This window comes from Janibacter limosus NBRC 16128, assembly GCF_001570985.1.
In the GTDB taxonomy this organism is placed as follows: Bacteria; Actinomycetota; Actinomycetes; order Actinomycetales; family Dermatophilaceae; genus Janibacter; species Janibacter limosus.
Map to the genome: position 1 here is coordinate 1 of NZ_BCSS01000024.1, position 51,548 is coordinate 51,548.

Annotated in this window: 52 protein-coding genes; 30 read left to right on the plus strand and 22 right to left on the minus strand. The window is 70.5% G+C overall.

Going from position 1 to position 51,548, the window contains the following annotated elements; genetic code table 11:
* The 4 genes from JLI01S_RS10135 to JLI01S_RS10150 all read right to left on the minus strand — a co-directional run.
* A partial coding sequence (locus tag JLI01S_RS10135; RefSeq protein WP_500778498.1) for a glutathione S-transferase family protein occupies positions 1 to 625 on the minus strand: 625 nt, incomplete at its 3' end.
* A 26-nt stretch (positions 626 to 651) separates the two neighbouring features.
* On the minus strand, positions 652 to 1,179 hold the full coding sequence (locus JLI01S_RS10140) for an O-acetyl-ADP-ribose deacetylase (RefSeq protein WP_068264088.1): 528 nt from the start codon (positions 1,177 to 1,179) through the stop codon (positions 652 to 654).
* 3 nt (positions 1,180 to 1,182) lie between these two features.
* Complete coding sequence (locus JLI01S_RS10145; protein WP_068264090.1) at positions 1,183 to 1,776, minus strand: hypothetical protein; 594 nt, start codon at positions 1,774 to 1,776, stop codon at positions 1,183 to 1,185.
* Between the two features lie 14 nt (positions 1,777 to 1,790).
* Positions 1,791 to 3,155: a dipeptidase gene (locus tag JLI01S_RS10150; protein ID WP_068264092.1), complete on the minus strand. Its 1,365-nt coding sequence runs from the start codon at positions 3,153 to 3,155 to the stop codon at positions 1,791 to 1,793.
* Positions 3,156 to 3,220: 65 nt separating this feature from the next.
* Between JLI01S_RS10150 and JLI01S_RS10155 the strand changes: the two genes are divergently transcribed.
* Entirely contained in the window at positions 3,221 to 3,805 is a 585-nt protein-coding gene (locus JLI01S_RS10155) for a DUF3043 domain-containing protein (protein WP_068264168.1), read from the plus strand.
* Between the two features lie 72 nt (positions 3,806 to 3,877).
* Here JLI01S_RS10155 and JLI01S_RS10160 read toward each other — a convergent pair whose 3' ends face one another.
* Together JLI01S_RS10160 and gcvT are read right to left on the minus strand one after the other, a co-directional pair.
* Positions 3,878 to 4,084 (minus strand): hypothetical protein, encoded by a 207-nt coding sequence (locus JLI01S_RS10160; protein WP_068264093.1) that lies wholly within the window; start codon positions 4,082 to 4,084, stop codon positions 3,878 to 3,880.
* Entirely contained in the window at positions 4,081 to 5,190 is a 1,110-nt protein-coding gene (gcvT, locus tag JLI01S_RS10165; protein ID WP_068264094.1) for a glycine cleavage system aminomethyltransferase GcvT, read from the minus strand. Before gcvT ends, JLI01S_RS10160 begins: the two co-directional genes overlap by 4 nt.
* Before the next feature lie 83 nt (positions 5,191 to 5,273).
* Here gcvT and JLI01S_RS10170 point away from each other — a divergent pair, with 83 nt between their 5' ends.
* Positions 5,274 to 6,764 carry a leucyl aminopeptidase gene (locus JLI01S_RS10170; RefSeq protein ID WP_068264095.1) on the plus strand — a complete coding sequence of 497 codons (1,491 nt, stop codon included), beginning with the start codon at positions 5,274 to 5,276 and terminating at the stop codon, positions 6,762 to 6,764.
* A gap of 71 nt (positions 6,765 to 6,835) precedes the next feature.
* On the opposite strand, the gene JLI01S_RS10175 is transcribed toward JLI01S_RS10170, so the two are convergent.
* Both JLI01S_RS10175 and JLI01S_RS16965 read right to left on the minus strand, forming a co-directional pair.
* Positions 6,836 to 7,327: a hypothetical protein gene (locus JLI01S_RS10175; protein ID WP_068264096.1), complete on the minus strand. Its 492-nt coding sequence runs from the start codon at positions 7,325 to 7,327 to the stop codon at positions 6,836 to 6,838.
* A complete protein-coding gene (locus JLI01S_RS16965) occupies positions 7,324 to 7,521 on the minus strand; it encodes a hypothetical protein (RefSeq protein ID WP_157074907.1) in 198 nt (65 codons plus the stop codon). The genes JLI01S_RS10175 and JLI01S_RS16965 overlap by 4 nt, the downstream gene beginning before the upstream one ends.
* A gap of 140 nt (positions 7,522 to 7,661) precedes the next feature.
* Between JLI01S_RS16965 and lpdA the strand changes: the two genes are divergently transcribed.
* From lpdA to JLI01S_RS10190, 3 genes are all read left to right on the plus strand, one after another.
* Complete coding sequence (lpdA, locus tag JLI01S_RS10180; RefSeq protein WP_068264098.1) at positions 7,662 to 9,062, plus strand: dihydrolipoyl dehydrogenase; 1,401 nt, start codon at positions 7,662 to 7,664, stop codon at positions 9,060 to 9,062.
* Positions 9,063 to 9,190: 128 nt separating this feature from the next.
* Positions 9,191 to 11,062 carry a 2-oxoglutarate dehydrogenase, E2 component, dihydrolipoamide succinyltransferase gene (gene sucB / locus JLI01S_RS10185; protein WP_068264100.1) on the plus strand — a complete coding sequence of 624 codons (1,872 nt, stop codon included), beginning with the start codon at positions 9,191 to 9,193 and terminating at the stop codon, positions 11,060 to 11,062.
* 1 nt (position 11,063) lies between these two features.
* Positions 11,064 to 11,972, plus strand: a complete 909-nt coding sequence (locus JLI01S_RS10190) for a TIGR01777 family oxidoreductase (RefSeq protein WP_068264102.1) — start codon at positions 11,064 to 11,066, stop codon at positions 11,970 to 11,972.
* 7 nt (positions 11,973 to 11,979) lie between these two features.
* Here the strand turns inward: JLI01S_RS10190 and JLI01S_RS10195 are convergent, their stop codons facing one another.
* On the minus strand, positions 11,980 to 13,665 hold the full coding sequence (locus tag JLI01S_RS10195; protein WP_169797315.1) for a serine/threonine-protein kinase: 1,686 nt from the start codon (positions 13,663 to 13,665) through the stop codon (positions 11,980 to 11,982).
* Here JLI01S_RS10195 and JLI01S_RS17140 point away from each other — a divergent pair.
* From JLI01S_RS17140 to lipB, 3 genes are all read left to right on the plus strand, one after another.
* Entirely contained in the window at positions 13,664 to 13,858 is a 195-nt protein-coding gene (locus tag JLI01S_RS17140) for a hypothetical protein (RefSeq protein WP_169797316.1), read from the plus strand. The genes JLI01S_RS10195 and JLI01S_RS17140 overlap by 2 nt on opposite strands.
* A gap of 19 nt (positions 13,859 to 13,877) precedes the next feature.
* Positions 13,878 to 14,609, plus strand: coding sequence for a Type 1 glutamine amidotransferase-like domain-containing protein (locus tag JLI01S_RS10200; RefSeq protein ID WP_068264106.1), 732 nt, complete (start codon positions 13,878 to 13,880; stop codon positions 14,607 to 14,609).
* 112 nt (positions 14,610 to 14,721) lie between these two features.
* Positions 14,722 to 15,390 carry a lipoyl(octanoyl) transferase LipB gene (gene lipB / locus JLI01S_RS10205; protein WP_068264108.1) on the plus strand — a complete coding sequence of 223 codons (669 nt, stop codon included), beginning with the start codon at positions 14,722 to 14,724 and terminating at the stop codon, positions 15,388 to 15,390.
* A 13-nt stretch (positions 15,391 to 15,403) separates the two neighbouring features.
* Here the strand turns inward: lipB and JLI01S_RS10210 are convergent, their stop codons facing one another.
* The gene (locus JLI01S_RS10210; RefSeq protein WP_245634583.1) at positions 15,404 to 15,808 is read right to left on the minus strand and encodes a pyridoxamine 5'-phosphate oxidase family protein; all 405 of its coding nucleotides are present in this window, start codon (positions 15,806 to 15,808) and stop codon (positions 15,404 to 15,406) included.
* A gap of 182 nt (positions 15,809 to 15,990) precedes the next feature.
* On the opposite strand from JLI01S_RS10210, the gene lipA reads away from it, so the two are divergent.
* The 9 genes from lipA to JLI01S_RS10255 all read left to right on the plus strand — a co-directional run bounded on the left by lipA (position 15,991) and on the right by JLI01S_RS10255 (position 27,074).
* On the plus strand, positions 15,991 to 17,046 hold the full coding sequence (gene lipA / locus JLI01S_RS10215) for a lipoyl synthase (RefSeq protein WP_068264112.1): 1,056 nt from the start codon (positions 15,991 to 15,993) through the stop codon (positions 17,044 to 17,046).
* A 36-nt stretch (positions 17,047 to 17,082) separates the two neighbouring features.
* The gene (locus JLI01S_RS10220; protein ID WP_068264114.1) at positions 17,083 to 17,805 is read left to right on the plus strand and encodes a DUF4191 domain-containing protein; all 723 of its coding nucleotides are present in this window, start codon (positions 17,083 to 17,085) and stop codon (positions 17,803 to 17,805) included.
* 40 nt (positions 17,806 to 17,845) lie between these two features.
* Positions 17,846 to 19,123 (plus strand): M18 family aminopeptidase, encoded by a 1,278-nt coding sequence (locus tag JLI01S_RS10225; RefSeq protein WP_068264170.1) that lies wholly within the window; start codon positions 17,846 to 17,848, stop codon positions 19,121 to 19,123.
* 103 nt (positions 19,124 to 19,226) lie between these two features.
* Positions 19,227 to 20,459, plus strand: coding sequence for a glycosyltransferase family protein (locus tag JLI01S_RS10230; protein ID WP_068264116.1), 1,233 nt, complete (start codon positions 19,227 to 19,229; stop codon positions 20,457 to 20,459).
* The gene (locus JLI01S_RS10235) at positions 20,459 to 21,709 is read left to right on the plus strand and encodes a glycosyltransferase (RefSeq protein WP_068264118.1); all 1,251 of its coding nucleotides are present in this window, start codon (positions 20,459 to 20,461) and stop codon (positions 21,707 to 21,709) included. The genes JLI01S_RS10230 and JLI01S_RS10235 overlap by 1 nt, the downstream gene beginning before the upstream one ends.
* Positions 21,706 to 22,896 carry a glycosyltransferase family 4 protein gene (locus tag JLI01S_RS10240; RefSeq protein WP_068264120.1) on the plus strand — a complete coding sequence of 397 codons (1,191 nt, stop codon included), beginning with the start codon at positions 21,706 to 21,708 and terminating at the stop codon, positions 22,894 to 22,896. Before JLI01S_RS10235 ends, JLI01S_RS10240 begins: the two co-directional genes overlap by 4 nt.
* The gene (locus JLI01S_RS10245; protein ID WP_084349355.1) at positions 22,893 to 24,785 is read left to right on the plus strand and encodes an ABC transporter ATP-binding protein; all 1,893 of its coding nucleotides are present in this window, start codon (positions 22,893 to 22,895) and stop codon (positions 24,783 to 24,785) included. The genes JLI01S_RS10240 and JLI01S_RS10245 overlap by 4 nt, the downstream gene beginning before the upstream one ends.
* Positions 24,772 to 25,986, plus strand: coding sequence for a phosphotransferase (locus JLI01S_RS10250; RefSeq protein ID WP_084349356.1), 1,215 nt, complete (start codon positions 24,772 to 24,774; stop codon positions 25,984 to 25,986). Before JLI01S_RS10245 ends, JLI01S_RS10250 begins: the two co-directional genes overlap by 14 nt.
* Positions 25,983 to 27,074, plus strand: coding sequence for an aminoglycoside phosphotransferase family protein (locus JLI01S_RS10255; RefSeq protein ID WP_068264124.1), 1,092 nt, complete (start codon positions 25,983 to 25,985; stop codon positions 27,072 to 27,074). Before JLI01S_RS10250 ends, JLI01S_RS10255 begins: the two co-directional genes overlap by 4 nt.
* Here the strand turns inward: JLI01S_RS10255 and JLI01S_RS10260 are convergent.
* Positions 27,061 to 27,468 carry an RDD family protein gene (locus JLI01S_RS10260; RefSeq protein ID WP_068264126.1) on the minus strand — a complete coding sequence of 136 codons (408 nt, stop codon included), beginning with the start codon at positions 27,466 to 27,468 and terminating at the stop codon, positions 27,061 to 27,063. The two genes, JLI01S_RS10255 and JLI01S_RS10260, sit on opposite strands and share 14 nt — an antisense overlap.
* A 210-nt stretch (positions 27,469 to 27,678) precedes the next feature.
* On the opposite strand from JLI01S_RS10260, the gene glnA reads away from it, so the two are divergent.
* The 3 genes from glnA to scpC all read left to right on the plus strand — a co-directional run bounded on the left by glnA (position 27,679) and on the right by scpC (position 31,642).
* A complete protein-coding gene (glnA, locus tag JLI01S_RS10265; RefSeq protein WP_068264128.1) occupies positions 27,679 to 29,103 on the plus strand; it encodes a type I glutamate--ammonia ligase in 1,425 nt (474 codons plus the stop codon).
* Positions 29,104 to 29,316: 213 nt separating this feature from the next.
* The gene (locus JLI01S_RS10270; RefSeq protein ID WP_068264131.1) at positions 29,317 to 30,093 is read left to right on the plus strand and encodes an NAD-dependent epimerase/dehydratase family protein; all 777 of its coding nucleotides are present in this window, start codon (positions 29,317 to 29,319) and stop codon (positions 30,091 to 30,093) included.
* A 31-nt stretch (positions 30,094 to 30,124) separates the two neighbouring features.
* Entirely contained in the window at positions 30,125 to 31,642 is a 1,518-nt protein-coding gene (scpC, locus tag JLI01S_RS10275; RefSeq protein WP_068264133.1) for a succinyl-CoA:acetate CoA-transferase ScpC, read from the plus strand.
* A gap of 22 nt (positions 31,643 to 31,664) precedes the next feature.
* Here scpC and JLI01S_RS10280 read toward each other — a convergent pair whose 3' ends face one another.
* Both JLI01S_RS10280 and JLI01S_RS10285 read right to left on the minus strand, forming a co-directional pair.
* Positions 31,665 to 33,062 (minus strand): MFS transporter, encoded by a 1,398-nt coding sequence (locus JLI01S_RS10280; RefSeq protein WP_068264135.1) that lies wholly within the window; start codon positions 33,060 to 33,062, stop codon positions 31,665 to 31,667.
* Positions 33,055 to 33,486: a MarR family transcriptional regulator gene (locus JLI01S_RS10285; RefSeq protein WP_068264137.1), complete on the minus strand. Its 432-nt coding sequence runs from the start codon at positions 33,484 to 33,486 to the stop codon at positions 33,055 to 33,057. The genes JLI01S_RS10280 and JLI01S_RS10285 overlap by 8 nt, the downstream gene beginning before the upstream one ends.
* A gap of 76 nt (positions 33,487 to 33,562) precedes the next feature.
* On the opposite strand from JLI01S_RS10285, the gene JLI01S_RS10290 reads away from it, so the two are divergent.
* The 4 genes from JLI01S_RS10290 (at position 33,563) to JLI01S_RS10305 (ending at position 39,305) form a co-directional block, all read left to right on the plus strand.
* Entirely contained in the window at positions 33,563 to 34,729 is a 1,167-nt protein-coding gene (locus tag JLI01S_RS10290; RefSeq protein ID WP_245634584.1) for an MFS transporter, read from the plus strand.
* Positions 34,730 to 34,854: 125 nt separating this feature from the next.
* Positions 34,855 to 36,573, plus strand: a complete 1,719-nt coding sequence (locus tag JLI01S_RS10295) for an SPFH domain-containing protein (RefSeq protein WP_245634585.1) — start codon at positions 34,855 to 34,857, stop codon at positions 36,571 to 36,573.
* Positions 36,566 to 37,939 (plus strand): SPFH domain-containing protein, encoded by a 1,374-nt coding sequence (locus JLI01S_RS10300; RefSeq protein ID WP_218005498.1) that lies wholly within the window; start codon positions 36,566 to 36,568, stop codon positions 37,937 to 37,939. Before JLI01S_RS10295 ends, JLI01S_RS10300 begins: the two co-directional genes overlap by 8 nt.
* A 166-nt stretch (positions 37,940 to 38,105) precedes the next feature.
* A complete protein-coding gene (locus JLI01S_RS10305) occupies positions 38,106 to 39,305 on the plus strand; it encodes a Fic family protein (RefSeq protein ID WP_068264143.1) in 1,200 nt (399 codons plus the stop codon).
* On the opposite strand, the gene JLI01S_RS10310 is transcribed toward JLI01S_RS10305, so the two are convergent.
* Entirely contained in the window at positions 39,306 to 39,869 is a 564-nt protein-coding gene (locus JLI01S_RS10310; protein WP_068264145.1) for a PadR family transcriptional regulator, read from the minus strand.
* Between the two features lie 51 nt (positions 39,870 to 39,920).
* Here JLI01S_RS10310 and JLI01S_RS10315 point away from each other — a divergent pair, with 51 nt between their 5' ends.
* The gene (locus tag JLI01S_RS10315) at positions 39,921 to 40,301 is read left to right on the plus strand and encodes a nuclear transport factor 2 family protein (protein WP_068264148.1); all 381 of its coding nucleotides are present in this window, start codon (positions 39,921 to 39,923) and stop codon (positions 40,299 to 40,301) included.
* Here the strand turns inward: JLI01S_RS10315 and JLI01S_RS10320 are convergent.
* The 3 genes from JLI01S_RS10320 to JLI01S_RS10330 all read right to left on the minus strand — a co-directional run bounded on the left by JLI01S_RS10320 (position 40,225) and on the right by JLI01S_RS10330 (position 44,034).
* Positions 40,225 to 41,037: an SGNH/GDSL hydrolase family protein gene (locus JLI01S_RS10320; RefSeq protein WP_084349358.1), complete on the minus strand. Its 813-nt coding sequence runs from the start codon at positions 41,035 to 41,037 to the stop codon at positions 40,225 to 40,227. The genes JLI01S_RS10315 and JLI01S_RS10320 overlap by 77 nt on opposite strands.
* Positions 41,037 to 43,070: an oxidoreductase gene (locus tag JLI01S_RS10325; RefSeq protein ID WP_281177460.1), complete on the minus strand. Its 2,034-nt coding sequence runs from the start codon at positions 43,068 to 43,070 to the stop codon at positions 41,037 to 41,039. The genes JLI01S_RS10320 and JLI01S_RS10325 overlap by 1 nt, the downstream gene beginning before the upstream one ends.
* 79 nt (positions 43,071 to 43,149) lie before the next feature.
* Positions 43,150 to 44,034, minus strand: coding sequence for a LysR family transcriptional regulator (locus JLI01S_RS10330; RefSeq protein WP_068264150.1), 885 nt, complete (start codon positions 44,032 to 44,034; stop codon positions 43,150 to 43,152).
* A 71-nt stretch (positions 44,035 to 44,105) separates the two neighbouring features.
* Here JLI01S_RS10330 and JLI01S_RS10335 point away from each other — a divergent pair, with 71 nt between their 5' ends.
* Positions 44,106 to 45,125, plus strand: a complete 1,020-nt coding sequence (locus JLI01S_RS10335; RefSeq protein ID WP_068264152.1) for a YeiH family protein — start codon at positions 44,106 to 44,108, stop codon at positions 45,123 to 45,125.
* A gap of 12 nt (positions 45,126 to 45,137) precedes the next feature.
* Here the strand turns inward: JLI01S_RS10335 and JLI01S_RS17295 are convergent, their stop codons facing one another.
* Positions 45,138 to 45,293 (minus strand): hypothetical protein, encoded by a 156-nt coding sequence (locus JLI01S_RS17295; RefSeq protein WP_174521317.1) that lies wholly within the window; start codon positions 45,291 to 45,293, stop codon positions 45,138 to 45,140.
* A gap of 238 nt (positions 45,294 to 45,531) precedes the next feature.
* On the minus strand, positions 45,532 to 45,840 hold the full coding sequence (locus JLI01S_RS10340; protein WP_068264154.1) for a putative quinol monooxygenase: 309 nt from the start codon (positions 45,838 to 45,840) through the stop codon (positions 45,532 to 45,534).
* Positions 45,841 to 45,951: 111 nt separating this feature from the next.
* On the opposite strand from JLI01S_RS10340, the gene JLI01S_RS10345 reads away from it, so the two are divergent.
* The 3 genes from JLI01S_RS10345 to JLI01S_RS10355 all read left to right on the plus strand — a co-directional run bounded on the left by JLI01S_RS10345 (position 45,952) and on the right by JLI01S_RS10355 (position 48,176).
* Positions 45,952 to 46,965 (plus strand): MBL fold metallo-hydrolase, encoded by a 1,014-nt coding sequence (locus JLI01S_RS10345; RefSeq protein WP_068264156.1) that lies wholly within the window; start codon positions 45,952 to 45,954, stop codon positions 46,963 to 46,965.
* A gap of 94 nt (positions 46,966 to 47,059) precedes the next feature.
* Positions 47,060 to 47,821, plus strand: a complete 762-nt coding sequence (locus JLI01S_RS10350) for an alpha/beta fold hydrolase (RefSeq protein ID WP_068264158.1) — start codon at positions 47,060 to 47,062, stop codon at positions 47,819 to 47,821.
* Between the two features lie 19 nt (positions 47,822 to 47,840).
* A complete protein-coding gene (locus JLI01S_RS10355) occupies positions 47,841 to 48,176 on the plus strand; it encodes a zinc-binding dehydrogenase (protein ID WP_157074908.1) in 336 nt (111 codons plus the stop codon).
* Between the two features lie 15 nt (positions 48,177 to 48,191).
* Here JLI01S_RS10355 and JLI01S_RS10360 read toward each other — a convergent pair whose 3' ends face one another.
* Complete coding sequence (locus tag JLI01S_RS10360; RefSeq protein WP_068264162.1) at positions 48,192 to 48,839, minus strand: alpha/beta hydrolase; 648 nt, start codon at positions 48,837 to 48,839, stop codon at positions 48,192 to 48,194.
* Between the two features lie 29 nt (positions 48,840 to 48,868).
* On the minus strand, positions 48,869 to 49,375 hold the full coding sequence (locus JLI01S_RS10365; protein WP_068264164.1) for a hypothetical protein: 507 nt from the start codon (positions 49,373 to 49,375) through the stop codon (positions 48,869 to 48,871).
* A gap of 68 nt (positions 49,376 to 49,443) precedes the next feature.
* Between JLI01S_RS10365 and JLI01S_RS10370 the strand changes: the two genes are divergently transcribed.
* The gene (locus JLI01S_RS10370) at positions 49,444 to 50,895 is read left to right on the plus strand and encodes a hypothetical protein (protein ID WP_068264166.1); all 1,452 of its coding nucleotides are present in this window, start codon (positions 49,444 to 49,446) and stop codon (positions 50,893 to 50,895) included.
* Positions 50,896 to 51,041: 146 nt separating this feature from the next.
* Here JLI01S_RS10370 and JLI01S_RS10375 read toward each other — a convergent pair.
* A partial coding sequence (locus JLI01S_RS10375; RefSeq protein ID WP_500778499.1) for a type III PLP-dependent enzyme domain-containing protein occupies positions 51,042 to 51,548 on the minus strand: 507 nt, incomplete at its 5' end.

Genomic DNA, 51,548 nt, shown 5'->3' on the forward strand with positions numbered 1-51,548 from the left:
GGCGGGTGGCGAGACGCTCCTCGAGCCAGTCCATCGCGGTCCACAGGCGGTTGTATGCCGCCTCGTAGGCGGCCTGGTCGCCGGAGAAGCCGCAACGGTAGACGCCGTTGTTGACCTCGGTGTAGACCCGCTTGTTGACCTCGGCCATCTCCTCGCGCAGGTGCTCAGGCCACAGGTCGGGTGCACCCTCGCGGTGGAACTCGCGCCACTGGGTGGAGAAGTCCTCGGTGATCTGGGGGAAGTCGTTGGTCACGACCTGCCCGCTCGGCACGTCGACCACCACGGGCACCGTGATGCCCTTGGGGTAGTCGGGGAAGCGCGCGAGGTAGGCGTCCTTGATGCGCGGGATCTGCAGGACCGGGTCGAGGTGCCCCTCGTCGAGGTCGAAGGTCCACGAGTCCGAGTCGTGCGTCGGGCCGGTGATCCCCATCGAGATGACGTCCTCGAGACCGAGGAGCCGTCGCACGATGATCGCGCGGTTGGCCCATGGGCACGCGCGCGAGACGACGAGGCGGTAGCGGCCCGGCTCGACCGGCCACTCACTGCTGCCGTCCGAGGTGATCCGGTCCTCGATGTACGCGGTGTCGCGGGTGAATTCCTTCTCAACGTATGTGCCCTGTGTCATGCCGCCCACTTTAGTTGAAGATTGAACTATTGTCCACCGACGTCTGCCTCGGCTGCGCACGCGATCTGCTCGCGCACCTGCTCGAAGGTCGCCTCGTCGAAGGCGACGATCCGCACCTGCTCGACCCGCGTCACCGCGCCCGCGATCGTCTCGACCGCGGCCGCGATCGCGTCGTCCTTGGGCCAGCCGTAGATCCCAGCGCTGATGAGCGGGAAGGCGACGCTGCGGGCGCCGACCTCGTCGGCGACCTCGAGCGAGCGCCGGTAGCAGGAGGTGAGCAAGGAGCGGTCGCGTTGTCCCGCAGCGTGGTTGGGCCCGACCGTGTGGATGACCCAGCGCGAAGGGAGGTCCCCTCCCGTCGTCCACCCGGCGTCCCCGGTGGCCAGTCCGTCGGGGAAACGCACGATGCAGTCCTCGAGGACCGCCGGCCCACCGACCCGGTGGATGGCCCCGTCCACTCCCCCGCCGCCGCGCATCGAGTTGTTGGCTGCGTTGACGATCGCGTCGACCTGCTGGGTCGTGATGTCTCCATGCACTGCGGTCAGCGTGACCATGGCTCAGACCGCGTCGCCCGTGGCCATGACGACTGCCACCTCGTCGACCTCGCGCTGCCAGACATCCTCGGGTACGGGCGGCAGGAGGTCGTCCCACTCGACGGCGAAGGAGCCGATGACCTGGGGCAGACGCGCCGGCCGCACCATCGCCAGGACGTGCAGGTGCGCGCTGCCGTCGCCCCACTTGCCCAGGTGCACCCGACCTGCGTTGGGCAGGGCGAGCATCGCGTTGTGCAGCCGCAGGGTCAGCCGGCCGAACTCCGCGGCCAGGTCCTCGCCCATGTCACCGAAGTCCATGTGCTCACGGGTCTGCAGCCACAGCGTCAGCAGTCCGCCCCGTCCCTCGCGGTCCGTCGAGAGGATCCACCGCTCGTTGCGCCAGACCACGCCCTCGTCGGGGTGCTCGCACCGCCAGCAGTCGACACCCCCTTCGCCATCGCGGACGCGGTCGTGGTCGGCGGGCGGATCGAGCTCCTTCGCCACGATCCGACCACCGTCGACAGCCCACGGGAAGGCCGACCACTCGACGAAACCCAGGTCAGGGGCATCCGTCCGGGACCGCGCCAGCTGGTGGATCTCCTCCGCACTCTGCGGCATCCCTCAAGCCCCTCTCAGGACCGCATCGCGCCGAGCCGGGCAAGGAGCAGCGCCTCGGCGACACAGACCTTCTCGAACTCGCCCAGGTGCAGCGACTCGTTGGCACCGTGCGCGCGGGTGTCGGGGTCCTCGACGCCGGTGACGAGGATGGCCGCGTCCGGGAACTTCTCAGCGAAGGCCTGGACGAAGGGGATGGATCCACCGATCCCGACATCGACCGGGTCATTGCCCCACGCGTCGGCGAAGGCTGCCCGTGCCTGGTCGTAGACCGGTCCCTGCGCGTCGGCAGCGAAGCCCCAGCCCTGCTCGTCGAGCTCGACCTCGACGCTCGCGCCCCACGGGGCGTACTCCTGCAGGTGCTTCTGCAGGGCCTCCCAGGCTTCCTGCGGGTCCTGCGTCGGGTTGAGCCGCAGGTTGATCTTGGCGCTCGCGGAGGCGTTGAGGACATTGCCGGCCTCGTCGACGCTCGGGGCATCGATGCCGATGACGATGGCGGCCGGCTTGGTCCACAGCCGCGAGGGGATCGAGCCGGTGCCGATGAGCTCAGTGCCCTCGAGCAGGCCGGACTCCTCGCGCAGCCGCGCCTCGTCGTAGTCGATCTCGGGGGCATCCGCGTGCAGCAGCCCCTCGATGGCGACATCACCCTGGTCGTCGTGGAGCGTGGCGAGCAGGCGGCACATGGTGGTGATCGCGTCGGGGCAGGCGCCACCGAACATGCCGGAGTGCACACCGTGGTCGAGCGTGCGCACGGTGACGACGGCGCGGATCGAGCCGCGCAGCGTCGTCGTGAGCGCGGGGGTGCCGATCGCCCAGTTGAGCGAGTCCGCGAGGACGATCGCGTCGGACGTCAGCCGGTCACCGTGGCGCTCGAGCAGCCGCGGCAGCGACTCGCTGGCGATCTCCTCCTCGCCCTCGACGAAGATCGTCACGCCGACCGGCAGGTTGCCGGAGTGGGCGCGCAGTGCGGCGACGTGCGCCATGACCCCGGCCTTGTCGTCAGCCGCGCCACGGCCGTAGAGGCGACCGTCGACCTCCGTCGGCTCGAAGGGGTCGGTGTCCCAGTCCTCGAGGTTGCCGGGCGGCTGCACGTCGTGGTGCGCGTAGAGCAGGACGGTGGGCGCACCCTCGGGCCCGTCGATGTGCCCGATGACGGCCGGCCGCCCCCCTTCCTCCACGATCTCCACGTCGAGGCCCTCCGCGCGCAACAGCTCGGCGGTGCGCTCGGCGGAGGCCTGCACGTGGGCCTGGTCGAAGGAGTCGAGACTGACGCTCGGGATCCGGGTGAGGTCCTCGAGGTCGGTGCGCACCTGCGGCATCAGCTCGCGCACGCGGGCGCGCAGGGTCTCGATCTGGTCTGCGGTGAGAGTGGTGTCGGTCACGGACCCGACGCTATCGCGACCGACCGGCGGCCAGCACCTCCGACGCTACGCCTAGAGTGCACCTCGTGTTCGGACGCAAGAAGGATGACTCAGCCGCTGCCCAGAACTCTGCCGTCACGGAGAGGACCCAGCGCGACGGCGCCAAGAACCGGCCCACGCCCAAGCGGCGCGACCAGGAGGCCGCGCGCAAGCGTCCCCTCGTGGCGGCCGACCGCAAGTCCGCGAAGTCCGCGGACCGCGCTGCCCGCCGCGAGAACGCGCAGAAGATGCGTCAGGCGATGGTGACGGGCGACGAGAAGCACCTGCCCGCCCGCGACAAGGGTCCGGTCCGCCGCTATGTCCGCGACACGGTCGACGCGCGCTTCAACCTCGGCGAGTGGCTGCTGCCGCTCATGCTCGCCGTGCTCGTGCTGAGCCTCTTCGCCGGCGCCTGGGCGACGTACGTCTTCCTCGGCGTCTACATCCTGATCATCATCGCGATCCTCGACGCCTACCTGCTGTGGCGCCGGACCAAGGTCAAGATCCTCGACCGCTTCGGCGCCGACACCGAGACCCGCGGGCTGGCGATGTACCTCGTCATGCGCGCCTTCCAGATCCGTCGCAGCCGGATGCCCAAGCCGATGGTCGACCGCGGCGCCACCCCCCGCTGACCCCCCGCACCGACCCGAAGGGGGCGCCTCCACCGATCGGTGGAGGCGCCCCCTTCGTGCGTCGTGAGGTGGTCAGCCCGCCGACAGCGACATCGGTCCGTAGACGACCTCGGACTCACGCAGCAGGCTCACCTGGGCGACGCCGGAGCCGGCCAGGTCCTCCCACGACTCCGCGAACCACGCCTCGGCCTCGGCCTGGGTCGGGAAGGACACCGAGTGCTCGCTGGGCAGCGGCGAGCCCGAGGAGTCCTCGAGCCGCCAGCGGTAGGTCTCACTCATGACTGACGCACCTGCACCTGGACGAAGGGGGGCTTGGTCACCGTCGCGGCGACCTCCCGGCCGCGCACGTCGATGACGACCTCGTCGCCCTCGGCGACGGACCGGTCGAGCAGTGCGAGGGCGATGCCCTGCTTGAGGGTGGGACTGAAGGTGCCGGAGGTGACCTCGCCGACCTCGGCTCCGTCGACCATGACCGCGCAGTGGCTGCGTGGGATGCCACGGCCGGTGACGAGCAGCCCCCGCAGCAGTCGCGAGGACTTGGCGACGCGCTGGGCGACGAGAGCGTCCTTGCCCCAGAAGGTCTCCTTGTCCCAGCCGACGGCCCATGCGGAGCGGGCCATGACCGGGGTGATGTCCGGCGACAGGTCGTTGCCGTGCAGCGGGTAGCCCATCTCGGTGCGCAGCGTGTCGCGGGCACCGAGGCCGCACGGCAGTCCGTCGAAGGGGGCCATCGCCTCGACGATCGCGTCCCACAGCTCCAGGCCGGCGGCGGCCGGGGCGACGAGCTCATAGCCGCGCTCCCCCGTGTACCCGGTGCGGCAGACGGTGAGGTCGTGGCCCTGCCACTGCGCCTCGTCGAAGGACATGTAGTCGTGGTCGACCGGCAGACCCAGCGCGGTGAGGACCTCGTCGCTCTTGGGGCCCTGGACCGCGAGCACGACGTAGTCCTCGTGGAGGTCGCTCACCTCGACGCCCTCGGGCGCGGCCTCCTGCAGCATCCTCACCACCGTCGCGGTGTTGGCGGCGTTGGGGATGAGGAAGACATCGTCCTCGCTGCGCAGGTAGGCGATGAGGTCGTCGACCACGCCACCGGACTCGTTGCAGCACAACGTGTACTGCGCCTGGCCCGTGCCGATCCGGCCGAGGTCGTTGGTCAGCGTGGCGTTGATCAGGTCGATGGCTCCGGGACCGGACACGCGCGCCTTGCCCAGGTGGCTCACGTCGAAGAGACCCACCCGCTCACGCACGGCGGTGTGCTCGGCGACCACACCACCGCCGGGGTACTCGATGGGCATCTCCCAGCCACCGAAATCGGCCATCTTGGCCTTGAGCGCGGCGTGGCGGTCGTGGATGGGCGAGGTGCGCAGGACGTCACTGTCGGTCATGCGCCAGACGCTACCGTCTCGCCATACGGGATAGCCTGCCGGAGGTACATCCACCACCTCCCCGACCGAAAGGCGCCACGCACGTGCCCTCTTTGATCCTCGGTTCCCGCTCCCTCGCCGCCTGGCCCGGCCGCACTCTCGTCATCGGGGTCACCGGCTCCGACCCGGCCACCGCCATCGCGAGCGAGGAGCTGCCCAAGCCCACCGCCAAGCACCTCGACCAGGTCCTGCCCGCCCTCGAGGTGAGTGCCAAGGTCGGTGCGACCACCACCCTTCCTGCCGTGCCGGGTGTGAAGGCGGACAAGGTCGTCCTCGTGGGTCTGGGTACCACGGACGAAGGGGGGACCGACGCCCTGCGTCGTGCCGCCGGTGCCGCAGTCCGCGCCGCGGGCAAGGGCTCGGTCGCGATCGCCCTGCCGCACGCAGACGCCACCGAGCTGGCCGCGATCGCCGAGGGCGCCGTGTCGGGTGACTACACCTTCACCGCGCACAAGTCCGCCCCGGCCACGGCCGAGGACCGCGAGGTCACGGTCTACTCCTCGCTCGACCGCAAGGACTCCCCCAAGGACGTCCTCGCCACCGCCGAGACGGTCGCGCGCAATGTCGCGTGGGCCCGCGACCTGGTCAACACCGCGCCCAACCTGCTCTTCCCGCAGTCCTTCACCGAGCAGGTGCAGCAGGTCGCCAAGGCTTCCTCCGGCAAGCTGACGGTCAAGGTGCTCGACGACAAGGCCCTGCTCGAGGGCGGTTTCGGCGGCATCGTCGGCGTCGGCCAGGGCAGCAGCCGCCCGCCGCGCATCGTCACCCTCTCCTACGCGCCGCGCAGCAAGAAGGTCCCGCACATCGCGCTCGTCGGCAAGGGCATCACCTTCGACACCGGCGGCGTGTGCATCAAGCCGTCCGCGGGCATGCTGACGATGAAGTCCGACATGGCCGGAGCCGCCGCGGTCGCCGCGACCGTCGTCGCCGCAGCCGAGCTCGGTCTGCCCGTCGCCGTCACCGGCTACCTCTGCCTCGCGGAAAACATGCCCGGCAGCAACGCCCAGCGCCCCGGTGACGTCGTCACCATGCGCAACGGCACGACCGTCGAGATCATCGACACCGACGCCGAGGGCCGGATGGTCCTCGCCGACGGCATGGCCCTGGCCGCAGAGTCCGGCCCGGACCAGATCCTCGACGTCGCCACCCTCACCGGTGCGTGCGTCGTCGCGCTCGGCCCGAAGATCTTCGGCGTCATGGGCAACGACGACGAGCTGCGCACCGCGATCACCGAGGCCTCCGATCGCGCCGACGAGCCGAGTTGGCCGCTGCCGCTCCCCGTCGATCTCCGGTCCGGCCTCGACTCCGCCGTCGCGGACCTCGCGCACAAGGGCGACCGCTGGGGCGGCGCGCTGACCGCGGGGCTCTTCCTGCAGGAGTTCGCCAAGGACGCCGCCGGTGAGCCCATCCCCTGGGCGCACCTGGACATCGCTGGTCCCTCCTTCAACGAGGGCAGCCCCTGGGGTCACGTGCCCAAGGGCGGCACCGGCGTCGCCGTCGGCACCATGCTGGAGCACATCGCCTCGCTGGGCTGATCACCCGTCGACCAGTTGCCAAGACCCCCTGCCCGTCGCGACGGGCAGGGGGTCTTGGCGTGTGTGGAGGGTCAGCGGGTCGGGTAGGGCCCCGTGTCCGCCCGGTTGTTGGATTCGTCCCGGTCCCCGGTGGACAGGACCTGCGACCACGCGCCGTCATAGACGGACCGACGGGTCTGCGTGGTCACGTCGACGTCGACGTCGATGACCAGGCTCTGACCGGCAGGGATGACGACGTTGATCCGCCAGGTGAACACGTCGTCTCCCGGTGCCACCGGGTCCTGGCTGATCTGGTCGGCGACGTCCACGCCGTCGAGCAGGGCGGTGACGATCGTCGCGCCTTCGAAGGCCGTGGTCCAGTCCGTCCCGTCGTTGACGGTCGGACCACCGATCGTCAGCATGGTGCCCTTGGGGAGGTCGCCGGGCGCGTTCGCCGTGACGGTGAGCGTGTCCTGGACGTTGATCGGCAGCGGGTCACCGTCCGCGGTGGTGAGGAGGTGCTCCCGCCAGGTCACAGTCAGGGCTGCGTCCTGGGTGTCGACGTAGCGCACCTCGGTCGTCACGCTGTTGTTCTGTAGGTCGTGATCCCGTCGCCGAAGGGCTGAGCCTCAAGCGCCAGATCGATCGTCGCCGTGCTGGCCGCAAGCGTCGGCGCTGCGGCAGCGACCGTGACGGCGGGCACCGCCCACGCGGCCGTCTTCGCCACCGTCCTGCGCGAGGGGCCGTCGGACGTGTGTGCAGCAAGGTGTGAAGTCATGGATCTCCCCTGAATTGTCGGCAATTGGCAAGCACTTTAGCGATGTCCCGCGTGAGCGCTGTCGTCGCACCGGCGCGCCTGCCCCTACGCTGGGGCCGGTCCGTGACCCCGGACACATCACCCGCGCAAAGGAGCATCCCGTGGCAGACCCCGCGAACTCGACCTCGTCCCCCTTCGACCTCGTCATCCTCGGAGCCGGCAGCGGCGGGTACGCCTGTGCGCTGCGGGCCTCCCAGCTCGGACTGAAGGTCGCGCTCGTCGAGGAGGACAAGATCGGCGGGACCTGCCTGCACCGCGGGTGCATCCCCACCAAGGCGCTGCTGCACGCGGCCGAGCTTGCCGACGGCGCGCGGGTGGGCGCGTCCCACGGGATCCTCACGACCTTCGAGGGGATCGACACCGTCGCGCTGCACGCGCGCAAGGACAAGGTCGTCTCGCAGCTGTACAAGGGACTGACCGGGCTCATCGGACAGGCAGGCATCGAGGTCGTCACCGGCCGTGGCCGGCTCGTCGACGCGAGCACCGTCGAGGTCGAGGGCGAAGGGGGAACCACTCGCCTGAGCGCGAAGACCGTGGTCCTGGCGACCGGTTCCTACGCCCGCACCATCCCGGGCGTCGAGCTCGGACCTCGCGTCATGACGAGTGACCAGGCGATGGACCTCACCGAGATCCCCCAGCGCGTCGCCGTGCTCGGTGGCGGCGTCATCGGCGTAGAGTTCGCCTCGATGCTGCGCAGCTTCGGCGCCGAGGTGACGATCGTCGAGGCGCTCGACCGGATCGTCGCGGCCGAGGAGCCGTCGATCTCCAAGCACCTCACCCGCGAGTTCAAGAAGCGCAAGATCACCACGCTCACCTCCACCCGGGTCGCGTCCGTCGAGGCCGACGACCAGCGTGCCGTCGTCCACCTGGAGAGCGGCGACCCGCTCGAGGTCGACCTCGTGCTCGTCGCCGTCGGTCGTGGCCCTCGCAGCGAAGGCCTCGGCCTCGAGGAGGCCGGCATCAGCGTCGACCGGGGCTTCGTCCCGACCGACGAGCGCCTGCGCACCAATGTCGAGGGCGTACGCGCCGTCGGGGACCTGGTGCCCGGGCTGCAGCTGGCCCACCGCGGCTTCGCCCACGGCATCTTCGTCGCCGAGGACATCGCTGGTCTGGACCCGAAGCCGATCGACGACGTCATCATCCCCAAGGTGACCTACTGCGACCCCGAGATCGCCTCCGTCGGACTCACGAGCGAGGCGGCGAAGGGAGCCGGCAAGGACGTCGAGACCGTCGTCTATCCCTTGGGCGGCAACGGCCGCAGCATCATCCGGGGCACCACCGGATCGGTGACCCTCATCCGGGAGAAGGACGGTCCCGTCGTCGGCGTGCACATGGTCGGGCTCGGCGTCAGCGAGCTGATCAGTGAGGCGCAGCTGGCCATCGGGTGGGAGGCCCACCCCGAGGACATCGCGCCCCTGGTGCACGCGCACCCGAGTCAGGGTGAGGCCTTTGGTGAGGCAGCGATGCTCGCGGCCGGACGGCCGTTGCACGCACACGCCTGACGACCACACCGTGGGGTCGCACCTGATGCCGATAAGTGTCCGACGCGGACGTGGGCCCCATGGACATGACCACACCGACTCGTGAGAGTCTGTGACGTAAACCATCTTGATAGAAGGAGCAGAGGCGCATGTCTGAGCGGGTGACAATGCCGGCCCTGGGCGAGTCGGTGACCGAGGGCACCGTGACGCGATGGCTGAAGAATGTGGGCGACACGGTCGAGGTCGACGAGCCGCTGCTCGAGGTCTCGACCGACAAGGTCGACACCGAGATCCCTTCGCCTGTCGCGGGCACGATCCAGGAGATCCTCGTCGAGGAGGACGAGACCGTCGAGGTCGGAGCCGACCTCGCCGTGATCGGTGACGGCGACGCCCCGGCGTCCTCGGACTCCGGTGACGACGAGGAGTCCGCTCCTGCCGAGGACGCTGCTCCTGCCGCTGAGGAGGAGGCCCCCGCTGACGAGGCTCCGGCAGAGGAGCCCGAGGCTGAGGAGGCTCCCGCCGAGGAGCCCAAGGCCGAGGAGGCACCCGCTGCCGAGGCCAAGCCGGCCTCCGGTGACGGCGAGGGCACCAAGGTCGCCATGCCGGCTCTGGGCGAGTCCGTCACCGAGGGCACCGTCTCCCGCTGGCTCAAGGCCGAGGGCGACACCGTCGAGGTCGACGAGCCCCTCCTGGAGGTCTCCACCGACAAGGTCGACACCGAGATCCCCTCCCCCGTCGCGGGGACGCTGACCAAGATCCTCGTCCAGGAGGACGAGACCGTCGAGGTCGGCGCCGACCTGGCGATCGTCGGTGGATCCGGTGGCGGCGAGTCCTCCTCCGAGGACGCCGAGGAGTCCCCTGCCCCGCAGGCCGACGAGTCGGAGCCCAAGACCGCGGGCAATGACGCCGAGGAGGCTGCTGCGCAGGAGCCCGAGGCCGCTCAGGAAGAGCCGGCGGACGAGGCCCCCAAGCAGGAGGCCCCCAAGGCCGAGGCACCGAAGCAGGAGGCCCCCAAGGCCGAGGCGCCCAAGCAGGAAGCACCCAAGGCTGAGGCTCCCGCTGCCTCTGGTGGCGACGCCGCCGCCTACGTGACTCCGCTCGTGCGCAAGCTGGCCTCCGACAACGGCATCGACCTCGCGCAGATCACGGGCACCGGCATCGGTGGCCGCATCCGCAAGCAGGACGTCCTCGAGGCAGCCAAGGCCAAGAACCAGCCGCAGGAGTCCGCCCCGGCGGCCGCGCCTGCTGCTGCTCCGGCTGCCGCTGCTGCGCCGTCGGCTGTCCCCGCAGGATTCGAGTCCAATGTCCCGAAGTCCAAGCGTGGCACCCGGGAGAAGATGTCGCGCCTGCGCAAGGTCATCGCCGAGCGCATGGTCGAGTCACTGCAGGTCAGCGCCCAGCTGACCACGGTCGTCGAGGTCGACATGACCAAGGTGTCTCGCGTGCGCGACGCGGCCAAGGCCGAGTTCGTCAGCCGCGAGGGGACCAAGCTGTCCTTCCTCCCCTTCATCGCCCTGGCCACGGCCGAGGCGCTCAAGGAGCACCCGGGCGTCAACGCCAGCGTCGAGGGTGAGGAGATCGTCTACCACGGTCAGGAAAACCTCTCCATCGCCGTGGACACGGAGAAGGGCCTCTTCACCCCGGTCGTCAAGAACGCCGGTGACCTCAACGTCGCCGGTCTCGCCCGCGCCATCGCGGACGTCGCCGACCGCACCCGCAACAACAAGATCACGCCGGACGACCTGTCCGGTGGGACCTTCACCATCACCAACACCGGCAGCCGGGGTGCGCTCTTCGACACCCCGATCCTCAACCAGCCGCAGGTCGCGATGCTCGGGACCGGTGCCATCGTGCGCCGCCCCGTGGTCATCACGACCGACGACGGTGGGGAGACGCTGGCGATCCGGTCGATGATGTACCTGGCCCTCAGCTACGACCACCGTGTGGTGGACGGCGCGGACGCGGCCCGGTTCCTCGGCACGATCAAGGCTCGCCTCGAAGAAGGCCGCTTCGAGGCCTGACATGACCGCCCGCCGACAGCGCGTCGCCATCACCGGAGCTTCCGGGCTGATTGGCGGCGCGCTGTCGTCTTCCCTGCGCGCAGGGGGTCACTACGTCGTCCACCTCGTGCGGCGTGAGCCCGCGGCCGGCCATGAGCGGCAGTGGGACCCGAGCGGCGAGGCGCTGCGCCCGGAGGTCCTGGCGGACGTCGACACCGTGGTGCACCTCGCTGGCGCCGGGGTCGGTGACCAGCGCTGGACGCCCGAGTACAAGGCACTCATCCATTCCTCGCGGGTCGAGGGGACCGGCCTGGTGGCACGCTCGATCGCCGATGGCGCGGGACCGACCCGGCTCGTCACCGCCTCCGCGATCGGCATCTACGGGGACCGCGGCGACGAGGTGCTCACCGAGTCCTCCGCGGAGGCCGTCACCTTCTTGGCCAATGTCGTGCGCGACTGGGAGGCCGCGACCACCCCGGCCAAGGAAGCGGGTGTGCCCGTCGCCCATGCCCGCACGGGGATCGTGCTGTCGACGAAGGGCGGTGCCCTCACCCCGATGCTGCGGCTGGGGCGGCTCGGCCTCGGCGGGCCCCTCGGCTCGGGGCGTCAGTGGATGTCGTGGATCACGCTGCACGACGCGGTCGCCGCCTACACCCGGCTCATCGAGGACTCCTCCATCACCGGGCCGGTCAACTTCACCGCTCCTCACCCGGTACGTCAGCGCGATCTGGCCCGCGGGCTCGGCCGGGTGCTGCACCGTCCCGCCGTCCTCCCCGCGCCACGGGCAGCCATGCGACTCGTGCTCGGCGAGTTCGCCGACGAGGTGCTCGCCTCGAGCAGGGTGCTCCCCCAACGCTTGCAGGACACCGGCTTTGAGCACGCCCACCCCCGCCTCGACGACGCCCTCGCGCACCTCATCATCCGGTCCTGAGCCACCGTCACGAGGGAGGAGCCGTGACATCGCGGACGCGCCACGCGCCGTCGTGCCACGCCAGGACGAGGTCGACCTCCAGCCCACGGCGTGCCGGTCGAGAGCTGCGCCCGCCGTCCTCGTCGACGACGTCATAGGCGCTCTCGTCGACCACTGCCCGCAGCACTGCCGTGGACCCGTGGGTGCGCTCCAGCCGCGCTGATCGCACGGTCATCGTGAACCCTGCGAACCGCTCGCCGCTCTCGCTCAACTCATCGACCAGCTCACGGTCGCGCGCCGCTGCGGGCGATCCGGGGACGTCGAGACGGGTGAGCGCGTCACGGTCGAGATGGACGACCACCTGCTGACGAAGGGAGGTCAGCTCCTGCGCGAGGAGCTGCGGGGACTGGCGTGGCGCGGACCGGTCCCGCACCGCGTGCCCCACTCCCGCGGCTGCTGGCGCCGTCGTGGTCTGACCCACCGTGACCAGGACGTCTTCGTCTGCATCGCCCCCGCCCGCGCTGGCGATCTGCCGCCACGGCACCAGCACCGTCAGCAGGAGCGCGAGCGCGACGGTGACGAGCACACCGACCCTGAGGCGGTCGCCCACCGGCGCCACGGCCGAGCGAGCGATCGCCCGAGGCACGCTCTCCGGCGCCGGGTCCGGGTCGATGTCGCGGCTGAGGTCGATCGGCTCGTCACGGCCGCGTCGCAGGGACGGCGTGTGGCGGGATGCGGCGTGACGACCCCCCTTCGTCCTGGAGGGAGACACCTCCTGCCGGACCCTCTCACGACGACGCCACCACCGCCGTCGCCTGCCGGCGTCGTCCGGCACGGTGCGGGCCAGCTCCTCCTGCCACGCGGGCACGGTGACGACGTCCTCGCTGGCCGCCTCACGGATCCGACGGGTCAGACTGCTCGCGACGTCCCCCGGGGCGGTCATGCGCAGCGGCTGTGCGCTCACCGCGTCGAACACCGCGCGCGCCACCTCGTCGGCCTCTGGCCGGTCATCCGGGTCCGGAGAGAGGCAGGCCTCCACGACATCGGTCAGTGCCTCCTCATCAGGCACCAGATCACGCAGGTCAGGACGCTCGGCGATGTGCCCGGGAGGCGCACCGACGAGGCACAGCCACGCGAGCGCACCGAGGGCGTGCACGTCACTCGCACGGGTCGGATCGTTGCCCTCGAGCACCTCGGGCGCGATGTGCCCCTCCGTCCCGTAGACGTCCCCGGGCGCCTCGCCGGTCAGCCGCGAGTACCCGAGGTCAGCGAGCACCGGCCGCCCGGTCGAGTCGAGCAGGACATTGCCCGGGCTGAGGTCGCCGTGGACGACCCCGAGGTCGTGCAGTCCGGCCACCGCCTGCGCGATGGGCGCGATCACCGTGACGCTCTCCCCCGGCGCGAGGTGCCCCCGCTCCGCGACGACCCGCTCCAGGCTGCCGCCCGCGAGGTACTCGAGGACCAGTGCCAGACAGGGTCCCTCGTCGGTGTCGACCTCGAGCGACTCGTGCAATGTGACGACGTGCTCGTCAGCGGCGGCCTGGAGCATCGCGAACTCGCGCAATGCCTCGTCATCGGCTTGCGCGGCGACCAGCTTGACCGCGACCAGCTCGTCGTCTGACTCACGCCGGGCCCGCCACACCGTCGCTGTCGACCCGGTGCCGAGCAGGCGGGTCAACCGGTATCCGGGTACTGACGGAGGGATCTCGTCCATGGGTCCACGATGCCGGATCGCAGCGTGTGGGCCGTCGAGTTTTCCACAGCGCTCCGGACCGGCACCGGGAGGGACCTTCACCGAGCGCATCGACGGTCACCCGATCCCCCTTCCTCCCCAGCAGCAGACCCTGCTCAACGGCCGACCGATCGACCAACCGAAGAAGCCGTGGTGGCGCCGCCTCTTCGGCTGACGCTGGCTAGCCTGCGGACATGACCACTGACCGACCCACGATCCTCGCCACCTCCGGTGGTTACGTTCGACCAGAGCGGGGCGACCTCGCCTTGGCCGGCCTCGTACACCACGCGGTGGACCTCTCGGGCACGACCTCGCGGCCGACGATCTGCCAGCTGGGTACGGCGAGCGGTGACCCGCGGCCCTTCAACGCCGCCTTCTCCGAGGCCGGCGCGGTCGCGGGTTACGAGATCACTCACCTCAACCTCTTCCCGATGCCGAACGTCGAGGACATCGAGGCGCACCTGCTGGCGCAGGACGTCGTGTGGGTCAACGGCGGGTCCGTCGCCAACCTGCTCGCGGTGTGGCGGGTGCACGGACTCGACGTAATCTTCCGCCGTGTGTGGGAGGCGGGCGTCGTCCTCGCGGGCGTGAGTGCGGGCTCGATCTGCTGGTACCGCGGCGGGACGACAGACTCCTTCGGCCCGGACCTGCAGGCCGTGGACAACGGTCTGGCACTGCTCCCCTACGACAACGGCGTGCACTACGACAGCGAGGCCCGTCGCCGACCGACCGTGCACCGTCTGGTCGCGGACGGCACGCTCGGCGAGGCGCACTGCACCGACGACGGGGTCGGCCTGGTCTATCGCGGCACCGAGCTCGTCGAGGCAGTCACCGAGGTCGACGGCAAGGGCGCGTACATCGTGGCGAAGGGAGCGGAGGGCCGGGTCGTCGAGACCCCCCTCGAGGCCCGCCGGCTCCCCCGCTGACGCCACCTCTGACATCACCTCCCTCGCCCGATTGGAGGTAAACGCGCTGACGAGTCACCGGCGCGTATACCTCCACCGAGGAAGGGGGCGTCCCCGGCGTAGGCTGCCGGACATGCGTTTTGAGGAGCTCGGCTTCGCCCCCGACACCGTCGACTACCTGACCGCCTGGGAGCACCAGAAGCAGGTGCACGCTGCCGTCGTCGCCGGCGACCTCGAGGACACGACGCTCCTGCTGGAGCACACCGCGGTCTACACGGCGGGCAAGCGCACCGAGCCGCACGAGCGGCCCTTCGACGGCACCCCGGTCATCGACGTCGACCGCGGGGGCAAGATCACCTGGCACGGGCCGGGCCAGCTCGTCGGCTATCCCATCGCCCACCTGCCGGGCCGGCGCGATGTCATCGCCCACGTGCGCCGCCTCGAGGAGATGATGATCCGCGTCGCCGCCGACGTGGGCGTCACCGTGACCCGGGTCCCCGGCCGCTCAGGCATCTGGGTGCCCGGCACCGACGGTGAGCGCGACCGCAAGCTCGGTCAGATCGGCATCCGCGTCTCCCGCGATGTCGCGATGCACGGCTTCAGCCTCAACGTGAACTGCGACCTGTCCTGGACGCAGACGATCGTGCCGTGCGGCATCCCCGACGCGGACGTCTCGACGCTGGCGCTGGAGACCGGGCGCGACATCACCGTGGCCGACATCCTCCCTTCGGCCAAGGCCCACCTGCTCGAGGTCATGACGGAGGACGTGCCGCTCACCAAGGGTGCTGCGGCCACCGCCTGATCACGACGCTCGGTCAGCGCACCGGGATGGCGTGCTCCCACGGCTTGTCCAGGTCGAAGCGCCGCCCGGTGATCTCCTCCGGGATGATCTCGACGAAGACCTCCTTGTCGGTCGGGATCCACGACCGCAGCCGCGAGGCCTCGGCGCGCTCGCGATCGTCCCTCTTCTCCAGCACCCGCGCGTCCCCGCGCACGATCACCGACCACGCCTCGTCCTGGGCGTACCCGTCGATCTCGAAGGCCACGTCGGACTGCATGACGACCCCCAGCAGCTTGTTGCCCTGGGAGGTGCGAAACAGCAGGACCTCACGGTCGGTCGCGTAGTTGAGCGGCACGATGTGCACCTCCCCCGTCAGGTGGAAGGCCAGGCGCCCGAACTCATTGCTGCGCAAGAGCTCCCAGCACTCGTCCCGGCTCATCTGATGGACTGGTGATTGCGACATCCCGACCTCCCGTAGTGCGTCACGGGCAGCGCTGCCCGTCCCTCGATCGTAGTGACGAAGGGGGTGCCCGTCGCCCCCCTTCGTCCCCTGCGGGGAGCGGCGTAGGCTTGAGTGACTCCGGACACCACCGGATCACCGAGAGTTGCCAGGAGAGTTGCGTGACCGTCGCACCCGAAGGACGTCGCATGTTGCGTGTCGAGGCACGCAATGCCGAGACCCCGATCGAGCGGAAGCCGGAGTGGATCCGGACCACGGCAAAGATGGGCCCCGAGTACAACCAGATGCGCGGCCGCGTCAGTGGCGCCGGCCTGCACACGGTGTGCCAGGAGGCGGGCTGCCCCAACATCTTCGAGTGCTGGGAGGACCGCGAGGCCACCTTCCTCATCGGTGGTGACGTGTGCACCCGTCGCTGCGACTTCTGCGACATCGCGACCGGTCGCCCGACCTTCCTCGACATGGACGAGCCGCGCCGCGTGGCCGAGTCCGTCCTCGAGATGGGTCTGCGCTACTCCACCGTCACCGGCGTCGCCCGCGACGACCAGCCCGACGGTGCTGCCGGCCTCTACGCCGAGACGATCCGCCAGATCCACGCGATGAACCCCAACACCGGCGTCGAGATCCTCCCGCCCGACTTCGGCGCCAAGCCCGAGCTCGTCGGTCAGGTCTTCGACGCGCGCCCCGAGGTCTTCGCCCACAACCTCGAGACGGTCCCGCGGATCTTCCGCAAGATCCGCCCCGCCTTCACCTACGAGAAGTCGCTCAAGGTCCTGTCGATGGCCCGCGAGGCCGAGCTCGTGACCAAGTCCAACCTCATCCTCGGGATGGGCGAGGAGGACCACGAGATCGAGGAGGCCATCCGCGACCTCCACGAGGCCGGCTGCGACATCCTCACGATCACCCAGTACCTGCGTCCCTCCAAGCTGCACCACCCGATCGACCGGTGGGTCAAGCCGGAGGAGTTCGTCCACTGGAGCGACCTCGCCGAGGACATCGGCTTCAAGGGCGTCATGTCCGGTCCGCTCGTCCGCTCCAGCTACCGCGCCGGTCGCCTGTACGCGACCGCCATGCGCAAGTGGGGTCGCCCGATCCCCGAGCACCTCTCGCATCTCGAGGCCGCCATCGACGAGCCCGCCCGCCAGGAGGCCTCCTCCCTGGTGGCCAAGGCCCACGCCCAGGCGCTGCTCGACCAGCCGGCCACCGGCACCGACGGCTGACCGACCCCGACGCAGAAGGAACTAGACTCTCCCCTCATGGCCAGCAAGAGCGACAAGCCCGTCAAGCCCAAGCGCGAAAACCCGTTCAAGCGGATCGCCAGCGTCTACAAGACGATCAAGGCGATCGACCCACAGGTGACCCTGTGGATGCTGCTCGGCTTCGTCGTGGTGCTCGGGGTCGGCACGCTGATCGGTCTGCTCATGGGCCACGTCATCGCCTCGCTGCTCATCTCGATCCCCTTCGCCGCGCTCGCCGCGATGATCGTGCTCTCCCGCCGTGGTGAGCGGGCTGCCTTCAAGCAGATGGAGGGCCAGCGCGGCGCCTCCATCGGCGGCCTGTCGGCGCTGCGTCGCGGCTGGTACTACGACCAGGAGCCGGTGGCCGCCGACGCGACCAAGCCGAGCGAGATCAACACCGCAGCCGTCGTCTTCCGCGCCCTGGGTCGCCCCGGCGTCGTGCTGCTCGGCGAGGGTCCCAAGCACCGCGTCGACAAGCTCTTCGCCAAGGAGTCCAAGAAGGTCAAGCGCGTCGCCCCCGGCGTCCCGGTCCACACCTACATCGTCGGCTCCGGCGAGGGCGAGCTGGCTCCGCGCAAGATCCGGATGACGCTGACCAAGCTCAAGCCTGAGCTGTCCAAGGAGGAGATGTCGGTCGTCAACAAGCGGCTGAAGTCCCTTCCGGGTCTGCGCCAGGGCGTCCCTGCCGGCGTCGACCCGAGCCGTGCTCGCGCCAGCCGCGCCGCCCAGCGCGGCCGCTGAGGCACCAGCCCCCACCCACGCCTCGTCGAGGAGAGCCGTCCTGCCTGCTGCACCGATCGCCCACGCCGAGGACCTCGCCGCCTTCGTCGACGCCTCCCCCTCGAGCTACCACGCAGCGACGGAGGTTGCTCGCCGCCTGCAGGACGCGGGCTTCACCGCACTCGACGAGACGCAGACCTGGCCGCAGGAGCCGGGCCACTACCTCGTCGTGCGTGACGGCGCCCTCATCGCGTGGGTCGTCCCGAGCGCGGCGACGACGACCACGCCCGTGCGGGTCTTCGGCGCCCACACCGACTCCCCCGGGTTCAAGCTCAAGCCGCAGCCGACGACCGGGCGCCTCGGCTGGCTGCAGGCTGGCGTCGAGGTCTACGGCGGCCCGCTGCTGAACTCCTGGCTCGATCGTGAGCTGCGTCTGGCCGGCCGGCTGGTCCTCGACGACGGCACCGAGGTGCTCGCCGACTCCGGTCCGCTGCTGCGGCTGCCGCAGCTGGCGATCCACCTCGACCGTGAGGCCAACGAGCGCTTCGCCCTCGACAAGCAGGCGCACACCCAGCCGGTGTGGGGGCTCGGTGCCCCCGAGTCGGCCGACCTGCTGGCCGAGCTCGCTGGCTCTGCCTCCGTCGACGCCGCACGCATCCGCGGCTACGACCTCGTCACCGCCGACGCCGCCCGGGGCGCCGTCTTCGGTCGCGACGACGCCTTCTTCGCCGCGGGTCGTCTCGACGACCTCGCGTCCGTGCATGCCGGGACCGTCGCCATGACGGCCATCGGCAGCGACCTCGAGGCCGACCACATCCCGGTGCTCGCCGTCTTCGACCACGAGGAGATCGGGTCGGCGACCCGCTCGGGTGCAGCAGGCCCCTTCCTCGAGGACGTGCTCGAACGCATCGGACTGGCCCTCGGCGCCGACCGGGGCGAGCGGATGCGCGCGCTGGCGTCCTCGTGGTGCGTCTCGAGCGATGTCGGCCACTCCGTGCACCCCAACTACGCGGGCAAGCACGACCCCCGGGTGCGACCGGTGCTCGGCTCGGGACCGATCCTGAAGATCAACGCCAACCAGCGCTACGCCACCGATGGGGTCGGGGCCGCCGCGTGGCACGGCTGGTGCGAGGCAGCGGGCGTGACGAGCCAGGAGTTCGTCTCCAACAACACGGTGCCGTGCGGCTCCACCATCGGGCCGATCACCGCGACCCGGCTGGGCATCCGCACCGTCGACGTCGGCATCCCGATCCTGTCGATGCACTCGGCTCGCGAGCTGGCCGGCACGAGCGACCTGTACGACCTGACCCGCGTGGCGGAGAGCTTCTTCCGCGGCTGAGCCCCACCCCATCCGTCCGTCCCTGCGCCGGGTGGGGCCCACATGAGGACTTCCTCATGTGGGCTTCACATCCGCCTCACGTGCAGCACCCAGTCTTACTCGGGTGAACACGACATCGCGGCGCCGCATCGCCTTCTACTCCCACGACACCCAGGGACTCGGGCACATCCGGCGCAACATCGCGCTTGCCGCTGCCATGGTCGCCGCGGAGCCGCGGACAGACGTGCTCATCCTCACCGGGGCGCCCCAGGCGACCTCGCTCCCTCTGCCACCCAACACCGAGGTCATCACGGTGCCGACCGTGGCAAAGGACAGCGACGGTGGGTACGCCGCCGCGACCTTCGCCATGGACCTCGGCTCGCTGCTCGCCCTGCGCTCTGACGTCATCACGACGGCGTTGCGGGCCTTCCGTCCCGACGCGGTGGTCGTCGACAAGGTCGCTCGCGGCCTCGACGGTGAGCTCGAGCAGGGCCTCGAGGCCCTCAGGGAGATCACCGGCCACACGACCGGGCGCCGCCCCCGCGTCGTCCTCGGGCTGCGCGACATCCTCGACGACCCGCTGACCGCGATCCGTGAGTGGCGCTCGGCCGGCACGACCGAGGCGATCACGGAGCACTACGACGAGGTGTGGGTCTACGGCGACCGGTCCGTCGTCGACGTCGCCGCCGACTACGACCTGCCGGACGCCGTCGCCGACCGCATCCGCTACACCGGCTATCTCGCCGAGGGTCGCTCCGAGGGACTGGTCGCCCCCCGTGACGAGCCGCGCCGCGGTCCGATCCCCCGCCCCTACGTGCTGTGCATGGTCGGCGGCGGACAGGACGGCTACGACACGGCGCTCGCCTTCGCCCGCGCCACCTACCCGGACGGCCACACCGGCGTCATCGTCACCGGCCCCTACATGCAGCCCTCGCTGCGCTTCCGTCTGCAGGAGATCGCCGCCGAGCGCAGCGACTTGGTGATCCGCGGGTTCGTCTCCACCACGATCGAGCTCATCGGTGGCGCCGAGGCCGTCGTCTCCATGGGCGGCTACAACACGGTGTGCGAGGTGCTCACCGAGGACGTCCCGGCGCTCATCGTGCCGAGGGTGCGTCCTCGGCAGGAGCAGCTCGTGCGCGCCGAGCGGCTCGTCGCGCTCGGGCTCATCGACTCGACACACCCCGACCTCGTCGCCCCGTCCACCCTGGGCGACTGGCTCGCCACCGCCGTGACGACCCCCCGACCGCACCGTCGCGGCGTCATCGCCCTCGACGGGCTGTGCCGCGTCCCCACCGTCCTCGCCGGTCTCCTCCGCCGACCGGCACCCGCTGACGACACCCAGGAGCTGGCCAGCTGATGACCACCACGACCCCCCGCGTCGGGTACGTCCTGAAGATGTACCCCCGCTTCTCCGAGACCTTCATCGTCCACGAGGTCCTCCAGCAGGAGGCCGCCGGCACCCACGTCGAGATCTTCTCGCTGCGCCTGCCGATCGACGGCCGCTTCCACGAGGCCCTCGCCCGCGTCCAGGCGCCCGTCACCTACCTCTCCCGCGAGCACAAGGCGAGCAGCTTCTGGAGCGCGCTGCGCGCCGCAGCCACGGAGGTGCCGACGATCGACGAGCACCTCGACGAGCTGCTCGCGGCGCCGGAGGACGAGGCGCTGGCCGCCGTCGAGCTCGCCGGCGCGATCCGCCGCTCCGGCCTGGAGCACCTGCACGCGCACTTCGGATCGATCGCCGCCGAGGTCGCCCGCCTGGCCGCCCGACTGGCCGGGATCACCTACTCCTTCACCGCCCACGCCAAGGACATCTTCCACGAGGACGTCGTGCCTGCCACGCTCGCGAAGACGCTGCGGGAGGCGCACACGACGGTCACCGTCAGCGAGTACAACCTGCGCCACCTGCAGCGCGAGTTCGGCGCCGACGCCGACCACGTGGTCCGGCTCTACAACAGCATCGACCTGGAGGCCTTCCCCTTCGAGGCGAAGGGAGAGACGAGCCATCCCGCACGCGTCGCCGCCGTGGGCCGGCTGGTCGAGAAGAAGGGCTTCGCCGACCTGCTCACCGCCGTGCGTTCGCTCGTCGACGACGGCCGCGACGTGCAGGTCGACCTCGTCGGCACCGGCCCATTGGAGGCGGCGCTGCGCGGTCAGGTCGAGCAGCTGGGCCTCGGCGACGTCGTGACGATGCACGGGGCACTACCGCAGTCGCAGGTGCGCGAGATCGTCGCTGCCGCCGACGTCTTCGCTGCGCCCTGCATCATCGGCGCCGACGGCAACCGGGACGGTCTGCCGACCGTCCTGCTGGAGGCGCTCGCGCTCGGCACGCCGTCGCTCTCGACCCCGGTGACCGGCATCCCCGAGATCATCCGCCACGAGGAGACCGGGCTGCTCGTGCCCGAGTCCGACCCACAGGCTCTCGCCGCGGCTCTGGCCCGCACCCTCGATGAACCACAGGCGGCCGCCGCGCGCGCCCGCGCTGCTCGCGCGCTCCTCGAGGCGGATTTCGACTTCCGTGACCACGCGATCAGCCTCCAGGGGATCTTCCGCGAGGGGATCGCCTCTCGGGCTCGCCCGGTCGCGGCCGAGGAGCGTGAGGTGGCATGAACCGCATCGCCTACGTCTGCACCGACCCGGGCATCCCGGTCTTCGGGAGCAAGGGCGCCTCGGTGCATGTCCAGGCCGTCGTCCGCGAGCTGCGCCGGCGCGGCGCCGAGGTCCACCTCGTCGCAGCCCGCATCGGCGGAGACCTGCCGCGTGACCTCGACGGTGTCGTCGTCCACGAGCTGCCCACGATCGAGGGCTCCCCAGGTCTCGGGCGTGAGCAGTCCGCCCAGCAGTCCGCTCGCGCAGCCGCCGACGTCCTCGCCCGGCTGCACCACGATGCCCCGGTGGACCTGGTCTACGAGCGCTACTCCCTGTGGTCCGACGCCGCGATGACGTGGGCGCAGGACCATGCGGTCGCCAGCGTGCTCGAGGTCAACGCCCCGCTCATCGACGAGCAGTCGGAGCACCGCGTCCTCGCCGACCGCGCCGGGGCCGAGGCCGTCGCCACCCGCGCCTTCGACGCCGCCGGCTCGGTCATCACCGTCTCGGCGCCCGTCGCCCGCTGGGTGACAGCCCGTACCCACAACCATGAGGTCCACGTGGTCCCCAATGGCGTGGACACCCGCTTCATCCGGCCCTCGACGAAGGGTGCGGGCTCCCCCTTCGTCATCGGGTTCGTCGGCACGCTCAAGCCCTGGCACGGCCTCGAGGTGCTGCTCGAGGCCTTCACGCGGCTGGCGCGCACCGACGAGAGCACCCGTCTGCGGCTCGTCGGCCATGGCCCGCAGTACGCAGCCCTCGCCGCGCAGGCCGACGAGCTCGGCATCGCCCACAGGGTCGACCTCGTCGGGGCGGTCGCGCCGCAGGAGATGCCCGCGCAGCTCGCGGCGATGGACATCGCGGTCGCGCCCTACCCCCAGCTCCCGGACTTCTACTTCTCCCCGCTGAAGCTCTACGAGTACCTCGCCGCGGGACTGCCCGTCGTGGCGAGCGACATCGGCCCGTGCGCCGAGATCCTGGACGGTGGTGCCCTGGGGGTGCTCGTCACGCCCGGTGACGCCACCGAGCTAGCCGCCGCCCTGGCCGGGCTGCGCAGTGCCCCCCACCAGCGGGCCGAGCTCGGGCAGATGGGCCGCCGCGCCGCCGAGTCGCGCCACGACTGGAGCCTCGTCGTGTCGCGCATCCTCGCCACCGTGCCCACCCCGACGAGGAGCCTCGCCGACGACTTGCTCGGACGGATCGCATGAGCGAGGCCGCACTGCGCAAGAAGAAGAAGCCCAAGGACCTCCGCGAGGCGATCCCGGGGCTGAAGCGCCTGCTCCCGCACGTGCGACCGCACCTGCGCCACCAGCGCACGCTCATCGCCGGGGGCGGCGCCGCGATGGCCCTCGAGGTCATCATGCGACTCCTCGAGCCCTGGCCGATGAAGTTCGTCATCGACGGCGTCATCGGCCACCTCGGGGCGGACATCAACCAGGAGCAGCCGGCCGACCTCCAGCAGGTGCTCGTCCTGGCCTGCCTCGGCCTGCTCGTCGTCGTCCTCGTGCGCGCCGCCGCGAGCTACGCGATGACGGTCTGCTTCGCGCTCGCGGGCAACCGCTTGCTCACCTCGGTGCGTGCTGACGCCTTCGCCCACCTGCAGCGGCTCTCCATGACCTTCCACGACAAGGCGCGCACCGGCGACCTCGTCCAGCGCATCACGAGTGACGTCGGCCGACTCAAGGAGGTCGCGGTCACCGCCGCGCTGCCGCTCCTGGGCAACCTGCTGACGCTCGCGGTGATGCTCGTCGTCGTCTTCGTCCTCGACTGGCAGCTCGCGCTGTGCATGCTCGTCGTCTTCCCCGTCTTCCTCCTCACGGGACGCTCGGCGACCAGCAAGATCCACACCGTCTCGCGCAAGCAGCGCAAGGCGGAGGGGCAGCTGGCCACCCTCGCGACCGAGACCCTCGGGTCGATGAAGGTCGTCCAGGCCTACACGCTCGAGGACGAGATGCAGTCCCGCTTCGCCTCCGACAATGTCAAGACCCTCAAGGACGGCGTCCAGGCCAAAAAGCTGTCCGCGGGGCTCGAGCGCTCCACCGACGTGCTGGTCGGCCTCGCGACGGCCATCGTCCTCTTCGTCGGAGCCCAGCGCGTGCTGGCCGGCGCGCTGACCCCCGGCGAGCTCGTCGTCTTCGTCACCTACCTCAAGGCGGCCTTCAAGCCGATGCGCGACCTGGCGAAGTACACCGGCCGCATCGCCCAGGCCGCCGCGTCCGCCGAGCGCGTCGTCGACCTCCTCGAGACCGAGCCGACCGTGCGGGACGCCTCGTGGGCCCGATCCGGGCGCCGCGTCACCGGTCACGTCGAGCTGTCCGACGTGTGGTTCTCCTATGTCCCCGGACACCCGGTGCTGCGTGGGATCGACCTGCGCATCACGCCCGGGCAGCGGGTCGCCATCGCCGGGCCCTCGGGCGCCGGCAAGTCCTCGCTCGCCGGGCTGCTGATGCGCATGCACGACCCGGACTCCGGATCGGTGCGGCTCGATGGTTGGGACGTGCAGGACCTCACCGTCCACGACGTGCGCAGCCAGGTCGCGGTGGTTCTCCAGGAGAGCCTGCTCTTTGCGACGAGCATCCGCGACAACATCGCCATGGGCGCCAGGGAGGGTGCCGGTCAGGTGAGCGACCAGCAGGTCGAGGCAGCCGCTCGCGTCGCAGGTGCGCACGAGTTCATCACCGCCCTGCCCCAGGCCTACGAGACGGTCGTGTCGGAACGGGGCACCACCCTCTCCGGTGGCCAGCGGCAGCGGATCGCGATCGCCCGCGCCGTGGTCCGGGACGCGCCGGTCATCATCCTCGACGAGGCCACGACCGGGCTGGACGGCGAGACCGAGGTCGAGGTCACCGCAGCGCTCGACCGACTCACCCGCGACCGGACGACGATCATCATCACCCACGACCTCGAGTCCGCCCGCTCCGCGGACCGCCTCGTGTGGGTCGACGGCGGACGCATCGTCGACTCAGGTCGACCGGACGAGGTGCTCGCCCGGCACGAGGACGAGCTCGCCGGCGTCCTGGCCGGATCGCACGACACCGAGGAGCTGCGGGCCAGCAGCTCGGTGACGAAGGACGGTGCAGAGCATGCGCTCAACTGAGGCCCACGGGATGCTCGCCGCGCACGACACCGGACTACCCGGGTTGCGTGCCCTGCTCGATGACACCGTGCTGACCGAGCGGCTCGGTCAGCCGGTGACACGCAGCTACCTGCGCTACAAACCCGGCACGAGCGCCATCTCCCTGGTCGACGTCGGTGGCCGCGCGGCGATCGCCCACGCGTGGGGAGGCGCCGGACCGGAGAAGCGCGCCAAGGCCCTCCTGCACGTCGCGACCGAGGACGTGCTCCTCGACGACCCCGCCCGGGGGCTGCTCGTCGTCGACGCGATGGCCGACCGCCGACTCACCGCGCTGCAGCGCCTCGTCCGCAGCGAGCGGCTGGGTCCGTGGCTCGCCCGCCTGAGCCACGAGGTACCTGTCGACGCGACGCCGGTCACGCTGGCGCACAAGCCTGCTCGCCGCTGGGTGGGTCGAGTCCCGCTCGCGAGCACAGACCGGCAGGTGGTCCTGCGCGCTTATGGCCGAAGGGAGTACGACGCAGCCCTCGCTGCCCACGGACTCCTCGGCACCGTCGACGCCGTGCGACTCCCCCGCGTCCTCGGCTCCCACCGCCACGGGCTCATCGCCCTCGAACACCTGCCCGGCAGCGTGCTCGACGAGCGGGTGCACGCCGCCGCGCTCCGACGCCTCGGCGCCTGCCTCGGAGGGCTGCACGCGAGCGCACCGGTCCGCGAGATCGACGTCGCAGGCGTGACGGCCGACCCCGTGGACCGTCTCGCTCCGGCCCTCGGTGGGTTGCCCCAGGAGGTGCGCGCCGTCGCCGAGACCGCGCAGCGCGCCCTACGCGCCGGGCCGGGAGCCGTCATCCATGGCGACTTCTCGCTCGACCAGGTCGTCGCCGACGGCCACTCGCTCGGCATCATCGACCTCGATCGGGTGCGACTGGGCAACCCTCTCGACGACATCGCGAGCCTCCTTGCGGCTGCTGCGTCGACCGCACTGCCCGAGGGCGGACCCGGCGGTGCGACGCGACTGATGGACCGTCTGCGCGACCCTCTCCTCGCTGGCCACGCGGCCACGTGGGTCGCCGGGTACACCGACGACCTCGGGCCTCGTACCGCGCTGGCGCTGCTCTCCCGGGCCGGCGAGCCCTTCCGCTCCGGCCTGCCGGACTGGCCTCGGGTGACCAGCGATCTGGTGCTGCTCGCCGGCACCCTCGCGAGCCAGCAGGTGGCGGCATGACCCCCTTCGGCCGGGTCTTGGCCGAGGTCGGCGACCGGGGACTGACGCTCGTGCGCGCCCACCCGCGCGCAGACCGACTGCACCTCGACCTGCGGGACGTGGTCGGCCACCGGGTCATCGGCCAGTGGATCGCCGACGCCGGTGAGGCCGCGCGGATCATGACCGCCACCGAGCAGGTCGCTCCCGGCCAGGTCGAGCGGCTCGGTGGGCACCTCGTGCTGCAGCACGGTGGGGCCGACCGTCGTCTCACGGCACTGGCTCCGCTCGTTGCCGCCGGAGCGGAGCTCGTCGTCCACCGGCCCGAGCGGCGCGCCGTCGTGCGCGCCACCGACGGCGACCAGCAGACCGTGTGGACCAAGGTCGTGCGCTCCCGCCGCGCCGCCGACCTCGTGCGACGGATGCGTGCCGCCGCCGCGGTCCCCGGGCTCACCGCACCCGATGTCACCGCCTGGGACGAGGAGACCGGCACGATCGCCCTGAGCACCCTGCCGGGCACGACCCTGCACAACCTGCTCACCGGTGACGTCACCGACGACGTGGCAGCAGGTGTGGGCCGCGCGGTCGCCACTCTGCACGGTGCCACCGGGCCGGTGCCCGACGGGGCCACCACCCACCGTCCTTCAGCCGAGGTCGAGGCGACTCTCGACCTGTTGGACCTGGCCCGTGGCCACCGCGCCCTCACCCCTCGCGAGGCCATCGCCGTCGAGCGCGACATCGCGCATGCCGCCTCGCGCATCATGACCGCCGGACCGCCATCGACGCCGGCGCTCATCCACCGCGACCTGCACGACAAGCAACTGCTCGTCGACGGTGACCGGGTGGGCATGCTCGACGTCGACATGCTCGCGCCGGGCGACCCGGCCCTGGACCTGGGCAACCTGCTCGCCCACCTCGACCTGCGGGCGGCGCAGGGGTGGACGACACCGGCCACGGCGCGACGTGTCGCCGACGGAGTGCTCGAGGCCTGTGCGCCCGACGGCCGCACTGCCACGGCGGCGCAGGCCTACCGGTCGTTGACGCACGCGAGGTTGCGCGCGCTGTACGCCTTCCGCCCGGGGGATGCGCCCCCTTCGGTCAGGGTCGCGTGATGCGGGTACCGGCCAGCCGGTCGTGGAGCCCGCGTCCGTCGTCGCCGAGGACGATCAGCGCGGGGATGAAGACACAGAGCAGTGCAGCGCGGATCGCGGCGCGCAGCGGGGTGACCCACTCCCCGTACATCGGCACGACGCGCAACCCCATGATCCGGTGACCAAAGGTGGCGCCCCCCAGGGTGACGCCGACGAGGTTGAGCAGGAAGAGCAGCCCGAGCGGGGCGAAGGAGAAGGCCGCGGGGCTGAGCTCGGCCACGGCACCGATGAGTCCGTGGACGATCAGCAGGCATGAGGCCCAGTCGATGACGAGGGCGATGAGACGACGGCCGAAGGGGGCGGTGCTCCCTTCGAGGGGCGAGGTCGGGGCGGGACGGCCTGCAGTGCTGCTCACGCAGGGCAGCCTATGTCGCCGCGCGGCGGACGCTCCCACCGCCCGAGCCTCCCGCTGAGTAGGATCGTGCTCACCAAATGGGACGTCGGTCCCGTGTAACACGGGTGAAACATCTGGGTCATGGTCGAGAAACCGAGCGTGCCTAGATTGATCATCAACAGTTGAAGCGGGAGGTCACAGTGGCCCGCCGCCCCACCCCAGGAGGATGGTTTGTTCAGCTCCCCTGACGAGGTTCTTGAGTTCATCAAGGCCGAAGACGTCAAGTTCGTCGACATTCGCTTCTGCGACCTGCCCGGCGTCATGCAGCACTTCAACGTGCCGGCCGAGTCGATCGACGAGGACTTCTTCACCGAGGGCCAGATGTTCGACGGGTCCTCGATCCGTGGCTTCCAGGCCATCCACGAGTCCGACATGAAGCTCGTGCCGGACATCGACTCCGCCTTCATCGACCCCTTCCGCGTCGAAAAGACGCTGATCATCAACTTCTCGATCGTCGACCCCTTCACGGGTGAGCAGTACAGCCGCGACCCGCGCAATGTCGCGGCCAAGGCTGAGGCCTACCTGAAGTCGACCGGCATCGCCGACACCGCGTTCTTCGGTGCCGAGGCCGAGTTCCACATCTTCGACGACATCCGCTTCGACAGCCAGCCGCAGGGCTCCTACTACTTCATCGACTCGGTCGAGGCCTCGTGGAACACCGGTCGCAAGGAGGAGGGCGGCAACCAGGGCTACAAGACGGTCATGAAGGGCGGTTACTTCCCCGTGCCGCCGGTCGACCACTTCACCGACCTGCGTGACCAGATCTGCCTGAAGATGAAGGAGGTCGGTCTCAACGTCGAGCGCAGCCACCACGAGGTCGGCTCCGCCGGTCAGCAGGAGATCAACTACCGCTTCAACACGCTGCTCGCCTCCGGCGACGACCTGATGAAGTTCAAGTACGTCGTCAAGAGCGCCTCCTGGGCCGCTGGTCGCACCGCGACCTTCATGCCCAAGCCGGTCTTCGGTGACAACGGCTCCGGCATGCACACCCACCAGAGCCTGTGGAAGGACGGCGAGCCCCTCTTCTACGACGAGCAGGGGTACGGCGGCCTGTCCGACATCGCCCGCTGGTACATCGGTGGCCTGCTCAAGCACGCCCCGGCGCTGCTCGCCTTCACCAACCCGACGGCCAACAGCTACCACCGGCTGGTCCCGGGCTACGAGGCCCCCATCAACCTCGTGTACTCGGCACGCAACCGTTCCGCGTGCATCCGCATCCCGATCGCGGGCAACTCCCCCAAGGCCAAGCGCGTCGAGTTCCGCATCCCGGACCCGTCGAGCAACCCGTACCTGTGCTTCGCCGCGCAGCTGATGGCCGGCCTCGACGGCATCAAGAACCGCATCGAGCCCCCGGAGCCGGTCGACAAGGACCTCTACGAGCTCCCCCCGGAGGAGCACGACGCCATCGAGCAGGTCCCGACCTCGCTCCCCGAGGTCCTCAAGGCCCTGGAGGCCGACCACGAGTTCCTCCTCGAGGGCGATGTCTTCACCCAGGACCTGATCGACACCTGGATCACCTGGAAGTACGAGAACGAGGTGCTCCCGCTGCAGGTGCGCCCCCACCCGCACGAGTTCGAGATGTACTTCGACCTCTGAGCCGAACCGAGCACGCACGAAGGGCGGGACTCCCGATCACGGGGGTCCCGCCCTTCGCTACTCAATGGTTGTGTGTTGAACCGGTAGCCGTGGCTGCCGGCAGCGCTCCAGGAGCGACGCCGGCTCCCTGAGCTACCTGTTCAACACACAACCATCAGCCGAGCGGACCTCGCGGACCTGACAGCGACGCAGGTGAGGTGCACAGTGGGAGGCATGGACAAGCGACGCATCCTCATCACCGGAGCGGCCGGCGGGGTCGGCACGATCCTCACGCAGCGCCTCAAGGACGAGTACGACATCACCGGCCATGACCTGACCGCCCAGCCGGAGGCGGACCCGGTGATCCTCGGTGCCGATCTCGTCGACTACGACGCCGTGCGGGGGATCATGGACGGCATCGACACCCTCGTCCACCTGGCCGGTGCTGCATCACCCGAGGCCTCGTGGGACGCCGTGCTCAACGCCAACATCATCGGCACCCGCAATGTCCTCGAGGCCGCCCGCGACGCCGGGGTCCGCAGGGTCGTCTACGCCTCCTCCAACCACGCGATGGGCATGTACGACCGGCTCGAGCAGTGGCCCGTCTACCCCGACGCCCTCCCCCGCGCCGACTCCCTCTACGGAGTCTCCAAGGTCTTCGGCGAGACGATCGGCCAGTACTACCACGACGAGTTCGGCCTGTCCTTCATCTCGCTGCGCATCGGCTGGGTCTCCGGCGACCCCACCGTCTCCGATGTCGATGTCCTGCACGCCATGTGGCTCAGCGAGCGCGACGCCGCGCAGGTCGTGCGGCGCGCGATCGAGACCGAGACCGACTTCGGGATCTACTACGCGATCTCCGACAACCCCAACCGTCGCTGGGGCATGACCAACACGATGCTCGAGCTCGGCTACCGGCCACAGGACTCCTGGGCCGACAAGGCACCCGCCGACGAGCCGGTCGTCGAGGGTGGCGTACCGGTCGCCGACACCTGGCCCAAGGGGTCGTGAGTCGCGAGAGGTGGTCTGACAGGGTGACCGGATGAGCCGCATCACCTGCCCGGTCCTGAGCACCCGCGTCACCACCGCGGAGGCTGCGGCGGAGCACATCCACCCCGGCGACAACATCGGGATGAGCGGCTTCACCGGTGCCGGCTATCCCAAGGCCGTCCCCACCGCGCTGCACGACCGGATGGTCGCTGCCCACGATCGCGGCGAGGACTTCCGCGTCGGACTGTGGACCGGGGCGTCGACGGCTCCCGACGCGGACGGCGTGCTCGCGGAAGCACGGGGCGTGTCCAGCCGGCTGCCGTACAACTCCGATCCGACGATGCGCAAGCTGATCAACACCGGCGAGGTCGACTATGTCGACGCCCACCTCAGCCACTCCGCGCCGCACATGTGGTTCGGCTTCTACGGCAACCTCGATGTCGCGGTCGTCGAGGTCACCGCGATCCTGCCCAATGGCCTGCTCGTGCCGAGCAGCTCCGTGGGCAACAACAAGACCTGGCTGGAGCAGGCCGACCGCGTGATCCTCGAGGTCAACCACTGGCAGCCGCGCGAGTTCGAGGGCTTCCACGACGTCTACTACGGCGCCGCCCTGCCGCCGGACCGTCGCCCGATCCAGCTGACCGACCCGATGCAGCGCATCGGTGACCCCTACCTACGGGTCGACCCGGCCAAGGTCGTGGCCGTCGTCGAGACCGACCGGCCGGACCGCAACTCCCCCTTCAGCCCGCCGGACGACACCTCGCGGGCCATCGCCGACCATGTCGTGGACTTCCTGCGCGCCGAGGTCAAGGCCGGACGGATGCCCCCTTCGCTCCTGCCCCTGCAGTCGGGAGTCGGCAATGTCGCCAATGCCGTACTCGCCGGGTTGGACGACAGCGAGTTCACCGACCTCATCGCCTTCACCGAGGTCATCCAGGACGGGCTGCTCGACCTGCTCGACAGCGGGACGGTCCGCGCGGCGTCCGCGACCTCCTTCGGTCTCTCGGACGTCGGGGTCGAGCGATTCCTCGACACGATCAGCAGCTACAAGGGCCGCATCCTGCTGCGCAGCGAGGAGATCTCCAACCACCCCGAGCTCGTGCGGCGCCTCGGCGTCATCGCGATGAACGGCATGATCGAGGCCGACATCTACGGCAACGTCAACTCCACCCACGTCGCCGGCAGCGCGATCATGAACGGCATCGGCGGCAGCGGCGACTTCACCCGCAATGCCTTCCTCAACTTCTTCCTCACACCCTCCACGGCGAAGGGGGGAAAGGTCTCGGCCTTCGTCCCGATGGCCAGCCACGTCGACCACACCGAGCACGACGTACAGGTCATCGTCAGCGAGCACGGGCTGGCCGACCTGCGCGGGCTCTCGCCGCGTGCCCGCGCGGTACGGATCATCAACAACTGCGCCGACCCGTCCTTCCGACCGGCGCTCCTGGACTACGTCGAGCGAGCGCAGGCCACGCGGCCCGACGCGGTGCACACGCCGCACCTGCTCGGTGAGGCGCTCAGCTGGCACCAGCGATTCCTCGAGACCGGGAGCATGCTCACCAAGGACTGAGCCGGAGCACCACCCGGCCAGATCAGGAGACCGCTCCCTGCAGCGGGGTCCGGTGGGCCACCGCGTGCACCAGCAGGGCAACCATGACGGCGATGCAGACGACGGCGCCGAGGGCGAAGGCGAACGTGATGCCGGTGTCGGTGGCATGGCCCGCCGGCGCCGTGTGGGCGGCGAGGATCGCTCCGGAGAAGGCGGTACCGAAGGAGCTGCCCACGGTGCGCAGCACCTGGTTGAAGCTCACGGAGCTGCCGAGCTCGTCCGCGGCCACGCTGCGGGCGATGAGCGCCGGCATGGCCGCGTAGGCGGCGCCCATGCCCAGCCCGAGCACGAGCATGCCGATGAGCAGCAGCCACAGCTCGGTGTGGCTGACCCACAGCAGGATCGACGACAGCGAGATCATCGCGGCCCCCGTGGGCAGCAGCGCCGTGAGACTGATCCGGTGGGCGATGCGGCGCACGATCCGGTTGGCGGCCAGGCTGCCGACGGACAGGGGAAACATGACGAACCCGGCCCACAGGACCGGCAGCGCCATGCCGTAGCCGGTGGACTCCGGAGCCTGTGCGACAAGGCTCCCCACCGACAGGGCGATGTACATGGCAGCGCCGAGGCCGATGGCCGTGCCGTTGGCCAGGAGGACATCGGTGGTCCGCAGCACGCGCAGGTTGATCAGGGGGTGGGGCGAGGACAGTTCCACCCGCACCCACGCGGCCAGCAGGAGGACGGCAAGGCCGAGCACCCCGATGGTGGCGCTGCTCGCCCAACCCCACTTCTCCCCTTCGCTGATGCCGAGCAGGAGGGCACCCAGGCCCAGACCGAGCAACACGGCTCCGCCGAGGTCGAAGGGGGTACGCGGAGCCAGCTCGTCCGGCCCGTCCGGCATGACCCTGACCGCGACGACGATCCCGGTCAGGACGAAGAGCGACGCGAACCAGAAGGCCCAGCGATAGCTGGCCTCGCCGGCGATGACGCCAGTCAGCGGGTAGCCGATGCCGATCCCCGACGCCACGGTGACGGACAGCGTGGAGATCGAGGACTGCACCCGCGACGGGTCGACATATCTGCGGGCCATGGCGATCGTCACGGGGACGATGCCGTAGGTGAGCCCTTGCAAGGCGCGGCCGATTAGGAAGAGGGCGAAGGAGGACGTCACCGCGGCGAGGACCGAACCCGCGAGGACGATCAGCAGCGAGACGATGAGCAGCCGCTTCTTGTGGGGACCGTCGCTGAGGCGCCCCATGACGGGTGTCGCGATCGCACCGACGGCCAGGTTGATCGTGAGCATCCACTGTGCGGCACTGACGGAGACGTCGAAGGCCTGCGAGATCGAGGGCACGAGCAGCATGCCCAGCGAGCTGACGATGGCCGTGCACAGTGCGGCGTAGACGAGTGCAGGGACGAGACGGGAGCTGCGCTCAGTCATCGGCGCCCTCGTCGACCAGCTTGGCCAGCGCCGGGATCGCCGCCGCGAGGGCCCGTGCATCAGCGGTGGAGAGTCGCTGCGAGATGGCCTGCGCCAGCCACACCTGACCGGCACGGTGCTCGTGGTCGTAACGCTCACGACCGGCCTGCGTGACCGCGAACCAGATGCGCCGACGGTCCTCGTCGTCTCGGGCCCGCGCGATGAGCTCAAGATCCTCGAGCTCACGGGTCGACAGCGAGATGGCCTGCGGGCTCACGTGCAGCCGCTTGGCCAGCTCTCCCGCCGTGGCGCGATCGGCCTCGGACAGGTGCCGCAGGATGCCGAGCTTGCCAGCCGACAGGGTGCGTTCGGCGTGCAGTCGACGCTGGATCGGGCGCAGCGCGTCGAGGAGCTGTCCTGGGAGGTCTGGGTCAGTCTGGGACATCACCCGCCGATGCTACACCTCATTGATCAAGTTGCTTGATCATCTGCTGGAGCGGTGACGTGGGAGACTGCCCCCAGTGAGCACTGTGTGGACCGCGCGGGGGATGCCCGCGCTCTTGTGGGCGACCTTCCTCGGGTTCAGCGGATTCGCTGTCCTCATGCCCGTCGCTCCCCTCTGGGCGGTGCACGGCGGCGCTGACGAAGGGGGCGCCGGCCTCGTCAACGGCGTGCTGCTGGCGGTCACCGTCCTCACGCAGTTCACGGTGCCGGCGATGCTGCGCCGCTTCGGCTGGGGCCCCACACTCGCGGCCGGCCTGATCCTCCTCGGCGCTCCCTCTCTCGGCTTCATCGCGAGCGACTCGCTCGCCACGGTCCTGTCCCTGTCCGTCGTGCGCGGCGTCGGCTTCGGCATCCTCACGGTCACTGGCAGCGCGGCCGTCGCCGAGCTGTCGACGCCCGAGACGCGCGGCAAGGCGGTCGGTGCCTACGGTCTGGCGATCGCCGGCCCGCAGGTCGTGCTGCTCCCCCTCGGCTCGTGGGTCGCCGAGACCGTGAACTTCAGTGTCGTCTTCGTCGTCGGCGCACTGCCCCTGCTCGGGGTGCCCGCGGCGCTCGCGCTCGGCCGGGTCGTCGACGCCTTCCCGGCACATCGCGAGACGCCTGGTGCCGCGCCGGGGACCAGCACCCAGCGTGCCGCCCTCACCCTGCTGCGCCCGATGCTGCTGCTGCTCGGCGTGACGGTCGCTGGCGGCGCAGTCCTCACCTTCGGCCCGCAGATGGTGCGCAACCCCGCCATCGTCATCCCGGCGCTGGCCCTGATGGAGCTGACCGCCGCGATCTTCCGCTGGTGGATCGGCGGCGTCGCGGACCGGTTCGGGGCGGAGCGGTTCCTCGCCCCCTTCGTCCTGCTGACCGTGATCGGTGTCGGCGGCATCGCCTGGGCCATCCACGAGCAGTCCGTGCCCGTGCTGCTCGTCGGCGCGATCCTCCTCGGCAGCGCCTACGGAGGCCTGCAGAACCTCACGCTCGTCATCTCCTTCGCATCCGTGTCGCGCCGGCACATCGGGCTGGCCAGCTCGATCTGGAATGTCGGTTTCGACCTCGGCTCCGGCCTCGGGTCCGTCGTGGTGGGCGCGATCGCCGCCGGGCACGGCTTCCCCAAGGCACTGGCCGTGACGGCGGTCCTCGCGATGCTGACACTGCCCTTGGCGCTCGTGCGGCGGGGGCTTCGAGACGGTCGCTGAGCGACCTCCTCAGCCAGCGTGGTCGGACCTCCTCAGCCAGCGTCGAACGGGGAGCGCTCCCCCTACACCCGACCTCACCCACCGTGGGAGGATCACCGGACACCATCGGTACGAAGGGGTTTGGGTTGAGTACAGGGGCGCAGCAGTTCATGAATGCTGCCCGGCAGGTCGCTGGAGCGACCGGCATGGGGCAAGCGGTCAACCAGGCGATGGAGCAGGCGCAGGGCGCCGGCTTCGACCTCAATGCGCGGGACTTCCCCGCGGCCCGGGGCGAAGGGGGGAGCGCCGCCACCCGGATCAACGCGGACCATGTCTCTCTCGACGACGCGGCGGAGGCGCTCAGCCGCAGCCGCTACGAGATGGGCCAGAGCGGGCCGGTGCACGTCATCACCCCGATGGTCATGCCCAAGGGCCGCCGTCTCAAGGCGATGCTCCCGGTCATCTTCCTGGTCATCCTCGGCTTCGTCGGGTCGATCTTCCTGCTGCCCTTCGGCACCAGCCTGGCCGTCTTCGGCCCGCACTACTGGGTCCTCGTCCTCGCCGTCGCGGCCTTCATGTGGTGGCGCCAGGGCATGGTCATGGTTCCCGAGGGCTGCACCGCGCTCATCAGCCGCTTCGGCAAGGTCGAGGCCGAGGTGGGCCCCGGTCGCGTGACGCTGTGGAACCCGTGGAAGCGCGTGTCCTACATCGTCAACACCACCCGCGAGTACCCCTTCAATGCGCCGATCCGCTCGGCACCGACCAAGTCGGGCGTCCAGGCCTCCGTCGACCTCTTCCTGCAGTTCCGCATCGTCAGCGCCCGCGAGTTCGTCTTCGTGCTCGGCGCCGTGCAGGGCTTCCAGGACAAGCTCAACAACGCGATCTCCGAGACGACGCGCTCGCTCATCTACGAGCAGGAGGCATCCGGCATCTACGACCTCGTCGGTGAGAGCACCGCGCGCCTGCTCGACCAGCTCAACGCGCAGTTCGCTCCCGCGGTCGAGCTGACGACGGCCAACATCACGCACGCCGAGCCGTCCGCCCAGGAGTACCGGATGGACCTCGCGGCGCCGGAGATGATCCGGGTGGCCAAGGAGGCCTACACCTACGACTACGAGCTGGGGCTGAAGAAGGAGCAGAACGAGGGTGACCTCAACAAGGACCTCGCCTCGCTCAACGAAAACCTGTCCGGCATCCAGGCCGACATCGCGCGCTACCAGGCGCAGATGGACACGGCGCTGGAGCGGGAGACCAACCGGGCCGAGGCGGTGGCGCGTCAGCGCTTCGTCGAGTCCGAGTCGGACGCCCACGCCAACGCGGCCCTGCTCGAGGCGCAGGCGCTCGACATCCGCGCGCTGAGCGCGGCCCTGGCCCCGGAGATCCTCGACTACCGCTACCAGCAGGACATGCTGGACAAGATGGAGGGCGTCTCCGGATCGCTCCCGCAGATCGTGCGGATCGGCGAGGAGTCCGAGGGCGTGGACTACCTCCAGATCGCCCGCCAGCTCGTCGGTGGTCAGGACACCAAGCTCTTCTCCGAAGAGGACATGGAGGCCATCCGATCCCGCCAGGGCGACATCGCCGCCCGGGTCAGCGGTCGCCAGGCCGACATCGTCGACCTGCTCCGCGTCCCCGACGAGACCGATGTCGAGATCCTGCCCGTCACCGAGCCGGAGACCGACCCCGAGGGCGAGCAGCGTCTCGACGCGATCCGTCAGTCGGTGACCGACGAGAGCATCACCGAGACGCTCGAGGGTGTCTCCGGTGCGGGCACCCCGCCCCCGCCGGTCGACCTGCCCCCACCGCCACCGATGACCGAGCCGATGACCCAGACCGACCCGAGCGAGGGTGAGCGCAATGAGTGACCAGATGATGGAGCAGGCGGTCCGCGCGGCGCGCGGCCAGGGCATGAGCTCGATCAAGGAGGTCGTCTCCGGCTGGAGCGATGTCGCGCGCTACCTGCGCGGCGGCGACTCGGGCTCCCTCGTCCCCGTCGTCATCCCCAAGGACAAGCGCGGTCTGACCTGGACCTCGCTCATCTGGTTCGGCCTGTGGGCGCTGCTCAGCGGTGTCTTCCTCGCCGCGACCGACCACGGGGCGATGGGTGGGCTGTCGATCTTCGTCGCGATCATCGCCTTCCTGCTGTCGGCTCTGTGGTGGTGGCGCTCCTCGATCGTCGAGATCGAGGAGGGCACGGTCGGGGTGCTGACGAAGTTCGGCGCCATCTCCGGCCCCGGCCTCTCCCCCGGCCGGCACTACCTGTGGCACCCGTGGGCGCGAGTCGCCTACGTCGTCGACGTGACGACCGAGATCCCGTACACCGCACCGGTGCTCAGCTCGCCGACGCACGAAAACGTGCCGCTGAAGTCGATCGAGTTCTTCCTGCGCTTCCGCATCGTCGACGCGATCCGCTTCGTCCAGACGATCGGCGCGGGCAACTTCGACCTCGTGCTGTCCAACTCGGTGCAGGACGCGATCCGTCAGCGCAGCCGCCAGGTGCGCACCGAGCAGGCCTATGACCTGCGCGGCAGCGATGTCAAGGACATGCAGGAGGTCCTCAACCGTCAGCTGACCCGGTACGGCGTGCAGATCATGGGCTGCAACATCCCGGACGTGCAGCTGCCCGACCAGTACCGCGAGCACATCGCCACGCGCGAGCGGGTCGCCAAGGAGCTCGTCGCGTACGAAAAGGAGTGGGAGCTGACGCGCAAGCGCCGCATCGACACCCTCCTGCTCGAGATCGAGCGCTCCAAGAAGGTGCGCGACGCCAAGGTCGTCGAGGTCCAGGCCTCGCTCAACAAGGCCCGCAAGGATGTCGCGCAGATGCTCGAGGAGCGCGAGACCGAGGCGCAAAAGATCCGCTACGAGATCGAGACGCGCGCCCGGACCAATCTCGTTGCGGCACAGGGTGAGGCCAAGGCCCAGGAGCAGCTGGCCACGGCCTACCGCGACAACCGTGCGGTGCTCGGCTACGAGCTCGCCCGTCGTCGCCTCGACGTGGGCGCGACCCTCGCCGAGGACGCTCCGCGGCCGGTCATCGTGCACACCGACGCCGGCGCCAGCGACAGCTCCGCGCTGTCGACGCTGCTCATGGCCCAGCTGCTGCCGCAGCTGCAGTCCGGTGGGTCGGCGCCGCGTCGCGGATCCCGTCAGGTGGCGCAGTCCGCCGGGGACCTCGACCAGGTCGCCGAGCGCGCTGCCCGCGCGTTGCGGGAGCAGACGCAGGGCTGACCCGCAATGACCCCGCACGGCCGAAGGGGGCGCTTCCGATCAGGGGGGCGTCCCCCTTCGCATGTCCGGCTGCGGATGGTCACGGACGACGGGTTCAGGGTCGAGGGCCGACCTCACAGAAGGTCTAACATAGGGATACCCACTGATCCTTATGTAAGGTTCAGAGATGACTCGTCACCAGCTGTGGGCCACACACCGTGAGTCGCTGGCGTGGGAGCGCGACCCGAGCCGCCCGATGTCACGCAGCGAGCGTGCCCGCGTACGGTCGACGTACGAGGCCACGATCACCCCGGACATCGCACGGCTCCAGCCCACCATCGGGGCGAGGACGCTCGCCGCAGCCGACGACGCGCGTGCGGAGATCTCACGCTTCGATGCGCAGCTGTCCACGATGCTTCCGGGGACGGAGCTGGCCCCGCTGGCCGCCGTGCTGCTGCGCACCGAGTCCGCGTCCTCCTCACAGATCGAGCAGGTCACTGCTGGCGCACGGGCACTGGCCCTCGCGGAGCTCGACCTCGCTCCCACCGGAAGCAATGCCCAGCTCGTGGCGGCCAATGTCGAGGCGATGACCTGCGCCGTGCATCTCGCCGATGACGTCACGCCGCAGTCCCTGCTGGCGATCCACGACGTGCTCATGCGCGATCAGCCACACGCCGCCCCGGGACGCTTCCGCACCGAGCAGGTGTGGGTCGGCGGATCGAGCGTCTCCCCGCATGGCGCCACCTTCGTCGCTCCGGCGCACGAGCGCGTCGAGGCAGCGGTCGAGGACCTGTGCGCCTTCGTCGCCCGCACGGACATCCCACTGCTGCCCCAGTGTGCGATCGCGCACGCGCAGCTCGAGACCATCCACCCCTTCAACGACGGCAACGGCCGCGTGGGGCGTGCGCTCGTGCACGCGATGCTGCGACAGGGCGGAGCCACGACGCGGGCGACCGTGCCCGTCTCCGCGGGGCTGCTCGCCGACACGCACTCCTACTTCGACGCGCTCACCTCGTACCGGTTGGGCGACGTCGACCCGATCATCGACCGATTCGTCGAGGCGACCTTCGCCGCCGTCGGCAACGGCCGCGAGCTCGCGCGCGATCTCGTCGAGATCCACACCGGGTGGACCGAGCGCATCCGCGCTCGTCGCGATGCCTCGATCTGGCGCGCGCTCCCCCTGCTGCTCAGCCAGCCGGTCATCACCTCCGCACTGCTCCAGCAGGAGCTGTCCCTGTCACAGCCGGCCGCCGACCAGATCATCGCGCGCCTGCGGGAGGCGGAGGTCCTCACGCGCGCCACGGGGCGTCAGCGCTACGTGACCTGGACGGCAGCAGAGGTCACTGCTGCCCTGGACGCCTTCGCCGAGCGGGCTCGCCGAGGCTGATCACTCTGCGGCGGCAGCCCGGGCGTCGAGGATCGTGAGGACCTGCTGGGCCCACCGGATGTTTTCCTCCTCGAAGCTGATCCCTCGCAACAGCGTGAGGTACTGCCCCACGCGCGGCTCCGCCACGAGGTAGTCCTCCTCGCTGCGTCCGGCGAGGGTGCGCTCCTGCACGAGGTGGTAGACGGCGAGCTTGGCCTCGAAGGCCTCCATCCGCTCGACGACATGCTCACGGATCGCCTCCGGGTCGCCCGACTCGAGTGCCGCGACCTGGACGAGCAGCTCGTCACGCACGGCCATCGGCTTGGGCGAGCGCAGCGTGTGCGCGCGCAGCGCCTTGCGTCCGGCCGCGCTCAACCGGAAGACGCGCTTGTCGGGCCGCTTGGTCTGGGCCACGGTGCGCGCCGTGACCAGCCCGGCGTCCTCGAGCTTGTCCAGCTCGCGGTAGAGCTGCTGCGGGCTGGCGGTCCAGTAGTTGGCGACAGAGACGTCGAAGGACTTGGCCAGGTCGTAGCCCGAGGACTCGTCGTGGGCGAGAGCGGTGAGGATCGCGTCCTGGAGTGCCATGCCGCGATGTTACCCCTAGCACCTAGTCACATTGTTGAGTAGGTTGAGCGCATGTTCCGTGAAGCCATCGAACGCCATGACATGGACGCCGTCGAAGCACTGCTCTCCGATGATGTCGTCTTCCGCAGCCCCGTCGCCCACACGCCCTATCCGGGCAAGCCGATCACCAACGCCATCCTGCGCGCGGTGACGGAGGTCTTCGAGGACTTCCGCTATGTGCGCCAGCTGCAGGACGGACGCGAGGAGGCCTATGTCTTCGAGGCGACCGTCGACGGCCTGGAGCTCACCGGGGTCGACTTCCTCACCCTCGACGAGGAGGGCAAGATCATCGACTTCATGGTGATGACCCGTCCGCTCAAGGCGTCCCAGGCGTTGGCTGCTCGGATGGCCGAGCGCTTCCCGCAGATCCAGCAGGCAGCACAACAGGGCTGAGTGCCGGCCGCTTGGCCGCACGCCCATCTGCGGAGGACCTCCCGGCGAGACGGCGGCCGAGCCACGGCCCGACGTGGCGGCGGGCCCATACGGCCTCGGTCCGCGCGGTGCGCCGGGGGAGGTCTCCGTCGGGGACGGCCTCCCACCCTGCATCGACGGGAACCCCGAGTGCCGCAGCGCTGCCCGCGGCGAGCCGCTCGTGGCCGAGCGCCGACAGGTGCAGCCGGTCCTCGGACCAGGCCCGCGGGTCCTCGAAGATCGTGCCCGTCGTCGGTGCCGGCGGCAACATGCCGTGCGCGTCGGCCAGGTGCTGGTAGATCTCGTTGAGCAGCACCCGCCGCCGCACGATGAGGTGGCCAGCGGGGCTCACCGCACGGATGTCGGGGATGGGCACGACGACGACCCGGACTCCCTTCGCCGTGAAGGGCGCCACGATCTGCACGAGCGTGCGCCGCAGCTGCGCGACGTCCAACCTCGGGCGCAGCAGGTCGTTCATCCCGGCGGTGAAGGTCAGCACGTCCGGCCCCAGGGCCAGCGCCGTCTCCACCTGGGTGTTGAGGACCTGCTGCGCCCGCAGACCCCGGACGGCGAGGTTGGCGTAGTCCACCTCGCCGTGGTGGGCGGCGAGCAGCTCAGCGAGCCGGTCCGCCCACCCCCGGGGTGTGCCGTCGGGCCACGGGTCGTCGCCGACGCCCTCGGTCAGGCTGTCGCCGATGGCCACGTGGCGCAGCGCCATCAGACCTGCGCCGCGATCCTGGTGCCCTGGTCGATGGCCCGCTTGGCGTCGAGCTCTGCGGCGACGTCGGCCCCGCCGATCAGGTGGACGGTGACACCCTGCTCGGCGAGCACGTCGTGCAGCCCCCGGTTGGAGTCCTGCCCGGTGCACAGCACGATCGTGTCGGCCGCGAGCACCTGCGCCTGGCCATCAACCGTGAGGTGCAGTCCCTCGTCGTCGATGCGCTCGTAGCTCACGCCGGGCACCATCCTCACGCCGCGCTGGGCGAGCTCGGTCCGGTGGATCCAGCCGGTGGTCTTGCCCAGTCCCTTGCCGACCTTGGTCGTCTTGCGCTGCAGGAGGGTCACCTCACGCGGCGCCGACCGGTGCGAAGGGGAGGTCAGTCCACCTCGCGTGGAGTGGTCGCCGTCGATCCCCCAGGTCTCCTGGAAGGCCGCGATGTCCAGGCTCGCCTCGTCGCCGGGGTCGGTGATGTACGCCGCGACGTCGAAGCCGATGCCGCCGGCTCCGAGGATGGCCACGCGCTCACCGACCTCGGCTCCCCCACGCAGCACGTCGAGGTAGCTCACGACGGTGCGGTGATCGGTGCCGGGCAGGTCGGGGACGCGCGGAGTCACACCGGTGGCGATGGCGACCTCGTCGTAGCCGGACAGGTCGTCCGCCTCGACCCGGGCACCGAGCTTGACGTCGACACCGGTCTCGGTGAGCTTGTGGCGGAAGTAGCGCAGCGTCTCGTTGAACTCCTCCTTGCCCGGGACCCGTCGGGCCACGTCAAGCTGGCCACCGATGTCATCCGCTGCGTCGAAGAGCGTCACGTGGTGGCCGCGCTCGGCTGCCGTGGTGGCGAAGGCCAGACCGGCGGGGCCGGCACCGACGACGGCGATGCGCTTGGCCAGGCGGGTCGGGCCGATGACCAGCTCGGTCTCGTGGCAGGCCCGCGGGTTGACCAGGCAGGAGGTGATCTTGCCGCTGAAGGTGTGGTCGAGGCAGGCCTGGTTGCACCCGATGCAGGTGTTGATCGTCTCCGGCTCCCCTGCCGCGGCCTTGGCCACGAAGTCGGGGTCGGCGAGGAAGGGACGCGCCATCGAGATCATGTCGGCGTAACCGTCGGCGAGGAGCTGCTCACCAACCTCGGGGGTGTTGATCCGGTTGGTCGCGACGAGCGGGATCGAGACCTCGCCCATCACCCGCTTGGTGACGCCGGCCCATGCGGCGCGCGGCACCTGCGTGGCGATCGTGGGGACCCGCGCCTCGTGCCAGCCGATGCCGGTGTTGATGATGTCGGCTCCCGCGGCCTCGACGGCCTTGGCCAGCTGGACGACCTCGTCGAGGGTCGAGCCCTCGGGGACGAGGTCGAGCATCGACAGTCGGTAGACCAAGACGAAGTCGGGGCCGACCGCCTCGCGGACGCGACGCACGATCTCGAGGGGGAAGCGGATCCGGTTGTCATAGGAGCCGCCCCAGCGGTCGGTGCGCTGGTTGGTCCGCGTGGCGATGAACTCGTTGATGAGGTATCCCTCGGAGCCCATGATCTCGACGCCGTCGTAGCCGGCCTGCTGGGCCAGCAGCGCGCAGCGCACGTAGTCCTCAATCGTCTGCTCGACCTCGGCGTCACTCAGCTCGCGGGGCACGAAACGGCTGATCGGGGCCTGGATCGGCGACGGCGCGACGAGGTCGGCGTGGGTGGCGTAGCGGCCGAAGTGCAGGATCTGCATGGCGATCAGGCCGCCGGCCTCGTGCACGGCGTCGGTGACGACCCGGTGGTTGTCGACATCGACCTCGGTGGTCATGGCCGCCCCACCCTCTGCGGGTCGCGCCTCCAGGTTGGGCGCGATCCCACCGGTGACGATGAGGCCGGCTCCCCCCTTCGCCCGCTCGGCGTAGAAGGCGGCCATCCGGGCGAAGCCGTCGGGTGCCTCCTCGAGGCCGACGTGCATCGACCCCATGATGACGCGGTTGCGCAGGGTGGTGGCGCCGACCGTGATCGGCTCGAGCAGGTGCGGGTAGGACAGGGACATGGTCACCGACTTCATTGGTCAATTTGTTGAGTAGGAAAACCATAGCGCGTCTCCCCGCGTGGCCAACCCGACCTCCGTCATCCACCCGCGGGGGTCAGCCGCCCGCGGCGACGGCGAGCAGGGCCGAGGTCGCGGCGCTCATCCGGGCGCCCTTGCGCCACACCGCGGTCAGCGGTCGCTCGAGGTCCAGCGTCGTCGGCACCACGACGAGGTGGCCGGCGTCGACCTCGGTCGCGACCGCCCGCTCGGAGATGACCGCCGGTCCGAGGCCGGCTCGCACCGCACCCATGAGGGCGGTGGTCGAGCCGGCCTGCAGGGCGATCGTCGGCACCCCCCCAAGCGCCCGCTCGAAGGTGCTGCGGGTCCCGCTCCCCTCCTCGCGCAGCACCCACTCCGCGCGCGCCAGCACCTCGGGACGAAGGGGGGTCCGCCGCCGGGCCCACTCGTGGTCGGGATGGACCACGACGACGAGCCGGTCGGTCCCGACCACGCGGTGGTCCAGGCCGGCAGCGCGCGTGGCGGTCTCGATGAAGCCGATGTCCGCGAGCTGCGAGCGGACCATGTCGGCGACCCGGTCGCTGTTGACGACGTGGAGCTGCGGGTGGACCTCCATCCGCTCCCGCAGCGCGCCGAGCCATCGCGGGAGGATGTGCTCGGCGATCGTCAGGCTGGCCGCGACCCGCACCTCGCCGCGTCGGCTGCCAGTCAGCGACGCCAGCCCCGCGCGCATCGTGTCGACCTCGCGCAGCACCTGCCGTGCCCAGGCGACGACCGCGCGGCCGTCGGTCGTGATGGTCGAGCCGCGCGGGGTCCGCTCCAGGAGCGTCAGCTGCCACCGCACCTCGAAGGCCCTCACCCGCGCGCTCGCCGACGGCTGGCTCAGCCCGCGCTCACGAGCCGCCGCGCTCAGGCTGCCGGTGTCGTCGACGGCCACGACCAGTCGCAGCGTCTCGATGTCAAGGTCGGGAGCATCAGCCATAGCCTCAGCCTATGACGTGTCGCCGGACTGGGGTCTACCCAAACCCTTCGGACCCCGGCACGGTGGACCAGGTGAACACCCCCACGCTCCCCGCGCAGTCCACCGACGCCATCGCGCCACCGCGCCCCGGCGTCGGATCGCGGGTCACTCCCTTCGTGCCGCCGCTGGCCGCTGCCGGACTGGCGATGGCGCTGGCCCCCTTCGTCCCGCTGCTCAGCCCGCTGCTCCTGGCACTGGTCGTCGGAGCGGTCGTGGCCAACTCACCGTTGATGGGCGTGCGGGCCGTGGTCGACCATGGACCGGCGACCCGGCTGCTGCTGCGGCTCGGTGTGGCGGCGCTCGGCCTGCAGCTGCCCTTCGGCGACATCGTCGGGATCGGTCCGGCCGGGCTGGTGGTCATCGCGACCACGGTGGTGGTGACCTTCCGCGGGACCCTGGCCGTCGGTCGCCGGCTGGGTCTGGACGAGGGCTTCGTCATGCTGCTGGCCGCCGGCTTCTCGATCTGCGGTGCCGCCGCCATCGCAGGCGTCCAGGACTCGGTGCGGGCGAAGGAGAAGTTCGTCGCGCTCGCCGTGGCCATGGTGACGATCTTCGGCTCCGCGATGATCCTGCTCGTCCCGTGGCTGGCCGGGGTCATCGGTCTGAGCGATCACCAGGCGTCGATCTGGGCAGGAGCGAGCATCCACGAGGTCGCCCAGGTGGCTGCCGCGGGCTCGCTGATCGGCGGCCCGGCCGTGGCGCTCGCGATGACCGTCAAGCTCGGCCGGGTCACGCTCCTGGCCCCGATCTCCGCGCTGCTGGCGAAGGGAGCGAAGGGGGCCAACGGCACCTCCACCCCGCTGGTCCCGTGGTTCATCCTCGCCTTCGCAGCGGCCGTCGCCCTGCGCTCCACCGGGCTGCTGCCGACCGCGGTGCTCGACGTGACCAACCTGGTGACGACCCTGCTCCTGGCTGCCGGGATGTACGGCCTGGGGATGGGCATCCGCGCCCGCGACCTGTGGCCGCTGCCGGTCCAGGCGCTCACCCTGGCGACGGTCTCGACGCTCATCGCCGGTGGGACCTCGCTCGGGCTCGTCCTGCTCGTGGGCTGAGGTGCGTGACGCTCAGGCTGACGTGCGGCCGTAGAACAGCTCGGAGGTCAGGTCGTTGAGCACCATGTCGGGGCGCTCACCGTAGGTGAGGACAGAGTTGATCCGTGGCCTCCTGCCCCTGATCGGGGTGACCCGGTGCAGGGCCCACTCGCCGCGGAAGAAGGCCAAGGTGCCGGCAGCACTGGGCAGGACCTGCAGGCCGGTCCGATCTCCCTGCAGCAGTCGCTGGACGCCCGGATGGTTCTCGTTGTCGTCCGAGCGCAGCCCCGGCAGGTGCGTGGGAGGTCTGGGTCAGGAAGCCCACGCTGCCGCTCCCTGACGCACTCCTCGGCGCGACCCTGATCGGTGCGACCCTGCACGGCGAGGGTGAGCCGATGGGAGCGAGCAGGCGGGCCGGCGCAGCAGGTCAGCGTGCGAGGTCGACCTGGTCGCCGACGGGCGACGTCACGGTGACCCGGGGCGGACCCGTCACATAGGTCTTGGTCGCCTCACCCATCGCGGCGAACTCCGCCATCTCACCGTGCCGGCGCAGCGCGTCCTTGGAGTCGTAGGCCTCGATGAAGACGTAGTCGCCCTCGCTCCTGGCGACCCGCTGCAGGTCGTACCGCAGGCACCCTTCGTCCGTGAGGAAGGCTGCGCGGGCGGTCGCGACGGCCGCCTCGAAGTCCTCGGTGCACTCGGGCTTGACGCTGATGGTGGCGATGACGTTGAACATCCCCACACCATAGGTGAATCCGGCTTCAAGTGCAGCCTCCCACTCGCCGAGGACTCGTCAATGCGTCCACCTCCACCCGGGCCCGAAGCATGAAGTGCTTGACTCAGGCACATGACTGCGAGCGCCACTGCCGACTGGACCACCCCGGGGCCCGAAGAGGTCGCACCCGGGGTGCACCGCATCCCCCTTCCCCTGCCGATGGACGGGCTCAAGGCGGTCAACGTCTACGCCGTCGTTGGCGAGGAGCGGCACACCCTCATCGACGGCGGGTGGGAGATCGAGGTCGCGCAGCGTGCGCTCGACGACGCGCTCGGTGAGCTCGGGCTGGCGACGCACGACTTCGAGCAGTGCCTCGTCACGCACCACCACCGCGACCACTTCACGATGGCGATGGGTCTGCGGCAGCGCGCCGGTCTGATCGTCGGACTGGGCGAAGGGGAGGCCCCCCAGCTGGAGGCGATCCGCAGCACCCATGGCCTGGAGGGGTCCCACACCCTGCTGGTCGCCGCGGGCGCCACCTCAGTGATCGAGGCCATCGCCAAGGCCCCCCACGATCAGCAGGACCGCGACCTGTGGGCCGACCCCGACCGGTGGCTCGTCGACGACGAGTCCGTTGCCGCGGCGGGTCGCTCGCTGCGGGTCAAGGCGACGCCGGGCCACACGAGCGGGCACGTCGTCTTCTTCGACGACGACGCCGATCTGGTCTTCGCCGGTGACCACGTGCTGCCGCACATCACGCCCTCGATCGGCTTCCAGGCCAAGCCGGTCGCCACTCCCCTGGCCGACTACCTCGACTCGCTGGCCGCGATGCTGACCGAGCGTGACCGCGTGCTGCTGCCGGCGCACGGACCGGCTGGCGGCAGCCTGCACCGGCGGGTCGATGAGCTGCTCGCGCACCACGAGCGACGGCTGACACAGACCGAGGCGGTCGTGCGAGCGGGTGCGTCCACCGGTTTCGAGGCGGCCCGGGCGCTGCGGTGGACCCGCCACGAGCGACACCTGGACGAGCTCGACCCCTTCAACCAGATGCTCGCCACCACCGAGACGCTCGCGCACCTGCAGGTGCTCGCCGCACAGCAGCGGGTGCGGCAGAGCGATGTCGACGGGGTGTGGCGGTACAGCTGACGGCCAGGTGCTCGTCGGCGTCCGTCACCTAGACTCGCCGCCACGGGTACAGCGGAGCGTGGGCCCGCTGCCCAGGACGCGGGAGACGAGATCAATGACGATCGACCACACGCTGGTGGGCACGGGCGCGACCAAGGTGATCACGGTGCACGGCTGGTTCGGCGGCGAGGACGGCTGGGGTCTGCTCCCCGAGCTCATCGACACCGACGCGTACACCGTCGCCTTCTTCGACCTGCGCGGCTACGGACGGCGCATCGACGTCGCCGGCGAGTACACGCTCGAGGAGGTCGCCGAGGACGTCTTCGCCCTGGCCGACGAGCTCGGCTGGCAGCAGTTCGCCCTCGTCGGCCACTCGATGGGTGGAGCGATGGTGCTGCGCGCCTTCAGCGACGACCCCGAGCGCGTCACCGCCCTCGTCGGGGTCAGCCCGGTCCCCGCCTCGGGCGTCCCCCTCGACGCCGACTCGCAGGCGCTCTTCGACGGCGCGGCGCAGGAGCACGGCAACCGCCGGGCGATCATCGACTTCACCACCGGCAACCGGCAGCCCGCGAGCTGGCTGGACGCGATGGTCGCCTACACCGTGCAGCACTCCCGGCCCGAGGCCGTGGCCGGCTACCTCACGTCCTGGACGGGAGCCGACTTCGTCGCCGACCTGCCCGCGGTGCACGTGCCCGTCCACGCCGTCGTCGGCGAGCACGACCCGGCCCTCGGCGAGGAGACGATGCGCGCGACCTGGCTGGAGCAGCTGCCCGGGTGCGAGCTGACCGTCATCCCCAACGCCGGGCACTACGCGATGTTCGAGGCGCCCGTCTCGCTGATCGCGGCGATCGACGCGACCGTGCTCCCCGCCGGCTGACGTGGCGGCAGTGACCGGCGTGACGAGCTCCCTGCCGAAGGGAGGATCCCGCGCCGTCCTCGCCGTCGCCACCGTCGGGTGGCTCCTCGTGGAGCTCCTGCGCGGGTGGACCCCGCTGCTCATTGCGAGCCCGCCGACGAGCGACACCGTGGTCGCTCCCGAGCGCGGCATCCGCGTCGCCATGATCGCCTACGACGCGGACGTGCGCGACGATCTGGCGGAGCTGATGGCCGGTGTGGCCGCGAGCGACCTGCACCTCGAGATCGAGCACGTCTACCCCTTCGACCAGGCCGTCGAGGCGCTGGCGAGGGTCCAGACCCGGCACGTCCGCGGCAAGCTCGTGCTGAGCGTGTGAGGCGCAGCCCCGTCCTCACGGCGAGTGGTCGACGACCTCCACGACCGCGCGGGCGGCGAGCTGGTGCCACCGCCACGGGCGCTCGAGCAACGCGTGGCCACCGCCCATCTCCTGGTAGGTGGCGTCCCCGCCGAGTGCGCGCAGCCGGTCGACGAGGTCACGTGAGCGCGCCGGGCTGCACACGGTGTCGTCCACGCCGTGGATGACGCGGACCGTCTTGTCGCGCAGGTGCTCGACGGGATCGTGCTCACCCACCCACGGGGCGAGGGCGACGCTGCCGATGACCTCGTCCTGGCCCCCGCCGCGCAGCGCTGCCCAGCCGCCGCTGGAGTGTCCGAGCAGTACGACGGGCAGGTCGTGGTCGGTCGCCAGGCGCCGCACGATCTCGCGGGTCTGCACCAGACCGGTGCCTGAGGAGGCGATCCAGCCCCCGTGCCGGTTGTGCACGAGGACGGGCGCGATGCTCCCTCGGGAGACCCGCGCCACGGCGGGGGCGAAGGGGAGCATCCGCAGGTAGGAGACATCGCGATGGCGCCGAGGCTGCTGCGTCACCGAGCGGCCGCCGTGGAGGATCAGCGCGATGGCCCGGGTGCGAGGCCCGACCCGCACGCGGCCCTGTCGGACCGCTGCCATGAGGTCGTCGAGGTCCTCGCGCGTCGTCATGTCGCGAGTCTGGCACGGTGCTCGCCGGGTCAGCTGCCCGCCGGCCCCGGCTCAGCGGGCGCGTAGTCGTAGCGGGCGTTCGCCCGGGTCTCGCGGAACTCCGCGAAGGTCATGCCGCCCGAGTCGGGGAACGCCTCGTAGGTCTCCCAGCGCGCCCAGTTGCGGTTCCACGCCTCGTCGCGCGCGTCCTCCTCCGTCGTGAGGTACCACCGGTCCGACTCGGGGCCGCCGTCCTCGAGGATCAGCCAGATGCGCTCCGTGGGCACCTCCCCGCTCGGCTCGACGCGGTCGTCCTGCCCATTGACGGAGTCGACGTGCGGGAGCTCGTCGATGGTGTAGGTCGGCAGGTCCTGGATCTCGCGGTACTGCTCCCACGTGACGCCGAGGTCGACCCGCGCGTCCAGCTCCTCGAAGTCCCGCTGCTCGTCCGCCAGGAGCTCGTCCACGCGGGCCACTGCGTCTGCCCGCGCGGCGTAGTACTCGAAGACCGGCATCCAGCCCTGGCGGATGCCGCTGATCACCCACACGTTGTGCATCGCTTCTCCTCAGATCGCGGGTAGTTCTCCCCCTTGGCACTACCCCCTTCGCACCGTTGACTCATCCCATGACGAGCTTCCCCCTGCCGCTGCCCGCAACCGACTCCGTCCGTGGGGAGCAGCCAGCCGTGGATCTGGGCGGCGTCGTCCTGCGCTACCGGTGCGCCGACGAGGTCGCGCCCTTCGCCGGGCCGGTCATCGAGCGCTTCCGCCAGTACCACGCCTCGGGTGCACCGCTGGACGGGCAGCGCACGATCGTCGGCTTCACGGTGTGGCAGCTGCGCCAGTCCGGCCCGCCGCGCGAGTACTGGATCACTGCCTGCGACTACGACAGCGACGACATCATCGATGTGACGACCGACGACCTGACCTTTGCGTTGTGGATCGAGGCGAGCCAGGTCGACGTCGTCGGGCGCGTGGGCGCGCACGGCGAGCAGGTGGACATGTCCTCGCGGGTGATGTTCACCAAGGCCGCGTTGAGCGTCGTCGACAAGGGACGTCCGGACGAGTTGGTCCTGGAGCGTCGTGAGCCCAAGGACGAGCAGGACTCCGGCTGGTCTGTCCGCACCGCGCAGCGGTCCGTGCTGCGCAACAAGGAGGTCGAGATCCTCGCTGGTGTCATGGCCGGCACCACGCCGTACCTGCTGCCGCACCTCGCTCTGCCGATCGGGTCGGTGGTCCGCTTCGCCGATGGCCGCTGCCTGGGCATCTGGTCGGGACAGGGTGACCTGCTGATCGACGGCGACGGCACCCGGGTCGCCTCCTCGTCGCCGTCGCGGGCGGCCTCGGACCTCGAGGTGCTCACCGAGACGGTGGACGGGGTGAGGCTGCAGGCCAGGATCGACCCTGCGATCGCACCGCTGGCCGGAGGGATCCTCGCTGCCTTCGCCGCGGGTGCGGCGGGTCCGCTGCAGGCCGGCGCGCAGATCCCCTCCTCGTACGCGACCTTCACGCTGCACGAGGGCGAAGGGGGGACCCTCCTGATCACCACCCCGGACTTCTCCTCCCCGGAGAGCTATCGCACGGCCACGACCGATGACCTCACCGCTGCCCTGTGGGCCCACGCGGCGCAGACCAAGATGGCCCGGCTGGCCGAGCTGGAGCCGCAGCGCACGCGCGCTGGCGAGACCCTCGCGATCCAGCGGGCTGCGATGGAAGCCCTCGTGATGGGGACGCCGGTCCCCTATCTGATGGAGCGGATCCCGTCGCAGGACGGCGAGGACCGGCTCGCGGACGGCACCACCCGCTCGGGCTGGTTCATCACCTCGCCGGTCGCGCAGACCGAGGAGGAGCGCGCGATCCTCAACATCGACGCGGGCGAGCTGCAGGCCTGCGACCCGATCTTCACGCCGTACTACGCGCTACCGGACCACGTGATGCTGGAGTTCGCCGAGGGCCGGCTCGCGGCCGGGCACCTGCTCGACCCGGTGAAGTTCGACGAGGTGACCTCGCAGCACCTGAGCATGACGATGGGTGAGCTCCTGGGCTCCGGGAAGGTCTCGCGGCCGCTCTTCACCTGATCTCTTAGTAGTCAGCCTCCGGAAGGCAGTCGAGCCCATGGTCGACGAGCTCCCCGTCGCTGTGGCTCCACGCCTCGCACCACTCCAAGACCTGCTGTCACGTCAACCGTCTCGAAGGGACGCCACGGCTCACGCCCGAACGACGCTCACCACCCGTGGCAGCGCTGCCACCGCTCGGTGACGGGCTCCCCTTCGCCGGCGACGACCTCGTAGTGGTCGTGCTGAGCCGCCGTGGCGCAGGCGTGGATCGGCAGGATCCGCACCCGTGTCCCGACGGGCAGGTCGGGCAGCTCGCGCTCGACACCGGGGCGGATGGCGAGGACGCCGTGCTCCTGGCTCGCCCCGACCATGAGCAGGTCGGGCAGGACCTCGCCTGTGTCGGTGGAGACGAGGCCGAGGTGCTGGTCGACGGCCTGGGTACCGGTGCCGCGGTCGCTGGAGGTGGCCGTCCACCCGGCGTCGGTGAGGATCGACGCGTCGTCGGGGCCGCGGCCGATGACGGTGGCGACGACCGACAGGGCGAGGTCGTCGAGCGCGCAGACCCCGATGCCGGCCATGACGAGGTCGAAGAAGACGACATTGCCGGCGCGGACCTCGGTGACGCCGGTGAGGTCGGTCGCGGCGTGGGCGGTCGGGGTCGAGCCGACGCTCAC

Coding starts and splice junctions, on each gene's coding strand:
- JLI01S_RS10235 (WP_068264118.1), top strand. CDS start 20,459: ATGACCACCACGACCCCCCGCGTCGGGTACGTCCTGAAGATGTACCCC.
- JLI01S_RS10320 (WP_084349358.1), bottom strand. CDS start 41,037: ATGGCGCTGCGCCACGTGGCCATCGGCGACAGCCTGACCGAGGGCGTC.
- JLI01S_RS10285 (WP_068264137.1), bottom strand. CDS start 33,486: ATGTCCCAGACTGACCCAGACCTCCCAGGACAGCTCCTCGACGCGCTG.
- JLI01S_RS10350 (WP_068264158.1), top strand. CDS start 47,060: ATGACGATCGACCACACGCTGGTGGGCACGGGCGCGACCAAGGTGATC.
- JLI01S_RS10145 (WP_068264090.1), bottom strand. CDS start 1,776: ATGCCGCAGAGTGCGGAGGAGATCCACCAGCTGGCGCGGTCCCGGACG.
- JLI01S_RS17140 (WP_169797316.1), top strand. CDS start 13,664: ATGGGTCCACGATGCCGGATCGCAGCGTGTGGGCCGTCGAGTTTTCCA.
- JLI01S_RS10220 (WP_068264114.1), top strand. CDS start 17,083: ATGGCCAGCAAGAGCGACAAGCCCGTCAAGCCCAAGCGCGAAAACCCG.
- lipB (WP_068264108.1), top strand. CDS start 14,722: ATGCGTTTTGAGGAGCTCGGCTTCGCCCCCGACACCGTCGACTACCTG.
- JLI01S_RS10255 (WP_068264124.1), top strand. CDS start 25,983: ATGACCCCCTTCGGCCGGGTCTTGGCCGAGGTCGGCGACCGGGGACTG.
- JLI01S_RS10305 (WP_068264143.1), top strand. CDS start 38,106: ATGACTCGTCACCAGCTGTGGGCCACACACCGTGAGTCGCTGGCGTGG.
- JLI01S_RS10245 (WP_084349355.1), top strand. CDS start 22,893: ATGAGCGAGGCCGCACTGCGCAAGAAGAAGAAGCCCAAGGACCTCCGC.
- JLI01S_RS10270 (WP_068264131.1), top strand. CDS start 29,317: ATGGACAAGCGACGCATCCTCATCACCGGAGCGGCCGGCGGGGTCGGC.
- JLI01S_RS10195 (WP_169797315.1), bottom strand. CDS start 13,665: ATGGACGAGATCCCTCCGTCAGTACCCGGATACCGGTTGACCCGCCTG.
- JLI01S_RS10200 (WP_068264106.1), top strand. CDS start 13,878: ATGACCACTGACCGACCCACGATCCTCGCCACCTCCGGTGGTTACGTT.
- JLI01S_RS10370 (WP_068264166.1), top strand. CDS start 49,444: ATGACGAGCTTCCCCCTGCCGCTGCCCGCAACCGACTCCGTCCGTGGG.
- JLI01S_RS10300 (WP_218005498.1), top strand. CDS start 36,566: ATGAGTGACCAGATGATGGAGCAGGCGGTCCGCGCGGCGCGCGGCCAG.
- JLI01S_RS10190 (WP_068264102.1), top strand. CDS start 11,064: ATGACCGCCCGCCGACAGCGCGTCGCCATCACCGGAGCTTCCGGGCTG.
- JLI01S_RS10360 (WP_068264162.1), bottom strand. CDS start 48,839: ATGACGACGCGCGAGGACCTCGACGACCTCATGGCAGCGGTCCGACAG.
- JLI01S_RS10340 (WP_068264154.1), bottom strand. CDS start 45,840: ATGTTCAACGTCATCGCCACCATCAGCGTCAAGCCCGAGTGCACCGAG.
- JLI01S_RS10325 (WP_281177460.1), bottom strand. CDS start 43,070: ATGAAGTCGGTGACCATGTCCCTGTCCTACCCGCACCTGCTCGAGCCG.
- JLI01S_RS10315 (WP_068264148.1), top strand. CDS start 39,921: ATGTTCCGTGAAGCCATCGAACGCCATGACATGGACGCCGTCGAAGCA.
- JLI01S_RS16965 (WP_157074907.1), bottom strand. CDS start 7,521: ATGACTTCACACCTTGCTGCACACACGTCCGACGGCCCCTCGCGCAGG.
- JLI01S_RS10240 (WP_068264120.1), top strand. CDS start 21,706: ATGAACCGCATCGCCTACGTCTGCACCGACCCGGGCATCCCGGTCTTC.
- JLI01S_RS10280 (WP_068264135.1), bottom strand. CDS start 33,062: ATGACTGAGCGCAGCTCCCGTCTCGTCCCTGCACTCGTCTACGCCGCA.
- JLI01S_RS10330 (WP_068264150.1), bottom strand. CDS start 44,034: ATGGCTGATGCTCCCGACCTTGACATCGAGACGCTGCGACTGGTCGTG.
- JLI01S_RS10250 (WP_084349356.1), top strand. CDS start 24,772: ATGCGCTCAACTGAGGCCCACGGGATGCTCGCCGCGCACGACACCGGA.
- JLI01S_RS10310 (WP_068264145.1), bottom strand. CDS start 39,869: ATGGCACTCCAGGACGCGATCCTCACCGCTCTCGCCCACGACGAGTCC.
- JLI01S_RS10160 (WP_068264093.1), bottom strand. CDS start 4,084: ATGAGTGAGACCTACCGCTGGCGGCTCGAGGACTCCTCGGGCTCGCCG.
- JLI01S_RS10210 (WP_245634583.1), bottom strand. CDS start 15,808: ATGAGCCGGGACGAGTGCTGGGAGCTCTTGCGCAGCAATGAGTTCGGG.
- JLI01S_RS10365 (WP_068264164.1), bottom strand. CDS start 49,375: ATGCACAACGTGTGGGTGATCAGCGGCATCCGCCAGGGCTGGATGCCG.
- gcvT (WP_068264094.1), bottom strand. CDS start 5,190: ATGACCGACAGTGACGTCCTGCGCACCTCGCCCATCCACGACCGCCAC.
- JLI01S_RS10140 (WP_068264088.1), bottom strand. CDS start 1,179: ATGGTCACGCTGACCGCAGTGCATGGAGACATCACGACCCAGCAGGTC.
- scpC (WP_068264133.1), top strand. CDS start 30,125: ATGAGCCGCATCACCTGCCCGGTCCTGAGCACCCGCGTCACCACCGCG.
- sucB (WP_068264100.1), top strand. CDS start 9,191: ATGTCTGAGCGGGTGACAATGCCGGCCCTGGGCGAGTCGGTGACCGAG.
- JLI01S_RS10345 (WP_068264156.1), top strand. CDS start 45,952: ATGACTGCGAGCGCCACTGCCGACTGGACCACCCCGGGGCCCGAAGAG.